The 56,455-nt window shown below is 60.3% G+C and carries 57 protein-coding genes, 1 tRNA gene and 1 pseudogene (2 of these 59 only partly in view); 36 read left to right on the top strand and 23 right to left on the bottom strand.

What is annotated here, in order from left to right; translation table 11 throughout:
• Positions 1-349 carry the end of a hypothetical protein gene (locus AB6B39_RS12370; protein WP_284369891.1) on the top strand. 809 nt of this gene lie to the left of the window's left edge, so 349 of the gene's 1,158 nt are visible here — the last part of the coding sequence; its start codon lies beyond the left edge, outside the window; it ends in the stop codon at positions 347-349.
• A gap of 3 nt (positions 350-352) precedes the next feature.
• Complete coding sequence (locus AB6B39_RS12365) at positions 353-1,474, top strand: M14-type cytosolic carboxypeptidase (RefSeq protein WP_284369893.1); 1,122 nt, start codon at positions 353-355, stop codon at positions 1,472-1,474.
• A gap of 103 nt (positions 1,475-1,577) precedes the next feature.
• Here the strand turns inward: AB6B39_RS12365 and serA are convergent, their stop codons facing one another.
• The 4 genes from serA to AB6B39_RS12345 all read right to left on the bottom strand — a co-directional run bounded on the left by serA (position 1,578) and on the right by AB6B39_RS12345 (position 7,586).
• Entirely contained in the window at positions 1,578-3,152 is a 1,575-nt protein-coding gene (gene serA, locus AB6B39_RS12360) for a phosphoglycerate dehydrogenase (protein ID WP_284369895.1), read from the bottom strand.
• A 1-nt stretch (position 3,153) separates the two neighbouring features.
• Positions 3,154-4,329, bottom strand: coding sequence for a phosphoserine transaminase (locus AB6B39_RS12355; RefSeq protein ID WP_348520143.1), 1,176 nt, complete (start codon positions 4,327-4,329; stop codon positions 3,154-3,156).
• Between the two features lie 896 nt (positions 4,330-5,225).
• Entirely contained in the window at positions 5,226-6,641 is a 1,416-nt protein-coding gene (locus AB6B39_RS12350; RefSeq protein WP_284369899.1) for an FAD-binding oxidoreductase, read from the bottom strand.
• Between the two features lie 9 nt (positions 6,642-6,650).
• Positions 6,651-7,586 (bottom strand): L-threonylcarbamoyladenylate synthase, encoded by a 936-nt coding sequence (locus AB6B39_RS12345; protein WP_284369901.1) that lies wholly within the window; start codon positions 7,584-7,586, stop codon positions 6,651-6,653.
• Between the two features lie 56 nt (positions 7,587-7,642).
• On the opposite strand from AB6B39_RS12345, the gene lepB reads away from it, so the two are divergent.
• The 5 genes from lepB to dxs are packed head-to-tail and all read left to right on the top strand — an operon-like array spanning position 7,643 to position 12,251.
• Entirely contained in the window at positions 7,643-8,512 is an 870-nt protein-coding gene (lepB, locus tag AB6B39_RS12340; RefSeq protein ID WP_371398603.1) for a signal peptidase I, read from the top strand.
• Entirely contained in the window at positions 8,509-9,180 is a 672-nt protein-coding gene (locus AB6B39_RS12335) for a histidine phosphatase family protein (RefSeq protein ID WP_284369905.1), read from the top strand. Before lepB ends, AB6B39_RS12335 begins: the two co-directional genes overlap by 4 nt.
• On the top strand, positions 9,177-9,416 hold the full coding sequence (locus tag AB6B39_RS12330; protein WP_284369907.1) for an exodeoxyribonuclease VII small subunit: 240 nt from the start codon (positions 9,177-9,179) through the stop codon (positions 9,414-9,416). The genes AB6B39_RS12335 and AB6B39_RS12330 overlap by 4 nt, the downstream gene beginning before the upstream one ends.
• A gap of 21 nt (positions 9,417-9,437) precedes the next feature.
• Complete coding sequence (locus AB6B39_RS12325; RefSeq protein WP_284369909.1) at positions 9,438-10,325, top strand: polyprenyl synthetase family protein; 888 nt, start codon at positions 9,438-9,440, stop codon at positions 10,323-10,325.
• 18 nt (positions 10,326-10,343) lie between these two features.
• A complete protein-coding gene (gene dxs, locus AB6B39_RS12320; protein WP_348520151.1) occupies positions 10,344-12,251 on the top strand; it encodes a 1-deoxy-D-xylulose-5-phosphate synthase in 1,908 nt (635 codons plus the stop codon).
• Here dxs and AB6B39_RS12315 read toward each other — a convergent pair.
• Positions 12,248-13,102, bottom strand: a complete 855-nt coding sequence (locus AB6B39_RS12315; RefSeq protein ID WP_371398602.1) for a LysR family transcriptional regulator — start codon at positions 13,100-13,102, stop codon at positions 12,248-12,250. The two genes, dxs and AB6B39_RS12315, sit on opposite strands and share 4 nt — an antisense overlap.
• Before the next feature lie 229 nt (positions 13,103-13,331).
• Here AB6B39_RS12315 and AB6B39_RS12310 point away from each other — a divergent pair, with 229 nt between their 5' ends.
• Both AB6B39_RS12310 and AB6B39_RS12305 read left to right on the top strand, forming a co-directional pair.
• A complete protein-coding gene (locus tag AB6B39_RS12310) occupies positions 13,332-13,991 on the top strand; it encodes a hypothetical protein (RefSeq protein ID WP_284369915.1) in 660 nt (219 codons plus the stop codon).
• A 48-nt stretch (positions 13,992-14,039) separates the two neighbouring features.
• Positions 14,040-14,759 (top strand): TlyA family RNA methyltransferase, encoded by a 720-nt coding sequence (locus AB6B39_RS12305; protein ID WP_284369917.1) that lies wholly within the window; start codon positions 14,040-14,042, stop codon positions 14,757-14,759.
• An 8-nt stretch (positions 14,760-14,767) separates the two neighbouring features.
• Here the strand turns inward: AB6B39_RS12305 and AB6B39_RS12300 are convergent, their stop codons facing one another.
• Positions 14,768-14,941 (bottom strand): hypothetical protein, encoded by a 174-nt coding sequence (locus AB6B39_RS12300; protein WP_284369918.1) that lies wholly within the window; start codon positions 14,939-14,941, stop codon positions 14,768-14,770.
• A gap of 135 nt (positions 14,942-15,076) precedes the next feature.
• On the opposite strand from AB6B39_RS12300, the gene aspS reads away from it, so the two are divergent.
• Positions 15,077-16,894 (top strand): aspartate--tRNA ligase, encoded by a 1,818-nt coding sequence (gene aspS / locus AB6B39_RS12295; protein ID WP_348520152.1) that lies wholly within the window; start codon positions 15,077-15,079, stop codon positions 16,892-16,894.
• A 133-nt stretch (positions 16,895-17,027) separates the two neighbouring features.
• Here the strand turns inward: aspS and AB6B39_RS12290 are convergent, their stop codons facing one another.
• Positions 17,028-17,981, bottom strand: a complete 954-nt coding sequence (locus AB6B39_RS12290) for a pentapeptide repeat-containing protein (RefSeq protein WP_284369921.1) — start codon at positions 17,979-17,981, stop codon at positions 17,028-17,030.
• A gap of 201 nt (positions 17,982-18,182) precedes the next feature.
• Between AB6B39_RS12290 and AB6B39_RS12285 the strand changes: the two genes are divergently transcribed.
• From AB6B39_RS12285 to AB6B39_RS12275, 3 genes are all read left to right on the top strand, one after another.
• A complete protein-coding gene (locus AB6B39_RS12285) occupies positions 18,183-18,587 on the top strand; it encodes an NADH:ubiquinone oxidoreductase subunit NDUFA12 (protein ID WP_284369923.1) in 405 nt (134 codons plus the stop codon).
• Between the two features lies 1 nt (position 18,588).
• The gene (locus AB6B39_RS12280; protein ID WP_284369925.1) at positions 18,589-19,029 is read left to right on the top strand and encodes a DUF2155 domain-containing protein; all 441 of its coding nucleotides are present in this window, start codon (positions 18,589-18,591) and stop codon (positions 19,027-19,029) included.
• A 66-nt stretch (positions 19,030-19,095) separates the two neighbouring features.
• Entirely contained in the window at positions 19,096-20,223 is a 1,128-nt protein-coding gene (locus tag AB6B39_RS12275) for a CaiB/BaiF CoA transferase family protein (protein WP_284369927.1), read from the top strand.
• A 101-nt stretch (positions 20,224-20,324) separates the two neighbouring features.
• Here the strand turns inward: AB6B39_RS12275 and ileS are convergent, their stop codons facing one another.
• Together ileS and AB6B39_RS12265 are read right to left on the bottom strand one after the other, a co-directional pair.
• Positions 20,325-23,249: an isoleucine--tRNA ligase gene (ileS, locus tag AB6B39_RS12270; protein ID WP_284369929.1), complete on the bottom strand. Its 2,925-nt coding sequence runs from the start codon at positions 23,247-23,249 to the stop codon at positions 20,325-20,327.
• A 136-nt stretch (positions 23,250-23,385) separates the two neighbouring features.
• Complete coding sequence (locus AB6B39_RS12265; RefSeq protein ID WP_284369931.1) at positions 23,386-23,931, bottom strand: hypothetical protein; 546 nt, start codon at positions 23,929-23,931, stop codon at positions 23,386-23,388.
• A 68-nt stretch (positions 23,932-23,999) separates the two neighbouring features.
• Here AB6B39_RS12265 and AB6B39_RS12260 point away from each other — a divergent pair, with 68 nt between their 5' ends.
• The gene (locus AB6B39_RS12260) at positions 24,000-24,566 is read left to right on the top strand and encodes a VOC family protein (protein WP_284369934.1); all 567 of its coding nucleotides are present in this window, start codon (positions 24,000-24,002) and stop codon (positions 24,564-24,566) included.
• Here AB6B39_RS12260 and AB6B39_RS12255 read toward each other — a convergent pair.
• Positions 24,563-24,958: a hypothetical protein gene (locus tag AB6B39_RS12255; RefSeq protein WP_284369936.1), complete on the bottom strand. Its 396-nt coding sequence runs from the start codon at positions 24,956-24,958 to the stop codon at positions 24,563-24,565. The two genes, AB6B39_RS12260 and AB6B39_RS12255, sit on opposite strands and share 4 nt — an antisense overlap.
• Positions 24,959-25,028: 70 nt before the next feature.
• Here AB6B39_RS12255 and AB6B39_RS12250 point away from each other — a divergent pair, with 70 nt between their 5' ends.
• Together AB6B39_RS12250 and AB6B39_RS12245 are read left to right on the top strand one after the other, a co-directional pair.
• Positions 25,029-26,372, top strand: a complete 1,344-nt coding sequence (locus AB6B39_RS12250; protein ID WP_284369938.1) for a dihydroorotase — start codon at positions 25,029-25,031, stop codon at positions 26,370-26,372.
• Positions 26,373-26,433: 61 nt separating this feature from the next.
• Complete coding sequence (locus AB6B39_RS12245; protein ID WP_284369940.1) at positions 26,434-27,108, top strand: head GIN domain-containing protein; 675 nt, start codon at positions 26,434-26,436, stop codon at positions 27,106-27,108.
• A gap of 86 nt (positions 27,109-27,194) precedes the next feature.
• Here the strand turns inward: AB6B39_RS12245 and AB6B39_RS12240 are convergent, their stop codons facing one another.
• The 5 genes from AB6B39_RS12240 to aroC all read right to left on the bottom strand — a co-directional run bounded on the left by AB6B39_RS12240 (position 27,195) and on the right by aroC (position 31,774).
• The gene (locus AB6B39_RS12240; protein WP_284369942.1) at positions 27,195-28,028 is read right to left on the bottom strand and encodes a glycine zipper 2TM domain-containing protein; all 834 of its coding nucleotides are present in this window, start codon (positions 28,026-28,028) and stop codon (positions 27,195-27,197) included.
• Positions 28,029-28,277: 249 nt separating this feature from the next.
• Positions 28,278-28,967 carry a hypothetical protein gene (locus AB6B39_RS12235; protein WP_284369944.1) on the bottom strand — a complete coding sequence of 230 codons (690 nt, stop codon included), beginning with the start codon at positions 28,965-28,967 and terminating at the stop codon, positions 28,278-28,280.
• Between the two features lie 127 nt (positions 28,968-29,094).
• Positions 29,095-29,595 (bottom strand): RDD family protein, encoded by a 501-nt coding sequence (locus tag AB6B39_RS12230; RefSeq protein ID WP_284369946.1) that lies wholly within the window; start codon positions 29,593-29,595, stop codon positions 29,095-29,097.
• A complete protein-coding gene (locus tag AB6B39_RS12225; RefSeq protein ID WP_284369948.1) occupies positions 29,592-30,698 on the bottom strand; it encodes an alpha/beta hydrolase in 1,107 nt (368 codons plus the stop codon). The genes AB6B39_RS12230 and AB6B39_RS12225 overlap by 4 nt, the downstream gene beginning before the upstream one ends.
• Positions 30,698-31,774, bottom strand: coding sequence for a chorismate synthase (gene aroC / locus AB6B39_RS12220; RefSeq protein WP_284369950.1), 1,077 nt, complete (start codon positions 31,772-31,774; stop codon positions 30,698-30,700). The genes AB6B39_RS12225 and aroC overlap by 1 nt, the downstream gene beginning before the upstream one ends.
• A 127-nt stretch (positions 31,775-31,901) precedes the next feature.
• Here aroC and AB6B39_RS12215 point away from each other — a divergent pair, with 127 nt between their 5' ends.
• A complete protein-coding gene (locus AB6B39_RS12215; RefSeq protein ID WP_284369952.1) occupies positions 31,902-32,327 on the top strand; it encodes an OmpA family protein in 426 nt (141 codons plus the stop codon).
• Between the two features lie 80 nt (positions 32,328-32,407).
• Here the strand turns inward: AB6B39_RS12215 and AB6B39_RS12210 are convergent, their stop codons facing one another.
• The gene (locus AB6B39_RS12210) at positions 32,408-32,623 is read right to left on the bottom strand and encodes a DnaJ domain-containing protein (protein ID WP_284369954.1); all 216 of its coding nucleotides are present in this window, start codon (positions 32,621-32,623) and stop codon (positions 32,408-32,410) included.
• A gap of 110 nt (positions 32,624-32,733) precedes the next feature.
• Here AB6B39_RS12210 and pdxH point away from each other — a divergent pair, with 110 nt between their 5' ends.
• On the top strand, positions 32,734-33,402 hold the full coding sequence (gene pdxH, locus AB6B39_RS12205; RefSeq protein WP_371398601.1) for a pyridoxamine 5'-phosphate oxidase: 669 nt from the start codon (positions 32,734-32,736) through the stop codon (positions 33,400-33,402).
• A gap of 19 nt (positions 33,403-33,421) precedes the next feature.
• Positions 33,422-34,339 carry a DUF1499 domain-containing protein gene (locus AB6B39_RS12200; RefSeq protein ID WP_284369958.1) on the top strand — a complete coding sequence of 306 codons (918 nt, stop codon included), beginning with the start codon at positions 33,422-33,424 and terminating at the stop codon, positions 34,337-34,339.
• Here AB6B39_RS12200 and AB6B39_RS12195 read toward each other — a convergent pair.
• Both AB6B39_RS12195 and sppA read right to left on the bottom strand, forming a co-directional pair.
• Complete coding sequence (locus AB6B39_RS12195; RefSeq protein WP_284369961.1) at positions 34,336-35,241, bottom strand: MBL fold metallo-hydrolase; 906 nt, start codon at positions 35,239-35,241, stop codon at positions 34,336-34,338. The genes AB6B39_RS12200 and AB6B39_RS12195 overlap by 4 nt on opposite strands.
• A complete protein-coding gene (gene sppA, locus AB6B39_RS12190) occupies positions 35,241-37,046 on the bottom strand; it encodes a signal peptide peptidase SppA (protein WP_284369963.1) in 1,806 nt (601 codons plus the stop codon). The genes AB6B39_RS12195 and sppA overlap by 1 nt, the downstream gene beginning before the upstream one ends.
• Positions 37,047-37,353: 307 nt before the next feature.
• Here sppA and AB6B39_RS12185 point away from each other — a divergent pair.
• The 10 genes from AB6B39_RS12185 to AB6B39_RS12140 all read left to right on the top strand — a co-directional run bounded on the left by AB6B39_RS12185 (position 37,354) and on the right by AB6B39_RS12140 (position 45,586).
• Positions 37,354-37,429 (top strand) — tRNA-Gln (locus AB6B39_RS12185).
• A gap of 349 nt (positions 37,430-37,778) precedes the next feature.
• On the top strand, positions 37,779-38,618 hold the full coding sequence (locus AB6B39_RS12180; protein WP_371398600.1) for a DUF3450 family protein: 840 nt from the start codon (positions 37,779-37,781) through the stop codon (positions 38,616-38,618).
• A gap of 44 nt (positions 38,619-38,662) precedes the next feature.
• Entirely contained in the window at positions 38,663-39,457 is a 795-nt protein-coding gene (locus AB6B39_RS12175) for a DUF3450 domain-containing protein (RefSeq protein ID WP_284369967.1), read from the top strand.
• A 19-nt stretch (positions 39,458-39,476) separates the two neighbouring features.
• Positions 39,477-40,868, top strand: coding sequence for a MotA/TolQ/ExbB proton channel family protein (locus AB6B39_RS12170; RefSeq protein WP_284369969.1), 1,392 nt, complete (start codon positions 39,477-39,479; stop codon positions 40,866-40,868).
• A gap of 121 nt (positions 40,869-40,989) precedes the next feature.
• Positions 40,990-41,517, top strand: coding sequence for a MotA/TolQ/ExbB proton channel family protein (locus AB6B39_RS12165; protein WP_284369971.1), 528 nt, complete (start codon positions 40,990-40,992; stop codon positions 41,515-41,517).
• A gap of 13 nt (positions 41,518-41,530) precedes the next feature.
• Positions 41,531-41,947: an ExbD/TolR family protein gene (locus AB6B39_RS12160; RefSeq protein ID WP_284369973.1), complete on the top strand. Its 417-nt coding sequence runs from the start codon at positions 41,531-41,533 to the stop codon at positions 41,945-41,947.
• A gap of 79 nt (positions 41,948-42,026) precedes the next feature.
• On the top strand, positions 42,027-42,422 hold the full coding sequence (locus AB6B39_RS12155; protein WP_284369975.1) for an ExbD/TolR family protein: 396 nt from the start codon (positions 42,027-42,029) through the stop codon (positions 42,420-42,422).
• Positions 42,423-42,434: 12 nt separating this feature from the next.
• Complete coding sequence (locus AB6B39_RS12150) at positions 42,435-43,058, top strand: energy transducer TonB (protein ID WP_284369977.1); 624 nt, start codon at positions 42,435-42,437, stop codon at positions 43,056-43,058.
• A 174-nt stretch (positions 43,059-43,232) separates the two neighbouring features.
• Positions 43,233-44,726 (top strand): tetratricopeptide repeat protein, encoded by a 1,494-nt coding sequence (locus AB6B39_RS12145; RefSeq protein ID WP_284369979.1) that lies wholly within the window; start codon positions 43,233-43,235, stop codon positions 44,724-44,726.
• Positions 44,727-44,860: 134 nt separating this feature from the next.
• Positions 44,861-45,586, top strand: coding sequence for an energy transducer TonB (locus AB6B39_RS12140; RefSeq protein WP_284369980.1), 726 nt, complete (start codon positions 44,861-44,863; stop codon positions 45,584-45,586).
• A 5-nt stretch (positions 45,587-45,591) separates the two neighbouring features.
• Here the strand turns inward: AB6B39_RS12140 and AB6B39_RS12135 are convergent, their stop codons facing one another.
• The gene (locus AB6B39_RS12135) at positions 45,592-46,815 is read right to left on the bottom strand and encodes a DUF2336 domain-containing protein (RefSeq protein WP_284369983.1); all 1,224 of its coding nucleotides are present in this window, start codon (positions 46,813-46,815) and stop codon (positions 45,592-45,594) included.
• 99 nt (positions 46,816-46,914) lie between these two features.
• Here AB6B39_RS12135 and AB6B39_RS12130 point away from each other — a divergent pair, with 99 nt between their 5' ends.
• Complete coding sequence (locus tag AB6B39_RS12130; RefSeq protein ID WP_284369985.1) at positions 46,915-49,011, top strand: S9 family peptidase; 2,097 nt, start codon at positions 46,915-46,917, stop codon at positions 49,009-49,011.
• Here the strand turns inward: AB6B39_RS12130 and AB6B39_RS12125 are convergent.
• Positions 49,008-49,487: an asparaginase domain-containing protein gene (locus AB6B39_RS12125; RefSeq protein ID WP_284369987.1), complete on the bottom strand. Its 480-nt coding sequence runs from the start codon at positions 49,485-49,487 to the stop codon at positions 49,008-49,010. The genes AB6B39_RS12130 and AB6B39_RS12125 overlap by 4 nt on opposite strands.
• 129 nt (positions 49,488-49,616) lie before the next feature.
• Here AB6B39_RS12125 and panD point away from each other — a divergent pair, with 129 nt between their 5' ends.
• Entirely contained in the window at positions 49,617-49,988 is a 372-nt protein-coding gene (panD, locus tag AB6B39_RS12120; RefSeq protein WP_284369989.1) for an aspartate 1-decarboxylase, read from the top strand.
• 726 nt (positions 49,989-50,714) lie between these two features.
• Here the strand turns inward: panD and rplI are convergent.
• The 3 genes and pseudogenes from rplI to rpsF all read right to left on the bottom strand — a co-directional run.
• Positions 50,715-51,296: pseudogene (gene rplI / locus AB6B39_RS12115) on the bottom strand (50S ribosomal protein L9); the annotation flags it as partial.
• A 13-nt stretch (positions 51,297-51,309) separates the two neighbouring features.
• The gene (gene rpsR, locus AB6B39_RS12110; RefSeq protein WP_284369993.1) at positions 51,310-51,570 is read right to left on the bottom strand and encodes a 30S ribosomal protein S18; all 261 of its coding nucleotides are present in this window, start codon (positions 51,568-51,570) and stop codon (positions 51,310-51,312) included.
• Between the two features lie 15 nt (positions 51,571-51,585).
• A complete protein-coding gene (gene rpsF, locus AB6B39_RS12105) occupies positions 51,586-51,936 on the bottom strand; it encodes a 30S ribosomal protein S6 (RefSeq protein ID WP_284369995.1) in 351 nt (116 codons plus the stop codon).
• Between the two features lie 236 nt (positions 51,937-52,172).
• Between rpsF and fabD the strand changes: the two genes are divergently transcribed.
• The 5 genes from fabD to mltG form a co-directional block, all read left to right on the top strand.
• Complete coding sequence (gene fabD / locus AB6B39_RS12100; protein WP_284369997.1) at positions 52,173-53,117, top strand: ACP S-malonyltransferase; 945 nt, start codon at positions 52,173-52,175, stop codon at positions 53,115-53,117.
• A 6-nt stretch (positions 53,118-53,123) separates the two neighbouring features.
• Positions 53,124-53,864 (top strand): 3-oxoacyl-[acyl-carrier-protein] reductase, encoded by a 741-nt coding sequence (gene fabG, locus AB6B39_RS12095; protein ID WP_284369999.1) that lies wholly within the window; start codon positions 53,124-53,126, stop codon positions 53,862-53,864.
• A 174-nt stretch (positions 53,865-54,038) separates the two neighbouring features.
• On the top strand, positions 54,039-54,275 hold the full coding sequence (locus AB6B39_RS12090; protein WP_284370001.1) for an acyl carrier protein: 237 nt from the start codon (positions 54,039-54,041) through the stop codon (positions 54,273-54,275).
• A gap of 33 nt (positions 54,276-54,308) precedes the next feature.
• Positions 54,309-55,589, top strand: coding sequence for a beta-ketoacyl-ACP synthase II (fabF, locus tag AB6B39_RS12085; protein ID WP_284370003.1), 1,281 nt, complete (start codon positions 54,309-54,311; stop codon positions 55,587-55,589).
• 9 nt (positions 55,590-55,598) lie between these two features.
• A protein-coding gene (mltG, locus tag AB6B39_RS12080) for an endolytic transglycosylase MltG (protein ID WP_284370005.1) crosses the window boundary here: on the top strand, positions 55,599-56,455 show its 5' portion. It continues 202 nt past the right edge of the window; 857 of the gene's 1,059 nt are visible here — the first part of the coding sequence; it begins with the start codon at positions 55,599-55,601; its stop codon lies beyond the right edge, outside the window.

The raw sequence follows: 56,455 nt of genomic DNA, 5'->3' as shown, positions 1-56,455 counted from the left end.
CATGTCCGCCTTTCTGGAGCCGGATTTCCGGGCCGGGGCGATTTTCACGCGCCTGAATGAACAGGCCTATCTGTCCAAGTTCTGGGTCGTCCCGGAAGCGCAGGGCGAAGGGCTGGCCCGCGATGTGTGGGAGCGGATTCTCGACGATGTTCCGGCTTTTTTCTGGCGCTCGCGCAAGGCCAATCCTTTCAACGACTGGTATGTGAGTGCCTGTGACGGCATGCAGCTTTCCGGGGATTGGCGCGTGTTCTGGAAAGGTCTAGAGGCGTCCGAGCTGCCGCAGGCGATTCAGTCCGCATCGGACGCGCCTGACGATTTCAACGCCACCGCTTCTTCCCAGAGTGAGTAGATCATGACCCTGTCCATCAATGCCGCCTTTGATTCCGGAAATATCGACGTGGTCGAGGCTACCGACCCGCAAGATATACGTCTGCGTATTCGCCAGGATCATCAGAGCGACTTTTACCAGTGGTTTCACTTTCGTCTGTCCGGCGCGAAGGGCGTGCCTGTTCGTCTGGTGATCGAGAACGCTGGCGGGTCGGCCTATCCGGACGGATGGACGGATTACAAGGCCTGCATGAGCGTCGACCGCGAAGACTGGACGCGCGTACCGACCCGCTATGATGAAGGCAAGCTGGTGATCGAGCATACGCCCGAAGCCGATGCCGTCTATTACGCCTATTTCGCGCCCTATTCGCAGGAACGCCATCTCAATCTGATCGCCGATGCGCTGGCCCATGACGGCGTCTCGCTGCGCGTGCTGGGCCAGACGATCGACGGGCGCGACATGGACTGTCTGAGCATCGGCGAAGGCGACAAGACGATCTGGGTCATTGCGCGCCAGCATCCCGGTGAGAGCATGGCCGAATGGTGGATGGAAGGCTTCCTTGCCCGTTTGACCGATCCGGAAGACGAGGTCGCGCAGGCGATGCGCCGCAAGGTGCGTTTCCGCATCGTGCCGAACATGAACCCCGATGGCTCCTTCCGCGGTCATCTGCGGACTAACGCAGTCGGGGCCAACCTGAACCGCGAATGGGATACGCCGACGATGGAGCGCGCGCCTGAAGTCAAGCTCGTCCGCAACGCGATGGATGCGGACCGTCCCGTGCTCTGCTTCGATGTCCATGGCGACGAAGCGCTGCCCTATAATTTCATCGCCGGGGCCGAGGGCATTCCCGACTATACGGAGAAGCAGGCGGCTGATCTGGCAGCTTTTCTCGACGCCTATCTGGACGCCAGTCCGGACTTCCAGACCAAGGTCGGCTATCCACTGACGGCGCCCGGTAAAGCCAATCTGTCGATCTGCACCAACGCGCTGGCCGCGCGATTCGACTGCCTCGCCATGACCCTCGAAATGCCGTTCAAGGACAATGCCAATGCGCCGGATGCAGACCGCGGCTGGGACTGCAACCGCTCCGCCCAACTCGGCAGCGACACGCTCGACGCGATGGCGGCGGTGATCGACAGGTTATAGTCCGGACGCGCTTCGCGCGGCTTTTTTCAGCATACCCCCTTCCGTCATTCGCTGATACGCATGACACCTCACCCTTGCGAGGGGGAGGAACTCAGCTCAGGCCCTACATCCGAACCCGGTCCACGATCTTCACCTGATCAATCGCGGTAATTGCGGCGGCCGTTTCGTCGCTGACGTCACCATCGACACTGATCAGGCAGACGGCTTCGCCGCCCTGATCCATCCGACCGAGCGAGAAGGTCGCGATATTGACCTTGGCATCGCCGAGAATGCGCCCCACTTCGCCAATAAAGCCCGGTTTGTCGTCATTGCGGATATAGAGCATGGATGGGCTGAAGGCGGCGTCCATCGGCACGCCGAACAGGCGGACAATCCGGGGTTCGCCCCGATAGATGGTGCCGACAATGGCGAACTTACGCTGCGCCGTTTCCACCGTCAGCCGGATCAGGGATTCAGCGCGTTCGGCCTCGTCGACATAGCTTTCGGTCAGCGTAATGCCGCGTTCCTTGGCCAAGACGGGCGCGGAAACCATATTGACCTCCGGCATGGCGGCCTTGAGCAGTCCGGCGAGGGCGGCGGCGCTCATCGGATTGGTGTTCAGCGCCGTGATCGATCCTTTGTAGGTGATCTGGATCGCCTGCGCCGGTTCATGCAGGAGCTGCCCCATCATGGTGCCGAGCTTGTCGGCCAGATCGACCCAGGGCTTCAGACGCGGCGCTTCTTCCGCCGAGATGGACGGCGTGTTGATAGCATTGCTGATCGCGCCGGTCAGCAGATAGTCGGCCATCTGCTCCGCGACCTGCACGGCGACATTTTCCTGCGCCTCATTGGTCGATGCGCCCAGATGCGGCGTCGCTACGAATCCTGGCGTGCCGAACAGTGCATGCTGCTTGGCTGGTTCCACGGCGAACACGTCCAGCGCAGCCGCGCGGACATGCCCGGCCTGCAGCGCATCTTTCAGCGCCTCTTCATCAACCAATCCGCCGCGGGCGCAATTGACCAGAATGACTCCCGGCTTGGTCATGCCGAGCCGTGCGCGGTTGACGATATTGCGTGTGCTTTCGACCAGCGGCGTATGCAGCGTGATGGCGTCTGCGCGCTGGAACAGCGCGTCCAGTTCGACCTTTTGCACGCCCAGTTCGACGGCTCGCTCATCCGTCAGATAGGGGTCAAACGCGATGACCTTCATCTTCAGTCCCAGGGCTCGCTCCGCGACGAGCGCGCCGATATTGCCGCAGCCAATGACGCCCAGTGTCTTGTTGAAAAGTTCCGTACCTTTGTAATCGGATTTCGGCCACTCGCCATTCTGTGTGCGCTCAGAGGCTTTCGGGATTTGCCGGGCGGCGGCAAACAGCATGGCAATCGCATGCTCCGCCGTCGTAATGGCGTTGCCGAACGGCGTGTTCATGACGACGACGCCGCGATCCGTCGCCGCTTTGATATCGATATTGTCGACCCCGATCCCGGCGCGCCCAATCACTTTGAGGTTGGTGGCCTGACCGATGATTTCCGCATCAGGCCTGGTCGAGGAGCGGACCGCGAGGCCGTCATAATCACCGATGATCTGCATCAGCTCGTCCTTGGACAGGCCGGTGATGACATCGACATCGACGCCACGGGCCTTGAAGACCTCCATGGCGCGCGGGCTCATTTTATCACTGATGAGTACTTTAGGCATTTTACAGCTCCGCAATCTTGGTCTCGAACGCCCAGTCGAGCCAGGGCAGGATCGCCTCAACGTCGGCGTGTTCGCACAGGCCGGACACCCACAGGCGGAAGCCTGGTGGCGCGGTGCGGTACGCCCCGAAGTCGAGGGCGACACCTTCATCGGCGAGCAGATTGACGATGGATTTGGCGAAGACCGCCTGTTCGCCCGCTGGTAATGCCGCAATGCGCGGGTCCACGATTTTCAGACAGACGCCTGTGTTGGAGCGTCTTTCATCGTCCTCGCACAGGTTGGCGATCCAGTCGCGCTTCTCCACCCAGTCCCAGATGGTCCTGGCATTGCGGTCGGCGCGGTCATGCATGCCTTGCAGTCCGCCATTGGCCTTCACCCACTTCAGCGCATCGAGATGGTCTTCGGCGCAGAGCAGGGACGGCGTGTTGATGGTCGCGCCCTCGAAAATGCCCTCGATCAGGCGCTGTCGACCCGGGGCGCCTTTGGTGAGGCGGAAGATTTTCGGCAGAGGCCAAGGCGGGGTGTAGCTTTCCAGCCGTTTGACGGCTTTGGGCGACAGGATCAGCATGCCATGCGCGGCCTCGCCGCCCATGACTTTCTGCCAACTATAGGTCACGACATCGAGCTTCTCCCATGGCAGGTCCTGCGCGTAGACGGCGGAGGTGGCGTCGCAGATCGTCACGCCCTTGCGGTCATCCGGAATGAAGCCGTAATCTGCGACCTTGACGCCCGATGTGGTCCCATTGGCCGTGAAGACGAGATCCTGCGAGCCATCATAGGCGGTGAAGTCGGGCAGCTTGCCATAGTCGGCGCTCAGCAGGGTCAGCTCGTCGAGCGGCAGCTGCTTGTCGGCATCTACGATCCATGCCTGTCCGAAGTTTTCCCAAGCCGCGACGATGACGGGTTTTGGGCCGAGCATGGTCCACATGGCCATTTCGACCGCGCCCGTGTCAGACGCGGGCACGATGCCGATGCGGTGATCATCGGGAACCTGCAGCACTTCGCGCGTCAGGTCGATGACCTGTTTGAGCTTGGATTTACCGATCGCGGAGCGGTGGGAGCGGCCCAGAGCCGCGTCAGAAAGCGCCTCTAGCGTCCAGCCGGGACGTTTGCGCGTGGGACCCGCAGAAAAACGCGGATCAGCCGGCTTCACAGCCGGACGGGAAATAGTCATCACAATGTCTCCATCAGTCGCGTTTTTGTACGACCGTCGAAGTGCCTCTCAGTGGGGAGAGGGGGCCCACGGGCGCGATAGCGTCTGGGAGACGAGTGTCAAGACGGTGGCTTTGACGGTTTGGTTTGCAGGCAGCCGCCTTTCTCCAACCGGAGGCGGTTTCCGGCATCAGACTGGATCTGATCCCTGCATGTCAAAGGTGACACGAGGCGCGGGCTCTGCCCCGTGACCGGAGCAAAAGAGAAATACCGTTTCGTCGCAAGGCCAAGCCCGCGCGGGTGGAGCGTGCTGGCACGCTCGCAGGCGGGTCTGTTCAGGATCGGTGTGTCGGCTGGAACGGTCTCACGAACAGCCCGTAACGCCGGGCGACCCGCTCAAAGGCGCGCGCTCTGCCGACAGGTCGCCCTGCCAGTCTCGCTGCGGCGCGCGGCTTGGGAACCCTGACAGCCAGCCTGCGGCTGCCCGCGTTCCGCCCCGGAATGTTGCAGACGACGCCGTGTCGGACCTTCCCCGACCCCGGCGCGGCCTGATGGATCGTTCGTCCCATCCCAAAGCCGCACTCCACCGCCCGCAGCACCGAGATCAGGCTCCCCTCGTGTCAACTGCGGACGGCGTGAGTATGACGGGGGCGCAAAGGGCGGTGGATTGGATTGTGGGAAATGGCAGCAAGGCGTTGAAGGGGTGGCATAACGCTTAGGCCATTGACGGGGATTGAATGGTCCAACCCCATCCAATTCTTCCACTCAGGCCGGCTCGACCGGCCTGCCCATATCCTGCTGTCGCGACTGGCAGAGAGGGTTGGGTGACAGGCTCGCCGTCGGAGCCAGAGATCAGTCCGGGGAGACAGATCGACGCGGAGGGTCGGCGAAAGCGAGAAGGGGCCGCGAGTTTGTTCGCGCTCACCCTTTGAAATCCTGTATCATCACCCGCGGGTTCATGATGTTGGCGGGGTCCAGAGCGTATTTCACCCGACGCATCAGGGCCAGCTTGACCGGATCGGCGCGGCGAGCGAGCGTGTCGCGCTTCATTATGCCGATCCCATGTTCCGCGCTGATCGAGCCGCCCAGATCATCGACAATATCGAAGACAGCTTCCGAGACGGCGTCCCAGTGTGCCAGAAAGGCAGGGCGATCACCGGCCATATCGTCGCTTGCGGGCTGCGCGATATTGTAGTGGATATTGCCGTCGCCGAAATGGCCGAACCCGACGGGGCGGCAATTCGGAACGATCGTCTGGACGCGCCGATCTGCGCGGTCGAAAAACTCGGCAATCCGGTCGATCGGGACGGTGATGTCCTGCTTGATCGAGCCGCCGAGGAATTTCTGCCCGGCGCTCATATGTTCGCGGATCGCACCGAGCGCCTGAAACTGCGTGTCGTTTTGCGCCAGCACGGCGTCACGGATCAGATCGGCCTCCATGGCGGATTGCAGTAGCCCGGTCAGCAGGGCCGCGCCCTGATCAGCACTGTCGACTTCGAAATCGGTCAGGACATACCAAGGATGCGCATCGGTGAAGGGATCTCGCAGAGCCTCGAAATTGTCGGTCACGGCCTTCAGCCCGATTCGCGGCATGACTTCGAACATGGCTAGGGCTGGCCCGCGAAAGCGCGTGAGCAGTGCCACGGCGTCGGCAACTGAGCCGACCCCTATCAGGGCGCGCGCCACATGGCCGGGCTGGGGGAACAGCTTCAACGTCGCCGCGGTGATGATGCCGAGCGTGCCTTCTGCCCCGAGGAACAGCCGCGACAGATCATAGCCGGTATTGTCCTTGCGCAGTGACGAGAGCCCGTTGAAAACCGAGCCGTCGGCGAGCACGGCTTCGACGCCAAAGACCAGCTCCTTCGTCGTTCCGTATTTCAGCACATGATTGCCGCCTGCATTGGTCGAGAGCACGCCGCCAACCGTACAGCTGCCTTCAGAGGAGAGAGTGAGTGGAAATTTGCGGTTCTCCGACCGGGCGGCCTCGTGAACCGTGTGCAGGGTTGCGCCCGCCTCGACCGTCATCGCATTCGCGACCGGATTGACCTCGCGGATGGCCGTCATGCGTTTCAGGCTGAGCAACACTTCGCCTTGCGGTGTCTGTCCGCCGACCAGGCCGGTATTGCCGCCCTGCGGAACGATCGGCAGTCCGTGTTCGGCACAGATGGCGACGGCCCGGGCGACCTCGTCCGTCGCGCCGGGGGTCAGCAGGATCGGCGTCTGGCCGAAATATTTGTCGCGCCATTCGCGCAGGAGTGGCGTAATCACATCCGCGTCCTGGGTCCAGGCCTTGGCGGGCAGGGCGGCTTTCAGCGCGTCGATACCGGAGGCTGTCATGCGACCGACCTAGCGACCCAGCGCGGCCCGGCGCAAGCGGTCGTTGACCGCGGCGCCAAGACCGTCTTCGGGGATAGGCGCGACGGCGAGCTTTCGATCCGCACCGTCCCATTCCCGTAAAGCCTTGAAAAGATTGCGCGCCGCCTCAGCCAGATTGCCGCTGGGTGAGAGATTGGGGGCCGGGTATTGCGGTCCGAATCCGATCAGAATTTCGCCGTCGCGGGCCTGCGTGGCATTGAGCCGCAGCGCAGCTTCGGGCGCATAGTGACGCGCCAGCATGCCAGGTGATGCCAGCGGTCCGTCCGGGTTGGGCTGCCCGAGTGGACCCGTCACGGCAACGATCTCCGCTTCGGCGACAGCGCCGTGTCGCAGCAGTGTCGCCTGATCGTGATCGATCCGCAGGACAGTCGATTCCAAGCCTCGCCGACAGGGCCCACCATCGATGATCAGATCGATCCGCTCGCCCAGATCGGCGGCGACATGGGAGGCCTCCGTTGGACTGACATGGCCGGACAGATTGGCGCTCGGCATGACCAGCGGGGCCGTCCAGCCCGCCGCAAGCAGACCCTGTCGCCAGGCAGCGTCCGGGCAACGCAGGGCAAGCGTGTCCAGCCCGGCAGAGGCCCGTTCCGCCAGATCGCTGCGCCGGCGCGGCAGGACGAGCGTTAGCGGCCCCGGCCAGAAATTCACCATCAACGTGGTCGCCAGATCGGATATGTCCGCATAAGCGGCTGCGCTTTCCGGGCTCAGCAAATGGGTGATCAGCGGGTTGTTCGATGGGCGGCCCTTGGCGGCATAGATTGCGGCAATCGCCGCCTCGGACCGCGCATCGCCTGCCAGGCCGTAGACCGTTTCCGTTGGCAGCGCGACCAGACCGCCCGCGCGCAGCACCTCCGCAGCGCGCAGATAGGCCTCAGGGCCGTCAGGCATGATCAGGGCAGTCATGGCGTTTGCGATACAGATTCGGGCGGTCGATTGACAGAGAATAGCACGGCCATGGCTTGCCAACCATTCGCCGCCTTGCCATGGGCGAGCTGATGTCAGGGACCCGCTCACAGACGCAAGCTGCCATGGCGCCGTCTTCGCCCGAAACGGGCAAGAGCCTGCTTGCGCGCCTGATCGAAGAAATCCGCTTCTTTACCAAGCTCGCCATCGTCATGCTGGCACTGCTGACCTTCGTCTGGGGCCATTACAAGATCCCCTCCGAATCGATGCAGCCGACACTGGAAGTGGGCGACCATCTCTATGTCTCGAAGTTCGCCTATGGCTATTCGCGGCACAGCCTGCCCTTGGGACTGCACAATCTGCCGCTGCCGGACGGTAAGTTTCTGTCGCGCCTTCCCAAACGCGGCGACATTGTCGTCTTTCGCAATCCCAATAATGGCGTGGTCATGATCAAGCGCGCCATCGGTCTGCCAGGTGACGAAGTCCAGCTGCTGAGCGGCCGTCTCTATATCAATGGTGCTCTGATCCCGCGCGAACCGCGTGGGGACCTGATGTATCGCATGAACGGGACGTTCCGGGATGTGATCGGATCGTCCGAATATGATGAATACCTGCCGGGCGACGATGCCCCCCATCGTATCTGGGAGCGCACGGATATGAGCGAGGTCGACAATACATCTGTCTATGTTGTGCCGCAGGGACATCTGTTTTTCATGGGCGATAATCGCGAACGTTCGACGGATTCTCGCCTGTCGCGCACGGATATGCGAGGCAATCCACTCCGGGCCAAGGATTTCGGGCCGGGTTTCGTGCCGCTCGACCATGTGATCGGCCGTGCCGATATTCTGATGTTCACGCTCAATCGCTGCGATCGCAGTGAAGGGCTGCGCTGTCCGGAGCGTGGCCGCGCCCCGTCACGACTGTGAGTCCGGCCCGGCAGGATTCCGCTGCGGGTCGCGAAGCCGCCGTCGATACGATCATCCTTGTGCGCCATGGCAAACCGGCGCTTTCACGCAAGGTCAGGCTGACCTGGCAGGAATTTCGCGACTGGTGGATCGACTATGATGCGGGCGGTATCAAACCCGGTCAATTACCGCCCAAGAAAGTTCGGAAATGGGCGGAGCGGGCGGATATCGTCGTGACCAGCCCGCTCCCGCGGGCCATAGAAAGCGCCAGGCTGGCTGCCGGGCGCGACCCGGATGAACTGATGCCCGCACTGGTCGAGGCGGCATTGCCATCGCCGCCCTTGGGACCCTTGCGGATGCGGCCCAAGAGTTGGGGCACACTGGCCCGCATTCTCTGGTTTATCGGCTATAGTGACGGGATGGAGACACATGCGGAAGCCCGCGCCCGGGCCAATGCCGCCTCTGATACGCTCTCAGCGCGTGCTGCGGGCGGACATATCGTCTATGTTCAGGGTCACGGATGGTTTAACCGCATGCTCAAGGGCAGTCTGATGGCGCGTGGCTGGCGCTGCAAGAGCCAGAACGGCGATCTTCACTGGAGCCGCCGACAGATGGTCAGGCCCAGCCGGACTGATAACGGCGCCCCCCAAGCGACAGGCCCAGAGCCTAATGAAAAGGACACAGCGTGAGCGACACACCGATCAAGGATATGAGCTTCGAGGATGCATTGTCGGAGTTGGAACAGATCGTCGCCCGCCTCGAACGGGGCGACGCCCCGCTGGAAGAAAGCATCACAATCTATCAGCGCGGCGCAAAGCTGAAGGCGCATTGCGAAGGTAAGCTGAAATCCGCGCAGCTCAAGGTCGAGAAAATCGTTCTGGCCAGCGATGGGAGCGCGGGCACTGAAGCCTTTGACGCCGATTAAGCGACATCGGACGCATCCCTCGTGACGGATTTCAAGACAGAACTGGCCGGGGTCGCGCATGCGGTCGAGCAGGCACTCGCTCAGCATCTGCCCAGACCGGCAGGCGACCATGCCGTGGTTACGAAAGCCATGCGATATGCGGCGCTGGGCGGCGGCAAGCGATTGCGCCCCTTTCTGCTGGTCGAGGCGGCCCGAATGCTGGGTGGAGACACGGACGGGGCGTTGCTGGCGGGATGCGCGCTGGAGTGCATACATGTCTACAGCCTGATCCATGATGATCTGCCCTGTATGGATGATGACGATCTGCGCCGGGGGAAGCCGACGGTTCACAAGGCCTATGACGAAGCGATCGCTGTGCTGGCCGGGGACGGATTGCTGACCCATGCCTTCGCGCTGATGGCGGATGCCCGCGTTCATCCGGACCCGGCCCTGCGCCTGCGCCTGGTTGCGGAACTGGCGGCCGCGTCGGGGACCGACGGCATGATCGGCGGACAAGTCACAGACATCACGGTCGCCGAAGATGCGCGTGACACGGCACTGATCACGCGTCTGCAGGCCATGAAAACGGGTGCTTTAATCCGCTTTGCGACAAAAGCGGGCGGTCTGATCGCGGCGGCGGAGCCGCATGACCTCATGGCGCTGGATCGCTACGCTTCAGCACTGGGACTCGCCTTCCAGATCCAAGACGACATTTTGGATGTCGAAGGCGACATGGAGACGGTCGGCAAGGCGGTGGGAAAAGATGCGAACCTTGGAAAGGCCACATTCGTATCCACACTGGGACTTGACGGCGCGAAACAGAAAGCGCGTGAACTTGGTCAAACCGCAGGTGCGGCTCTTGCGCCCTATGGGGAAAAGGCGCAAACGCTGTTAGGGACCGTGGATTTTGTTTTAGAGCGCCGTCACTAGGCGCGCATTGGGTTGGAATTGATGGTCGACACGCCGCTGCTGGATACGGTTCACCTGCCAGCCGATATTCGCGAATTTTCCAGGGATCAGATCAAGCAACTGGCTGACGAAGTCCGCAGTGAGGTCATCGACGCTGTTTCGGTGACGGGCGGCCATCTGGGCGCGGGTCTCGGCGTGGTCGAACTGACCGTGGCGATCCACCATGTGTTCAATACGCCTGACGACAAGCTGATCTGGGATGTCGGTCATCAGTGCTATCCGCATAAGGTGCTGACCGGGCGGCGGGACCGCATCCGGACCCTGCGCAAAGGCGGCGGCCTGTCGGGCTTCACCAAGCGCGCCGAGAGCGACTATGATCCGTTCGGCGCGGCACATAGTTCCACCTCCATTTCCGCCGGCATGGGCTTTGCCGTGGCGCGCGATCTGGACGGGCGCGAAAACAGCGTGATTTCCGTTATCGGTGACGGGTCGATCACGGCGGGCATGGCCTATGAGGCGATGAACAATGCGGGCGCGTCGGATTCGCGCCAGATCGTGATCCTGAACGATAATGACATGTCGATTGCTCCGCCCGTCGGCGCGATGAGCCATCTCTTGTCCCGCACCGTGTCGTCAGGCGGCTACCAAGCCCTGCGCGGCGCGGCCAAGGCACTGGTCAAGGATGCCCCGCGCCCGATCAAGAATACGGCAAAAAAGGCCGAAGAATATACGCGCGGCATGTTTATGGGCGGCACCTGGTTCGAAGAGCTGGGCTTTCAGTATATCGGCCCGGTCGACGGCCATGACCTCGACGCGCTGATCCCGGTTCTGGAAAATGTCCGCGATATGAAAACTGGGCCCGTCCTGATCCATGTGGTCACACAGAAAGGCAAGGGTTACGCGCCAGCCGAAAACTCTGCTGACAAATATCACGGCGTGTCCAAGTTCAATGTGGTCACGGGCGAACAGTCCAAATCCATTCCCAATGCGCCCAGCTACACCAAGGTCTTTGCCAACAGCCTGATCCACGAAGCCCGCAAGGACGACCGCATCGTTGGCATAACGGCGGCCATGCCGGGCGGCACGGGCATGAAGGAATTCGGACAGGTCTTCCCGGAGCGCATGTTCGATGTCGGTATTGCCGAACAGCACGCCGTGACCTTTGCGGGCGGGCTGGCGGCGGACGGCTACAAGCCGTTCTGCGCGATCTATTCGACCTTCCTGCAGCGGGGCTATGATCAGGTCGTCCACGATATCTGTATTCAGAACCTGCCCGTGCGGTTCGCGATGGACCGGGCCGGACTGGTTGGGGCGGACGGACCGACTCATGCAGGCGCGTTCGACATCGCTTATCTGGGCTGTCTGCCCAACATGGTACTGATGGCCGCTGCCGACGAAGCGGAGCTGGCGCGGATGGTGGCGACAGCCGTGGCGCGTGATGATGGCCCGACCGGCTTTCGTTATGCGCGCGGCGAGGCGACCGGCATCGAAATTCCGGATGATCCGCAACCGCTTGAAATCGGCAAAGGCCGGATCTTGCGCGAAGGCTCTCAGGTCGCGATCTTCTCCTATGGCACACGCCTCGGTGAAGCCTTGCTGGCAGCTGAAAAACTCGACAGTCACGGCCTCTCGACAACGGTTGCCGATGCCCGTTTCGCCAAACCGCTGGATAGCGATCTGCTGCATCGATTGGCGCGAGAGCATGAGGTGCTGATTACTATCGAAGAGGGCTCCGTCGGGGGCTTCGGCGCTTTCTGCCTGCATACGCTCTCAGCCAGCGGTGCGCTCGATAATGGCGTGAAAATCCGCACCATGACCTTGCCTGATATTTTCATCGATCAGGACACGCCGGAAAAAATGTACCAGCAAGCCGGTCTGGACGCGGACGCCATCGTTGAACGCGTTTTCGCCGCGCTGGGCCGCGCCGGCGTGGAGAAGCGGGCTTAAGCTGCGATCAGTGCCTTCTGTCTGGAAAGGGCGTCCGTCATGGCGCGCATGAGCGCTTTGACTTTCGGGCTGGCTTTCAGGTCCGGATGGGTCAGTACCCAAAGCCCGTAGAGAGGCATGCCGGGCCGGCTGTCGAGCCTGACGAGATCCGGGTGCGGTTCGGCCATGAAACAGGCGGCGCGTGACAGGCCCTGACCACTGGCGAGCGCCAGAAATCTTGATTGAATATCCGGCATGATGATCCCGACGGGACAGTCCGGAAACGGGGAGTTGGCGATCCAGTCCGACTGCTTGTCAGCTGCGATCCACTTGCGGTCTTCGGGACGCGTCGTATCAAGATAATCCCGATGGGCATAATGATGGGTCGTGACATCGCATATTTTGCGTCCCACCAGATGTCCGGGCGGATTGGCCTGTCCCCGGATCACCACATCCGCGTCTCCCCTGTCCAGATCGGCCAGTTGGTCCGTCCCGACGATCGTCAGTTCGATATGGGGGTAGCGTTGCGCAAAGTCGCCAATGTCGCGCAGTAGCAGATATTGCAGGACTGCCTGCGGGATCGACAGACTGAGCGGCCCTGACAAGGTGTCGCCGGAGCGACGTTGCAGCCGCGTTGCGGCATGATCCAGCGCTTCCATCTGCTTTGCGACGGCAACACGTTCCAAGCCGTATTCGGTCGCCTGATATGCGCGCCCCAGCCGCGTAAAGAGCGGAGTCGGTTCTTTGGCCTCGATGGCTGCCAACCGCCTTGCAATTGTCGTGTGCGTCACGCCCAGCGCATCGCCCGATGCCCGCAGGGTCCCCTGTCGGTGCAACGTCAGGACAAGCCTGTGATCATCCCAGTCGCGCATACGCACTTGTAACGATTTTGCACCAACGGAACAGCAAAATTCGCGTATCAGGCTGAAAGTCCTTGGAATAGACCTGTATTCAGATCAAAAACATTCCAGAGGATACCCCATGATTAAGCCTATAAACTGCCTCCTGGCTTCCGCCTGCGGGGCAATGACTCTTGCCCTCTCAGCGTGCGCAAACGGTCCAGCCAGCGATCCAGCGATCCAGTCGGTCCAGGCTCAGCCCGTGACGCTTGACCTGAAAGCCGGGCAGATTTTGCAATTTGCCATGATCCGCCCGCGCGAGGGTGATGCGGCCAAGGCCGTCAGAGCGCGTTACTTCCAGACGGCAATTCCTTACGCGCAGAGCCTTGGGGATGAGTATCTTGGCAATCTGAGGGTCAAACGCACGATGCTGGGCGAGAATACGCCGCGCGGCATTGCGCTGTACGCCTTTCCGGACGCAGCCTCTCAGCAAGCGTTCCAGAACAGTCCCGACTGGGACGATTATCAGCGGATGCGCCGCGAAGGTTGGGCGGAACTGCATGTGTTCTCGGCAACCATTCCGTCCGATATGCAGCTGACATTTGATCCGGCCAGGGATTACACGCTGGCTGCCGCTTGGACACGGCCCGACACCATGGCGGATTATCAGGCCTATCTGGACGGGATCGAAGCGGACTTCGACATGATCGGCGCCCGATATGTGGCGCAGCTCAATCAGGTGACCCTTCAGTCGCAGACCGACGCGGCCGGAGATCCGTCGCAGCTGACAATCGTCGAATGGTCGGACGGACCTGACCTGCCGGGATTGCAGCGCACGCAGGGATATAAGGATCATGCGTCTGACTTTCAGACCGCCATATCGCGCTTCGATCTCTACTGGATCACCGTCCCCGACGCCTAATGGCGCGCTGCCTTCGACAAGGATTGCCGTCTCATCTAAGAGTTCGGAATGCGTGCCGATCTCTACCTCGTCCAACAAGGTCATTTCGATAGCCGGGCCCGGGCGCAGGCAGCGATCAGGGCTGGGCTGGTCTCGGTCAATGGACGCGTTCTGAAAAAGCCGTCGGCAACGATTGCGGACGGTGCGACCGTGATGGCTGGCGATCTGCATCCCTATGTGTCGCGCGGCGGGTTGAAACTGGCGCACGCGCTGGATGTTTTTGATGTCGATCCGTCGGGCCGGGTGTGTCTGGATGTAGGGAGTTCAACGGGCGGATTTACCGATGTGCTGCTCCGGCGCGGGGCGGTGCGGGTTTACGCGGTCGATGTCGGGCGGGATCAGTTGCACGTTTCATTGCGACAGGACGATCGGGTCGTCTCCATGGAGGGGCAGGATGCACGGGAATTGCGCGCGGACTTATTCGAGGCCGGACAGGATCAGGCGCTCGACCTGCTGGTCTGCGACGCATCTTTCATTTCCATCACCAAAGTGCTCGGCCCGGCCCTGACGCTCACCCGGGAGGCAGTGCTGCTGATCAAGCCGCAATTCGAAGTCGGGCGTTCGAATATCGGCAAGGGCGGGATTGTTCGCAGCGGCGCGGATGAGGCGTTGGAGGCGGTCAAACGCTGGCTGCGCGGCGAAGGCTGGCGCGTCCTGGCCGTGACGGACAGTCCGGTCAAAGGCGGGTCCGGCAATGCGGAATATCTGCTGCACGCGGTTCGGCGTTGATCACGCGCTCAATCGTCTGAGCCTGTCTGCGTCAGGGTCAGGGCGGCCAGTCCAAGCGTCACGAGGGCGATGACCACGCTGAATGCGTCCACGCCGCCGCCATCGAGCCAGCGTTTCAGGCTCAGCAGGATCAAAACCAGCGCAAGGCCTGACAGGGCGAGAGGGAGAGCGTTTTGTTTCATGACGATGGAAGCCTAGTCCTTTCCACTGGGCGGGTGAACAGGGATCGCAGACAAACCGAGCCTCTCGCTTGAAGCCATGCAGTCATGGCGTTAAGGGCGCGCGACGTTTTCAGACACTTTGTCCGGTTCATGACCATGCACGATTATCGCAGCCATACCTGCAACGCCCTTCGCTCCGACCATGTGGGGCTGACCGCCCGCCTGTCGGGCTGGGTTCACCGCAAGCGCGAGCACGCCAATGCGTTATTCATCGACCTGCGCGACCATTACGGAATCACGCAGGTCATCGTGCACGCGGACGCTGATTTCTACGAGACCGCCAAGCGCGTCCCGAGCGAGAGCGTCATCACGGTGACGGGCACAGTCGTCGCGCGCGACGCCGACGCGCAGAATGACAAGCTGGCCACGGGCGATATCGAGTTGCATGCGGATGTTTTCGTTGTGGAAAGCGCGGCCGAATCCCTGCCGCTGCCTGTCTTCGGCGAGCCGGACTATCCTGAAGATATCCGCCTGACGCACCGCTATCTCGACCTGCGTCGGGAGACGCTGCACAAGAACATCCTGCTGCGCGGGCAGGTCATCAACAGCCTGCGTCGTCGCATGATCGATCAGGGCTTTACCGAGTTCCAGACTCCGATCCTGACCGCGTCCAGCCCGGAAGGCGCACGCGATTTCCTCGTTCCGAGCCGCCTGAATCCCGGCAAATTCTACGCCCTGCCGCAAGCCCCGCAGCAGTTCAAACAGCTGATCATGGTGGCGGGTTTCGACCGCTACTTCCAGATCGCTCCCTGTTTCCGTGACGAAGATGCCCGTGCCGACCGTTCCCCCGGTGAGTTCTACCAGCTCGATGTGGAGATGAGTTTCGTCACGCAGGAAGATGTCTTCGGCGCGATCGAGCCCGTCATGGCAGGCGTATTCGAGGAATTTGCCGATGGTCGTAAGGTCGAAACGCCGTTCCCGCGCATTCCGTACCGCGAAGCCATGTCCAAATACGGCTCTGACAAGCCTGACCTGCGCAATCCGATCTTGCTCAAGGACGTGTCAGACTATTTCACGGATGAGAGCAAGACGGGTTTCGGTATCTTCGCCAAGATCACCGGTTCCGGCGGCAAGGTTATCGCCATTCCGGCACCCGGTGCGACGGACAGCCAGTCGCGCAAATTCTTCGACAGCCTGGACAAGTGGGCGAAGAAGGAAATGCAGGCGCCCGGTCTCGGCTATGCGCGCCTGCGTGAGGAAGACGGCGCCGTCGTCAGTCAGGATCCGGCGCTCAAGAATTTCGATCCCGCACACCTCAAGGCCCTGCTCGACGATATGGGGTTGAAAGCGGGCGACGGCGTCTTCTTCTCGGCAGGGAAAAAGGACGCGGCCTACAAGTTGGCAGGCGCGGCCCGCGACAAGATCGGTCATGATCTTGGCCTGATCGAAGAGGGCATCTTCAAATTCTGCTGGATCGTCGATTTCCCCATGTATGAGTGGGACGAGGACAATAAAAAGGTCGAATTCTCCCATAACCCGTTCTCCATGCCCCAAGGCGGGATGGCGGCGCTGGAAGCGGCGGATACGGTCGAGAAACAGCTGGATCTGCTGGCCTGGCAGTATGACATCGTCTGCAACGGCGTCGAGCTCAGCTCAGGCGCGATCCGGAACCACAAGCCGGACATCATGTATAAGGCATTCGAGTTGGCCGGTTACGACAAGTCCGTCGTCGATACGGAATTTGCCGGCATGATCAATGCGTTCAAATATGGCGCGCCGCCGCATGGCGGGATCGCACCGGGTGTCGACCGCATCGTCATGCTGCTCGCCGGTGTCGACACGATTCGCGATGTCATCCTGTTCCCGATGAACGGTCAGGCGCAGGATCTGATGATGAACGCCCCTGCCGAAGTCTCAAAGGAGCAGCTCAAGGAACTGCACCTGAAACTCGTGCCGGTCGAAAAGGACGCGTGAGCGACTCCGATCGATAACACGCGACGTATAAAGGACAGGTCTGACGGACTTCAAAACGCTGACTTGAGAGATGAAAAAGGCCGTCCGGTGAGGCGGCCTTTTGCTTGGGAGCAAATTCAGAGGGCTTGCGAGCCTAGCGCCGTGGCGGTCGGGCAGGGCGCGGAGCGTCCATAGCTTCGCGCGACTGTGTCAAATCGCGGTGCACGCGCTGCAGGCGGGACCGGGTCGGGCCGTCCGTTTCCACAGCGAGAAGGGTTTCGATGTCGAGGATGGCGCGGTCCATACCCTGCATCGCTTCGCGCATCCGGCGCGGATGATGGGGCGGTTGCGGGCGCGTCGGGGCGCTCATCGCACCTTCGCAATAACCGAGATTCAGCCCGTCGGGCAGGCGCGTGTTCATATTGCCGCAGGCCTGATCCAACTGTTCCTGCGTCAGGCCGACCACATGGGTCAGATCCGCGTCGGACAGATTGGTCTGATCGAGCGAGGCCTTTTCGAGATTGGCAAAGCCGAAGCGAACGCCGGTAAACTGCCCGCCATCCAGCGTTGCGCTGGACAGATCGGCATTGTCGAGCCGGGCGCGGTCGAAGTTGGAGCGGGTGAAGTCGACGGATGATGCGCTCGCGCTCATCAGATTGGCCGACTGGAAATCATTATCCGTGAAAGTGCCGCGCGTCAGTTCTGCACGGTGCAGATTGGCCTGGCGCATGGTGGAATGGGACAGGTTGGCTTCGGTCAGGGTCGCATCTTCGAGAACGGCGCCGCGCATGATGACCTGTTCGCCCTGAACACCATAAAGCATGGCTTTGCGGAAATGGGCGCCAGTAAGGTCCGACCCGTGCAGTTTTCCGCCCGACAAGTTGGAATTATTGAACAGAGATCCGGCGAAATTGGCATTTTTCAAGGTCATGCCGTTCATCCGCTTGCCCGACAGATCGCACTGCGCGCAGGAGCTGGATGAGGCATAGATACGCGTATCAACGCGCAGCTGCCCGCTTGCCGCCATCGGAAAAGTGATGAGGGGCAGAGCGAGCAGCGTGACGCCTAGCAAGACGCGGACCGATGTGGCTTGGGAGTAGTAGCGCACGAGAGGGTTATGCGCGGCCTTTTCCGGAGTCTCCACTTACGGAGTTGTAAGAAAGCAACCTTTTGTCAGTGAAGGTTGATGAATCCTTACTGATACGGATCACTGCATATCGCCATATTCCTGTCACGCGGGCGCTTTACGCACCGCCAAGGGAGGGGCATAAGCGCCCCGACTCCGATCCGGACCTTTGGACTGACGCAGATGGCATTTTTCAAACGGCTTTTTACCTGGTGGAACGGCGCGACGCTGGGCACACTCTTCTCCGTCAGTCGCGGCTTTGCGCAGGTTGGCGAGGATGATTTCGGCAATCGCTATTTCGAGGCCAAGAAAACCAGCCCGGAATATGAAGGCCGCAAGCGCCGCTGGGTGATCTATAAAGGCTATGCCGATCCGACGACTGTGTCGCCCGAATGGCATGGCTGGTTGCACCACACTTACGACGAAAAACCGGATGAACTCGGGATCAAGCGCCATGACTGGCAATTGCCGCATCAGCCCAATCTGACAGGGACGCCGCTGGCCTATAAGCCCAAGGGCTCGCTGGACCGGGGTGCGCGCCGCGATGAGGTGGCCGCTGATTACGAAGCCTGGTCGCCGGGCGACTGATATGGTCCGCGCCGCCCTGATCGTTTCCCTGATCGCTGCGATGCTGTCCCTGACGGGATGGGCATGGGCGCAGTCGACAGAGACCAATCTGATCGGTTCGGCGGTAGAGCTTCGCGCGCTGGACAAGGTTACGGCGCGGACATTCGACTATACGGTGCCGATCGGCGAGACGGTCGACTTTGGCAGCCTGACCATCCATGCGCGCCATTGCGAAAAGACGCCGCCGACGGAACTGCCGGAAACCTATGCCTTTCTGCAGATCGATGACCGTCAACTGACGGAGGACGGCGAAGAAGCCGAGGAGGGCGCACGGCTTTTTTCCGGCTGGATGTTCGCGTCCCGTCCCGCCATCAGCGCCCTCGATCACCGCGTCTATGATGTCTGGGTGATCGGCTGCGTCACACCGGACCCCGATACCGCAAACCCAAACGGGCTGCGCTGATCGCCATCGAAACCGGCGCGCCTGCGCCTTGGCGTTATTTACTACCTGCGATCCGAGAGGGGTGTCATGACGGATATGTCGCAACGCCGCCAAGGGGCTCTGACCGACCTGAAAGTCATTGAATGTGCGCAGCTCATTGCGGGGCCGTTTTGTGGGCAATTGCTGGCTGATCATGGCGCGCAGGTGATCAAGGTGGAACAGCCCGGCGTCGGCGATCCAATGCGGACATGGGGGCGCGACGGCTTTCCACTGAGCTGGGAAATCCTCGCGCGTAACAAGGAAAGCGTGTTTCTGAATCTGCGAGACGCAGACGGGCAGACCGCGTTGAAAGCCCTGGTCGCGGAAGCCGACATTCTGATCGAGAATTTCCGGCCCGGCACGATGGAGAAATGGGGCCTCAGTTATGAAACCCTGTCTGCGATCAATCCCGCACTGATTATGGTCCGCGTTTCGGGCTATGGCCAGACCGGGCCCTATGCAAAACGCGCGGGCTATGCGGCGGTCGGCGAAGCGATGGGGGGCTTGCGTGCGCTGATGGGTGACCCGGACCGGAAGCCGGCGCGCGCTGGCATCAGCCTGGGTGACAGCCTGGCCGGCATGTTCGCGACGATCGGCGCGCTCACGGCGCTGCATCACCGGGACCGCACGGGCGAAGGTCAGGTCGTCGATGCCAGCATTTACGAATCCGTGCTGGCGCTGACCGAGGCGACCATCCCGGAGCACGCGATCGAAGGGTTCACCCGGCAGCGCAGCGGCAGCTATCTGCCCGGCATTGCGCCGTCCAACATCTATGACTGCGCCGACGGGCAGGTCGTGATCGGCGCCAATCAGGATACGGTGTTCGCGCGACTGGCCGAGGCGATGGGCGCGCCGGAGCTGGCCAGCGATCCGCGCTACGGCGATCATGTGGCGCGCGGTGAGAACCAGATCGAGCTGGATGCGCGCATTACGGACTGGACGTCGCAACGTTCCGCTGATGCGGTGCAGGCGATCATGGACGATCACGGCGTTCCGTGCAGCAAGCTCTACCGGGCGGCGGACATGCTGACCGATCCGCATTATGCGGCGCGGGAGGCTGTGGTGACGGTTCAGAGCGACCGCTACGGCCAAGTGCCCATGCCAGGCGTGTTCCCGAAGCTCAGCAAGACGCCGGGAGCTGTTCGCCACAGTGGGAAGGGGACGCCCGATCTCTAATTCACTACTCTCGCCAACTCGATCGGCGAGCCCATCACCCAACTATGTCGGCTAGACGAGAGGGCGGGATGGACAGGCCTGTCAAGCCGGCCTGAGCGGGTTTATTGGGTGTCCAGCGCTGCCACCGCCGCCGCGTCCCTCGGCGTAATCTCGCCCTCGCCGCGGAAATATTTCCAGCTGCGGGCGCATTTGGTGGCGGCGCTGTCTTTTAGATCTTCCACGACGACACTGTCACCCGCAAGATCGGCTTCAGAGACGATCAGATAATCGGCCAGCACGTCGGATGGGTCGGTCGGATCGGCATAGACATCGTTACGGCTGACACCGAGCGCGTCGAGCGTTGCAACCAGATCGCCCGTCGGCGCAATGACCCGCGCTTCCAGAGAAGACTTGATGACCTTGTCCCGGCGCAGCGGTTCGATGGCTTCATTCACGCTGTCGCGGAAAGATCGAACCTGATCCATGTGATGGGCGAGGGCGGCGTTTTCCCACCGTTCCGGTGCGTTGCGGAAGTCCTCCAGATGGACGCTGGAGTCATGCCGGGTCTGCCAGACTTCTTCCATGGTGAAGGCCAGGATAGGGGCGAGCCAGGTCGTGAGCCGTTCGAAGATCGCCGCCATTACCGTGCGGCAGGCGCGCCGCCGCGTGCTGTCGAGCGGATCGCAATAGAGCGCGTCCTTTCGGATATCGAAATAGAAGGCCGACAGGTCGTTGGTGCAGAAATTGAACAACTCGGAATAGATGCGACGATGTTCGTGGTTTGCCACCCAGTCCTTATGCTTGCCCGTGATCGCGTGTAGCTGGTGCAGGACCCAGCGTTCCAGCGCCGGCATGTCATCATAGGACACGGCATCGGCCGCGTCATACCCGTCCAGCGCACCGACCAGATACCGCAGCGTGTTGCGCAGCTTGCGATAGGCATCGACATTGGTCTGGATGATATCCTTGCCGATCTTCAGATCGTTATGGACGTCGGATGACGCGACCCAGAGGCGGAGAATGTCGACGCCGAACTGTTTGGCAATATCCTGAGGGCTGACCGTATTGCCGAGTGATTTGGACATTTTCAGGCCCTTTTCATCGACCACGAACCCGTCCGTCATCACCGCCTTATAGGGTGCTTCGCCATAAACGGCGCAGCTCTCCAGCAGGCTCGATTGGAACCAGCCACGATGCTGGTCCGAGCCTTCGAGATAGAGGTCCGCGCGGTCCGGCAGGTCGTCGCGCTGCTTCAGGCAGAAGGCGTGGGTGCAACCACTGTCGAACCAGACGTCGAGAATGTCGGTGACCTTGGTCCAGCCTGCTTCGCCGCCCATGAAGTTCTCGGCGGGCGTGTCGAACCAGCCATCGACGCCCTGCTTACGCACGGCGGCGAGGATGCGGGCGTTGATCGCGTCCGCATCATCGCGGTCCGTGTGAAGATTGCCGTCCGCGTCGACAAGTATCGTGATCGGCACGCCCCAAGCGCGCTGACGGCTGACCAGCCAGTCAGGGCGATCCTCCACCATAGTGCGCAGGCGGTTGCGCCCGCGTTCGGGATAGAAGGTGGTCTTGTCGATCTCGGCCAAGGCCGTTTCGCGCAAGTTCCCCTTCGACATGGAGATGAACCATTGCGGCGTGGCGCGGCGCAGCACGGGGGCTTTGGATCGCCAGCTATGCGCGTCGCGCACCGTGATCGGCGCGCGGGCCAGCAAATTGCCCGCCTCGACTAGCGCCTTGATGACTTCTGCGTTCGCCTTGCCGTCCTGCCCGCGCTTCTTGCCGGACGTGCGGATGACGTCGAGCCCTTCAAAGCGAGGGCCAACGACGGATGTGTAGCAGCCCGCATCGTCGAGCGTCATGGGAACGGTCGAGTCCGCGCCGAGCGCCTCGATCTTGTCCGTATTGCTCATCCAGACATTGAAGTCGTCTTCACCGTGAGACGGAGCGGTGTGAACGAAGCCAGTGCCGGCATCGTCCGTGACATGGTCGCCGGGGAGGAGGGGGATGGGGTAGTCGAAGCTGTCCACGGTTCCGGCTAGGGGGTGAGAGAGGATGATTGCGCTCAGCTCGTCAGCCTCAACCGCGCGCAGGCGTTTGCTACTCGTGATATGGCTGGCCTTCGCGAGGTCATCCCAGAGCTTGTCCGCGACGATGAGGCGGTCGCCGACGGCTTGGCCGAGCGGAAAGCCCGGATCGCCGAGTTCGGTAATCTCGTAAAGGTCATAGGAAATTGTATCGGAATACGAGACCGCACGGTTGGCCGGGATGGTCCAAGGCGTGGTGGTCCAGATGGCAATTGAAGCTGATGCCAGATCAAGGGCAGGTCGCGTTCCAGTTTGAGAGGTATACTTAAACCCCCGCACAGGAAACCGCACATAAATCTGTGTCCCCTTCTTGTCGTGATACTCCACCTCCGCTTCAGCCAGCGCAGTCTGTTCCACTGGGCTCCACATGATCGGTTTGCTGCCGCGATAGAGTTGTCCGGTGCCTGCGATCTTGAGCAGTTCGGCGCAGATGTCGGCCTCGGACTCCGGCTTCATGGTGACGTAAGGATTGTCCCAGTCGCCGACCACGCCGAGGCGCTTGAACTCCTCGCGCTGCACGTCGAGCCATTCCTGGGCGTATTCGCGGCAACGGGCGCGGAATTCGGATGCGGGGACGTCGTCCTTGCTGCGGCCCTTGCTCCGGAATTCCTCTTCGACCTTCCATTCGATCGGCAGGCCGTGACAGTCCCAGCCCGGCACGTAATTGGCGTCATAGCCAGCCATCTGGTGGGACCGGTTGACCATGTCCTTGTGGATCTTGTTCAGCGCCGTGCCCATATGGATGTGGCCGTTGGCATAGGGCGGACCGTCATGCAGGCAGTATTGCGGGCGGCCCTTGGAACGCTTGCGCAGCGCCGCATAGAGGTTCATCGCCTGCCACTGTTTCAGCCATTCCGGCTCCGCCTTGGGCAGGCCGGCGCGCATGGGAAAATCGGTCTTCGGGAGGAAGAGCGTGTCGCGATAATCCCTGGTTTCTGGGGCGCGGGGTGAGTCGGTCATGAGAGTGTCTTTGGTCTGAATTGTCGAGGCGGCGAATCCCGATACGCGGCGCCGGATGTCAGGCGCGTATCGGGCCAGTAATTCGAATGATCCTCAACATGGCACGCGGTTAGCGCCGCCGGTGGACGAAAGCAAGTTAGCCGCTCTGTAAAGCGTCTTCATCCTCCAGCCCGAAGAAGATCCCGCGCTCGGCCGCATGCAGATCGATCAGATGGCGGATATCCCGCGCGTTGGACAGGTTCGCGATCCCGAAGCCGAGACCGCCTGCGAGCAGGCTCAGATAGGCCACGACGAGCAACCAAACGAACACCGTGCCGCCCTCGTTCAGGGCGAACAGGCTGCGGAACATATCGGCCGGCGATCCGGGAAAGATCAGATTCAACACTGTAATGATGACCACAGGGATCGTCACATTCGCGACGACCGTGATGCGGAAGGCGGCGCTGGCCTGTTCCTGATTGACGACGGCGAAGGTGCGGAGCGTCTTGATGCGCGACAGGGACCGGTCCGCGAGGAGCCGGTCCAGGTTGCCGGCGCCGGAGCGCTGGAGGAGCGTCATGATCCTGTGTCGCGACAAGCGCGAACTGATGCCGATATTCCAGCTCGGCCCAAGGCTCAGCCTGCGGATTGGAAACAGAGACTGGATTGCGTCCCAGTCCGCTCTGGCCGTTGCGTCCGTCATGGGTGATCGCTGCCATAGGGCTGGACACAGGTCAAAGCCGCGATGCGGGATTGCCCTATGATACGCCTATGAAACATCTGATCCTGGCGTCCGCCCTCTGTCTGTCTGCTCTCTCACTCTCTGCCTGTGTCGCCACGGTGAACGCGCCCGGGGTCACCTCTGCCACGGCGCAGACGGTCCCCGTCAAACAGACGGATTTCGCCTATCCTCACGTTAAACGGCCCAATCTTCTGGTCGCCGATCTGGAGCGGTCGCTCGTCATCTACCGCGATATTCTCGGTTTCGAGGATGCGCCAATCGGGACCAGTGGCCTCGATAGCTATTCCTATCCTGTCTTCAATATTCCGCGGGAGGCGCGCATGCGTTACACCTATCTGGGCGAGCCGGGGGAAGACCGGGTGCTGGGCTTGACCGAAGTCAGCAATGTCGACCTGCCGCGCCCGGCGGACCGCCCTTATATGAGCACGGTCGTGATCGGCATTACCGGGTTTGACGCAATCTATGAAAAACTCGCGGCCCTGGGTCTCGACATGACGGAGCCGAAAGTGTCCGGCGGAACGGAGTTCACCTTCAAGGAAGGGCGTTTCGTCGATCCGGATGGCCACATGATCGTGATCTATGAGGTCCTGGACTAGCGCGGAAACAGATCACGGCGCTTCCGGTCGGTCTCGGCCTTGGCTTCGACCAGAATGTCGCGTTTCACTCGCGCAAGGGTGAAGCCCAGATTGCGCCGTCGCAACGTCCCATCGGCAAGCGCCAGCAGCTTGGCCCTGTAGGCGTCAGGATGGCGCCGCATCATGTCGGCGTGAAGACTGCGAATCATCAGAATATGACAGCCCCGGAACAGGCTGAAATAGAGCGCAGCAAAACCGACCATAACGGCGGTGTGGTCGAGCGTCACCGGATCGGGGCTGATCACGCGCAGCAGCAGAAGCATGGCCAGCAGCGCACTCGCTGCGGGCAGCACGCTGCGCAGGAGCCAGCATCGCAGACTGAGCCAGCGATTGGAGAGACTTTCGGGACTCATGAGCGTCTTATACGCGAAATTCCGCCGGATTGGAGTCGCGACATGGCGTCTCGCCCGCTAGACTATCCGCATGACCCAGACTTTCGATCTCATCATTCGCGGCGGCACGGTCGTCAATCAGTCCGGACGCCTGCAGGCCGATGTCGGCATCACAGACGGCAAGATCGTTGCCATCGGCGCGCTGGGCCAGGCCAGTGGTGGTAAAGTCGTCGATGCGACCGGGCTGCATGTGCTGCCCGGCGTGATCGACAGTCAGGTTCATTTTCGGGAGCCGGGTCCGACGCATAAGGAAGATCTGCGGTCGGGGTCGATGGGGGCCGTGCTGGGCGGTGTGACGGGCGTTTTCGAAATGCCCAACACCAATCCGACCACCTCTACGGCGGCCATGCTGCAGGACAAGCTCGACCGGGCCGCGGGCAAGAAGGACCATGGCGGCATGTTTTGCAATTACGCCTTCTATGTCGGAGGCACACACGCCAATGCTGATCACCTGCATGAGCTGGAACGCCTGCCGGGCTGTTGCGGGGTGAAGGTCTTCATGGGAGCATCGACGGGTGATCTGCTGATTGCCGACGACGAAGGGCTGCGTCGCGTTCTGAAAAGCATCAACCGTCGCGCCAGCTTTCATTCTGAGGACGAAGCCCGGATGAGCGAACGTCGTCATCTGGCGCGGGACGGCGACTGGACGTCACATACGGATGTGCGCGACAAGCAGTCGGCGATTATTTCGACCGAGCGTTTGATCCGTATGGCGCGCGAAGCCAATAAGCGCATTCACGTGCTGCATATTTCGACGGCGGAAGAGGTGCCACTGCTGGCTGCGAACAAGGATCTTGTAACCTGCGAGATCCTGCCGAACCACCTCTCAATTTACGGGCCCGAAGCATATGAGCAGCTTGAGGGTCGAGTGCAACAGAACCCGCCGATCCGTGACTATGAAAATGCCCAAGGCTTGTGGGAAGGAGTCCGAAACGGCACGTTCGACGTGATGGGCACGGACCATGCGCCGCATACGCTGGAAGAGAAATCCATGCCTTATCCGGCGTCGCCTTCGGGCATGCCGGGTGTGCAGACTTTCGTCCCGCTCATGCTGGATTGGGTCAATAAGGGCGCGCTGAGCCTGGAACGTTTTGTCGATTTGACCAGCCACGGCGTCAACCGCGTCTGGGGCGTGATCGGCAAGGGCCGGCTGGCCGTCGGCTATGATGCGGATATCACCATCGTCGACATGAAGGAAAAGCGTGTGATCCGCGACTCCGATCAGGCCAATCGCTCCGGCTGGACGCCCTATGACGGGCGCGAAGTGCAAGGCTGGCCAACCCATACGATCATCGACGGACGGATCGTCATGCAGGACGACACGATCATCGGCGATGCGCAAGGACAAGCCTACCGTTTTCACGAAAGTCTCTGAGCTGGATCGGCTTGACACGACAGCTGTCGTCAATTATCGTTTAACGATAAGGAGACGTATCATGAAACATTTACTGGCTGCGGCCACGATAGCTCTTCTCGCCAGCGGTGCCGCGCTCGCGCACGAAGACGACTATGACAAAAAACAGAAACGCGATGTGGTCATTGACCATGATCTGTCCGGTTTCACAGCCATCGATATTTCGGGTGTCTATGAGCTGAAGGTGACGCAAGGCGACAGGTTTTCTGTCCAGACGCGATCGACCAAGAAAGAGGCTGACCGGATGGAAATCCGGGTTCGCAACAACACGCTCTATCTCGAAACGGATAATGAGAAGGGTTCTCGAGGCTGGGGCGGCAACAACAATAACGGCGTCGAAGTGATCATCACCATGCCGCAGCTCGAAGAGCTGGACGTCGCCGGGATCGTGTCCGGTGAGGTCTCAGCCTTCTCGGGCGGAGATATCGATGTCGACGTGTCAGGTATTTCCAGCGTATCGTTGCGCGGGACGTGCGACACGCTCACCGTCGATCTCGCCGGGATGGGAGAGCTGGATGCACGTGAGCTGAAATGCCGCCACGTTGAAGCCGATATGGGCGGGATGGGCGAGATGTCGGTCTATGCCTCTGAGAGCATCGAAGCAGATGCGGAGGGCATGGGTTCGATCGAAGTCTACGGTGATCCGAAGACGCGCGACACGGACGACACTTTCCTGGCGAAAGTCAGATTCCGCTAACCGCGCAACTCTCCCAAGAGGGGAGATCAGGCATAAGAAAAGGCCCGGTGGAAGCCGGGCCTTTTTGTGTGTTCTGTCCTGGCCGACTAGCGGATCATGCAGGTTGTGGCACCGGAATAAGGGTCACGCGACGGAACCGTCCCAGCCGGGCAGTTGGCGTTGCCATAGCTGCTGCCGCCGACATAGGTCGTCGATCCTGTCGACTGGCCATAATAAGGTTGGCTGTAGCGAGGCTGAGAATAGGTGCGGTTGGAGCGGCGGTCGCCGATTACGGACCCGATCGTGCCGCCGACCAGACCGCCAATGACTGCCCCTTCCGTTCGGTTGCCGCTGCCCGCAATTTCACGACCTACAGCCGACCCGAGCGTGCCGCCAACAAGGCCGCCGACCACGAGCCCGGTATTGTTACGGGGCTGGACATAGCGCGGCTGCGAATAGCGAACCTGCGGCTGGCGGTAATAGGTCGGCTGGACATAGCGGGGCTGGTGATAGCGCGGCTGGACGTAGCGTGGCTGATGATAGCGCGGCTGTACGTAACGCGGCTGGTGATATGTGCGGTGATAGCGCGGCTGCTGGTACGTGCGTGGCTGATAATAGGTGCGCGGCTGATGATAGGTCCGCTGCGGCTGATAATATGACCCGGAATGGTAGCCGCGATTATTACTACGGCCGGCAATCGCAGCCCCGGCGACACCGCCGACGACCGCGCCCAGAACCGAGCCTTCCGTACGGGCGCCACTGCCGGCGACCTGACTGCCGATGACGGCGCCGACGCCTGCGCCAACCAGGCCGCTGACGACCTGATTATTATTCGAATTCTGATGGTAGTGCGTATAGCCGGTATTATGCGCCTGAGCCGAAGCCGGAAGAAGCGCCACAGCGCTGAGGGCGGCGAGCGCCGTTGCGAAAGTCTTGATCATGGGTCCTATCCCTCTTGCTGTTTCAAAAACCTGCCGTTCGCAATCGCGCCTGGCACTGAGCCTGATGATTGATCTTAACAAACCGTTAAAACCCGTCATCGTTCCATAAGCCGATGTGAAATGAACGAAGTCTGAACCCACCATTAAGCTTTGCCGATAGCAAAAAGCCCTGATCCGGAGATCAGGGCTTCATGAGCCGATCCGGCAACCCGATGGGGCAGGCTGCCAACTCGACCTGTCTCGCGCTTCCTACCAGCGACGGTCCTGATGGCGGGGTCGCGAATAAGGCTGACGGCGATTGTTCCACGCCCGTTTCACACGGCGGCGCTCATCCTTCAGATAGTCCAGCTCATAGCTGATCTCGTTCAGGCGGCGGTTGATCCACCGACCCCGCTCATAGCGGGCGCGATGTTTCAGGTCGCGCCGTTCATTGCGCAGCCGGTTGATGCGGCGATCAATCCGGCGCAGATCGCGATCATGCTGGCGGGACGAATAGCCCCTGTCGCGACGATCCCGATCCCGGTAGTTCCGGTCGCGATGGCGATAATCCCGGTCGCGATAGCCCCGATCCCGATGGCTGCGATACTGAACATCCTGATAGCCGGGCTGTCCGTAGCCGACGACAGGCGCCGATCCGATCAGGCGTCCATCACGATAGATGCGCCCATCTTTTTCGCAGTCGCTGGCACCGTCGCCGATAGCCGCACCGATGATGCCGCCAATGACGGCTCCGGCGATCGCGCCTTCGGTCTTGTCGCCACGACCAGCGATTTCTTCGCCGACAATGGTCCCGAGCGAGCCACCGATCAGACCACCGGCGATGGCCGCTTCCGTGTCTTTACATTTGCGATAGTCGCCCGCGAACGCGGCGGTCGGAAGGGCGAAAGCGGCTGCGGCCACAGTGACGGCAGCCAGGGTTTTCTTGAATGACTGTGTCATGCGAAACATCTCCTGGTTTGCTCGGGTCGGGGTGATTCCCGGGCCGATGAGATGTCTCTAGGGGGCGGCCTTTGAAGCGATGCTGAGCCTGACGTTCATGATCGGTTCAATAAAACTTAACGGCCTGTCAGGTCGCGCGGACGACCTGCGTGCCGCTGATCCGGTCATAGGGCGTGCGGCCCGAACCGATGAACAGGCTGATGATATAAAGGCCTGCGGCGGCCATCGATAGACACATGAGCGTGAGGCCGAGCGGTGTCGGTTCGCTGGCTGCGGGCAGCGGCATGCCGTGCCAGATCGCGGTATGAGCGACCTCCCACGGTAGAAACTTCACAAGGTTGCGCTGCATGATTTGCAATGGCGTGCCGTCCACCGTGAGGCCCAGCAACCGTTTACCGGGCGTCGCTTTCCGCCCGCGCGATTCCGATATAGTAAAATAAAGATAGACGGGCAGGGTCACCATCAGGAAGGCCTGCGCTTGCGCGATCCACCGATCCGCGCCCGTCCAGACATCCGGATCATTGATTCCGATAAGGCCCAGCATGGCGGCGCTGAAGATCAGTCCCAGCCACAGCAGGATGACAATATAATCGACCAGATAGGCCGCGATGCGTCGCAGACCCATCATTTGGGTTTCGCGACCCCATGCGCTTTGAAGAAGTCCGCCGCGTGATCCAGCGCTTCGCGTGCTTCGGGCAGCACGTCATCGAAGATTTGAAACACATGTGGCGTATGCGACCAGGCTTGAAGCGTCACCGGGCTGCCTGCCGCCAGAGCCTTGTTCACATAGCGCACAGCGTCGCCGTAAAGCATTTCTGTCGAACTAGCCTGAACGAGTGTTGGCGGAAGGTCTGACAGATCGGCGAACACCGGACTGACATCCGTGTCAGACGGATTCATCTGGATCGACTTCTTCAATGCAAGAAGAAGCAGTGTACGCGGTATTTTCAGCAGGGGGCGAAGCAGCGGTTGCAGCATCAGATCCGTTTCAAGGTTGTCCTTGAATGTCGGAGAGGCTGCCGTGGTGTCCGTACTCGGAGATAATGCAAAAATCGCATCGGGTTCACGCAGAGCATTGTCGCGCGCATAGTTGCTGATCATCAGGGTCAGATTACCGCCCGCACTATCGCCGGCCACGCCCAGTGCTTTGACGGGGGCTGGTCCGTCCGGGCCATTGTCCAGAATCCAGTGATAGGCGGCGCGCGAATCGGAAATGGCATCACGGCGCGAGTTTTCAGGCATGAGACGGTAATTTGGTGCGAAAACGGCACAGCCCGTCCGCTTTGCAAGATTGACGGTCAGGGGTCTGTGACTGATATCCGATCCAACCGTAAACGCCCCGCCGTGATAATAGAGAATGCGGCGATCCGGGTCGCAACCATCCACCAATGTCCAGCGGCCATGAATTTTGCGTCCTTCGACTTCGATCCAGTCATCGCGATAGTCGGCCTTCAGATCGGTCCGGGCCAGTCCGGCCTCATCAAACCGTTCGCGCTTGCCTTCCCATCCATTCATGGATCCAAGCCTGGTGCGTTCGGCTTGAGCCGGCTTGATGAAGTTTTCGACCAGATAGTCATTCACCTTCGCGATGCCGGGTGAGGCCGGGTCCGGATCACGAAACAAGGGGGGTGGCGCATCATATTTTTTCAGCGATGGTCCTGATAGCCGCTTGCGGATCAGGAAGACGGAGCCGCCCATTAGGGCCGCCGTTCCAAGGATAACTGGAAACATTAATTAGCTCCGATTTGAGCGCGGTGCATCAGGAAAGCATCCGCCAGGGTACAGGCAAGCATGGCTTCGGCGACAGGGACAGCGCGGATGCCGACGCAGGGATCATGGCGGCCGCGGGTCGAGACGTCGACCTCCTCGCCCTTTGCATTCACTGACCGGGTCGGCGTGAGCATGGAGGAAGTTGGTTTGATCGCGAGGCGCGCGACGATGGTGTTGCCATTACTGATTCCGCCGAGAATACCGCCCGAATGATTGGCCAGAAACATGATCCGGCCATCGTCATCCAGACGCATTTCGTCTGCATTATACGTGCCCTTGGCGCGTCCGGCGGCGAAGCCATCGCCGATCTCGACGCCCTTGACGGCGTTGATGCTCATCAGGCCTGCGGCGAGCTCCGTGTCGAGTTTGGCATAGACAGGTGAGCCCCAACCGGGCGGCACATCGTCAGCCTGGACTTCAACGATGGCTCCGACGGAATTGCCGTCCTTGCGGATGCTGTCGAGATAGCGCTCCCAGTCCTTTGCCGCGACCGGGTCGGGGCACCAGAGCGGATTGTCTGTAACGCTGTTCCAATCCCAGCGATCCCGATCAATATCCTGATCGCCGATCGAGATGACGGCGCCGCGAACCGTGACGCCGTCAATGATCTTTCGCGCAATCGCGCCGGCGGCGACCCGCGTTGCGGTTTCGCGTGCACTGGATCGCCCACCGCCGCGATAGTCGCGATGTCCATACTTGGCATCATAGGTATAGTCGGCATGACCGGGTCGGTAGCGGTCCTTGATTTCGGAATAATCCTTTGAGCGCTGATCCATATTGTCGATCATCAGGCTGATCGGCGTTCCGGTCGTCAGGCCTTCAAAGACGCCGGACAGAATACGGACCCGGTCCGGTTCTCGGCGCTGCGTCACGAAGCGCGATGTTCCCGGGCGGCGCGCATCGAGGTAAGGCTGGATGTCGGCTTCGCTGAGCGGAATGCGCGGCGGGCAGCCATCGATGACGCAGCCGATCGCCGGACCATGGGATTCTCCCCAGGTGGTTACGCGAAACAGGCGGCCATAGGTGTTGAATGACATACACCACGCTTAGCGGCTTCATTCTGCAAGGGCCAGCGATGGCGACCGGAATTATGGATGGGATCGCTGCATCAGGAACCATCTCACCGGCCATCAGTTGTTCTTACAGTCAATCGAGGAGAAACTTATGCGTAAACTGTTGATTATGACCGCACTGGGTCTGGGCGTTACGGCCTGTACAACGATGAACAAGGCCGACGACATGCGACTGTCGGAACTGTGCGAGGCGCGTTCCTTCGCCGTCTTTTTCGAAACGGGATCGTCAGATCTCGACAATGATGCTGAGGCGACACTTAGCGCCGTATCGAGCGCCTATGATGATTGCGATCTGTTCCGTCTGGAAGTGGTCGGTTACGCCGACAGTGTAGGCGAGAGCGAAGCCAATCTGGCCCTGTCCGACAGGCGTGCAGATGCTGTTCTGGCCGAACTGAATGATCGCGGCGTCATGGCCGACCGTGTGGCCATCGTGCCGATGGGCGAACGGACCATTCTGGATGATGAAGAACCGGATGCGTTCGAACGTCGCGTCGTCGTGACGCTGATCCCGGAATAAAGGTCCGGCATTGCAAACACTGGAAGGCGGGCCGTTGGCCCGCTTTTCGCGTTTACAGAATCAATGACCCGGCTGTGCGACTAGAAGCGGCGGCCCCCGGCGCGGACGCGCATGGATTGCGGTGCGGGCGGGATAAGTGTTTCGAAGGCTGACTTGGCCTGCATGAATGCGCCGATATTGGCGTAGGGACTGTCGGGGTGAAAAAACTTCGCCTTCTTACGCCATGCAGCCCGGATGTCCGCTTCGCGGGCATTCATAGGGCAGCCGAGAATGAGAAGCGCTTTCTGGCGAGTCATAAATCTTTCGATCCCACGTTGATAAAGTCTGTGCATTCAGGGTGAACCCTGTCTAAATCTGCCTGAAGAGAGTCAACGACCCGTCAAGGAACGTCGTTAACAAGCGATTGGTGAGCAAGAATATGTCCAAATCCATTCCCGCATCACCATCCGCGACCGATTATCTGAATGACGATACCGACCGGGACTTGGGCTGGATCGATGCGGATGATCCGATCGCTCTATTCGAGCATTGGCTCGCGCGGGCCGGGCAGACCGAACCGCATGATCCGCATGCCATGTCGGTAGCGACCGTCGATGCGGACGGGCAACCGGATGTGCGGATCGTTCTGCTGAAAGGCCTGACCACGCAAGGGTTCGACTTCTATTCCAACTCGGAATCGGCCAAAGGCCAGCAACTGGCCGAGGTTCCCCGCGCGGCGCTCTGCTTTCACTGGAAGAGCCTGCGTCGGCAGGTCCGGGTGCGGGGTCATGTCGAACGGGTCGGCCCCGAAGGGTCGGACGACTATTTTCAGAGCCGAGCGCGTGGATCGCAGATCTCGGCCTGGGCCTCGGATCAGTCACGCCCCGTCGAGGACCGCGATACGTTGATCGCTGAAATGGATGCAACGGAAGCGCGCTTCAAAGGACAGGCCGTGCCGCGACCCGAGCACTGGTTCGGTTACCGGCTCGTCCCGCGCGCTATCGAATTCTGGCAGGACGGCGCTTTCCGCCTGCATGACCGGATCCTGTTCAAAAGAAATGGCGATACGTGGGAGAAAACTCGTCTTTATCCTTAAGCGGGGTTAAAGCGCGCGCATGACACAAACACCGCACGATAAACCCGCCAATACGCCACCTGACCCCGATCATGAGCCGATCGTCACGGAAACCGCCGACCCGACCGTCTATGACAAAGCCCCGACTGAGCCCAAACTACATCTCATTCGCCGTTGGATTTTGCGGATCACGCTGGCGTTGACAATTCTGTCGCCGCTTGTCTTCATCCTGGCCGGGCTCGGGGCAAAGATCGGCCTCTGGTCGTGGCAATTCGGTCTCGGAACCCTGACCCGCGAGGTCGGACCGATCCTTCTGATTGCGACAGCCGTCATGGGCCTGATCGCCTTGCTGGCGGGATTGCTGATCAAGCCCCGCAAAGGATTGATTATCGCGATTTTCGCCCTGATCATACCTGTCATTGCCTTTGCCCAGCTAAGTGCGACCCGCGCCAAAGTCGCCAGCTTGCCCTTCATCCATGACATTACGACCGATACGCAGGACCCACCGGTCTTCGGGTCTGTCATCATGGCGGAACGCGACGCAACGGACGGTGTCAACACGGTGGATTATGCAGGGAAGCGCGCCCGCACGTCGGAGCGCGATTCCAATGGCGAGCCCGTAATGAAGCTCGTCTCCGCCCTGCAGACGCAGGCCTATCCCGAAATCCGGACTCTGGTGCTGAGCGAAGCGCCGGACGTGGCCTTCGGACGGGCCGAGCAGGTCGCGCGCAATATGGGCTGGACCATCAAGGAGACGGATCCGGCAGGCGGACGCATCGACGCCACGGCGGAAACCTTCTGGTATGGCTTCAAGGATGACGTCACCATCCGTCTGCGGCCTGCGCAAGGCGATGGAACGCGTGTCGATATCCGCTCGACCAGCCGCGTCGGCGGTTCGGATCTCGGAGCTAATGCCGAGCGGATCGGCAAGTTTCTCGATGCGATGACGGAGGGCTAGGCGGCCACCCTGTAGCTTTGGCGCAACCCGTCCGGGCCGGACGCTTCGACGCGACCGGTCTTGCGCATATGAATGAGGTGGGACAGCACGCTATGCGCCGCCGCCGGATGCAGCCGCTTGTCCACTGCCTTGTAGAGTTCCGCCACAATGGGTCCGATTTCGGTCAGGCCGGACTGGATCGCGCCCATGATCTGCGCCTCTCGTGCAAGCCGGTGGTCGATATAGGCCTTAACGAAGGGCCCCACCGCCGTGATAGCGGGGCCATGGGTGGGCAGGATCGTGTCGAAATCCATGTCGAGAATGCGCCGGAGCGATGCCAGATAGTCGCCCATATCCCCATCCGGCGGCGACACGACCGAGGTGCTCCAGCCCATAATGTGATCCCCTGAAAAAAGCGTATTTTCCTCTTTCAAGGCATAGCAGAGATGGTTGGATGTGTGGCCCGGCGTGTGGACGGCGCTCAGCGTCCAGTCGGGACCTTCGACCGTGTAGCCATCACGGATTTCGACATCCGGTTTGAACGACAGGTCATCGCCCGCTTCGAGTGGCATATGTGCGCCGTCACCGGCAGCGGGGTGTACGGAATAGCCATAGACTTTGCAGCCATGCCGGGCCGCCAGCGGTGCGGCGAGGGGACTATGGTCGAGATGGTGATGGGTCACGAAGACATGGCTGACGGTCTTGCCCGCCAGCGCTGCGTCCAATGCCGCCATGTGTTTCGGCGTCTCGGGGCCGGGGTCGATCACGCAGACCGTATCGCTGGCACCGATGATGAAGACGCCCGTACCCGTAAAGGTAAAGGGTCCGGGATTGTCGGCGATGACCCGCACGACCCGCTCGCTCAACTGCGCCGGAACGCCGTAATCGAAGTCAAAGTCGCGAATGAAGGGGATGGACGCCATTAACGGACCTTGGGTAACGGGGCCTTCAATTCCGCGCCGCGCGCCTGGGCGTCCTGTCGGATCGCGATCAGGGCTTGCACTTCCGGGCGTTGCATCAGAGCGGAAAGGGCTTCGAGGTCCTGTCCCGTCGAGGCCGTACCGGAGAGCAGTTCGTTGAACAGCTCTTCGCGCGATTTGGGTCGCGGAAAGCGTTCCAGACGGACGGCGGCATCCTCGTCCAGTCCGGCCAGGCGACGGGTTGCGCGCAAGGCTGTATCGAACCCGCCGAGTTCGTCGACCAGACCGCGCTCGAACGCCTGCTGTCCGGTCCAGACGCGGCCTTCAGCAATCTCGATCACGGCTTCACGGCTCATATTGCGGCCGGACGCGACTACGCCGACAAAGTCCTCATAGATCTGGTCCATTTCGGCCTGGTACCCGGCCAGCTGTGACTCCGTGAAGGGCGTGTCTATATTGTAGGCGCCCGCAAAATCACCGCCGATCTGGATCGCTTCCAGATTGTAGCCCGCCTTGGCGAATGTCTCTTCAAAGGCGATCTTGCCGCCGAAGACACCGATCGAACCGGTAATGGTCTGCGGCATGGCCACGATATGATCGGCCGGGGCGGCAATATAATAGCCGCCGCTGGCCGCATATTGACCCATGCTGATAATGACCGGTTTGTCCGCATCCTGCACGCGCCGGACGGCAGCCATGATCTGATCCGACGCGGCAGCTGACCCGCCGCCCGAACTGATCCGGAACAGAACGGCTTTGACATCATCATCGTCAAGAGCCGCGTCGAGCGCCGCCGCATAGGTTTCGCCGCCAATGCTGGTCGCCGCGGAGAACAGGCCGTCGCCGCCGCTCTTTCCGGGCAGGATCGAGCCCTGCGCCTCGATCAGTGCGATGACGGGCTTGCCGAAATTACCTTTCGGATCATAGTCTGCGATCGGCGTGAAGGTGATATCATCGTCTCCGACACGTTCGCGAATGCTGTCGCGTGCTTCTTCCAGATAGCCGAGACGGTCGATCAGACCGGCGGTCTTGGCGTCGGACGCATTGTGGGGCGCGGTCTCGAAAAGTTGCAGCAAGGTTGCGCGGTCGAGGCTGCGATCGGTCGCGATATTGTCGACGCTCTCATCGAAGATCGAGGTGAGCAGGCTTTCCATCGCTTCGCGATGTTCGGGCGTGAAGCCTTCTTCCGTGTAGCTGTTCACGGCATTCTTATAGGCACCGTGACGAATGAATTGCGGCTGCGCGCCGAGCAGCTCCATCGTGCCGCCGAGGAATTCAGACTGCGAATAGAGACCAGCCGTTGCAATCGACGTGCTGGCCTGTAGCCAGATTTCATCGGATGCACTGATCGCCTGGTAGGGAATCACGGAGGTGCTGCTGAGACCCTGCGCATGAGTGATGACGAATTTATCGGATGTCTTGAAGTCGATCAGGGCCAGTCGCAATTCTTCGGCGCTGGCTGGCGCAAGCCCGCCCGTTTCCCCGCGAATGAAGACGCCTTTGACACGCTTGTCGGTCTTCGCGCGGTCGAGGGCTCTGACGATACCCACCACGGATGCGGGGCTGTCGGAAAACAGGGTCGGTGCGACAGGCGCATCCAGCAGAGACAGTCTCAGATCGATCTCCAGCACGGTCGCCCGCGTGTCAGGCGGCGACGAACCGGCTGCAGCGGCGAGACCGGAAATCAGGATAACCAGCAGGAAGAAGAACACGAACAGCCCGATCACGACCGCTGCGATCGAAATGAAGAACACTTTGGTCCCACTAAGTCGTCGCTGTGGTGGTGTGTAGGTCGCTGGCGTGTTCACGTATGCTCGCTTTCGGCCGAAGCGCTTTTCCCGACAGGAAGAACGCTCGAGGCAAGATGTTTACCGTTAAACGATATGTCGCATGATTGATCCCATTTGCAAAGGGGATGACGCACACAAGGCTGTTATCAGAGTCTGCGTGGTTTTCGTCTGCACACCCATCGTCAGAATGGGGCTTGTGTAGCTGGGGTGTAACAGGTCTGCATTCGGTCGGAATTTGGCGTTGCCTTTTTCGGATCGCGCTCATAAAAGCCGCGCTCACCAGAGACGGGTGAGGGCCGAAAGGCCGATCTCACTCACGGATCGATGGGGTGTAGCCAAGTTGGTAAGGCAACGCTTTTTGGTAGCGTGTACCGCTGGTTCGAGTCCAGCCACCCCAGCCATCCCCTCTCTCTGAAAACCACGCCATTTTCAGTCTTTTGCTTCGAGTCGTTTCGCGCCGCACAGCCGTGACCGGTCGGTTTCCCAACCTGTCTGTCTTAAAGACTCGATAACTTTCTTGGAACTGATCTGACGACTCGCGCTTTCCTACTTTATGATTAATCCCGCCTGACGCGTGTGAGCGCGCCAGCATTCAACCTTTCAAACCGCGTCCCAACACATTCCTGTGAAAAACCTATGGAAAAAGCTTGAGACGAGTGCGAGGTAGTGATTGATTAAGAAAGGTCGCCCGTGTAGGCGACCGCTCGTTAAGGCTCGTCAGAAGCCGAGAGATATTGGAGGACGTGAGTGGTGCTATCTCAACCTGCCCGGCAACTTGCCCTGTGCACAGTTGCCTGTCTGGGAGTCTCCCTGAGTGCGATTATGGGTGTACCCGCCCAAGCTCAGGATCAGACAGTCCCGGTCTCCGTAGCCGAATATGAATCGGTTCTGGAGGAGATTACAGCTCGTCGTTCCAACCTTGCCCTCAGAGAATATTACCTCACGCAGCAGCAGGCCGAGATTGCGAGCCTGACGCAGCGGATCGAGGCCGCGCAGAATAATGACGCGTCCGAAGAGCTGATCCCGCTGGTTCGTACCATGGTCGCCGAGCTCGAAAAGGAAATGGTCGATGGCCTTCCCTTCCGGATCGAGCGTCGTTTTGGATTGCTGGATTCACTCCGCGAAGACCTTCAGGGCGACGGTCTGCTGGCCAGTGACATCTATCGTCGCGCCATGGAGTTGATCGGGACCGAGGTCGAATATGGCCTTCAAGTCGGTTCCTATACGGGCAATAATCCGATCAATCCCGGCACCCGTTTCGCGGCCTGCGAACAGAACGTCGAATCGGCTGAATGCGATCTCTCCGACGAACAGGAGCAGGCGCTTGAAAGCGGGGCCGTGCTGTTCGACCTGCGTGACCAGATCTATGATGGCAACTTCATTCATTATGGCCGCATGGCGTTGCTCTATCTGGAGCGGGATAGCTCCGAAGGTTATCGCTACAATGAAGACACCAAGGAGTGGGACGCTCTGTCCAACTCGGAACTTCTGGGACTGCGTCAGAATGTACGCATCGCCCGGGGTGAGTCGGCCATCAGCACGATGACGGCGCCCATCCGCAAGGGTGAACGTGCCGCGGACGCCAGTTAGGCGCGCTCGTGATGAAGGTGAAACGCAAAAATCGGGACAATAATATGAACCAGACCTGGAAGGACACCATGCTGATCAAATCCAACGCCAGGCGGGCCATGCTTGCCTGCGCTGCCGCGGCATTAGCCGTAACGGCAGCGATGCCGGCTCAGGCCCAGCTCGAATCTGCCCTCTCTGCGGCGCGCCAGTCCACGGCTTCGTCCGCGGCGGCGCAACGTCAGGTAAACGAAGCGGATGATGTCGCTGGCTCTGCGGTGCGTGAATATCGCGCCGTTCTTCAGCAGCTCGACAATACGAAGCTGTTTGTGGCCCAGCAGCAGATTTTCCTCGATAGTCAGACATCCGAGATCAACTCGGTGCGCAACCAGCTCGGCACGGTCGAGCAGATCAAGCAGGGCATGAGCCCGATGATGTTGCGCATGACGGTCGAGCTCGAAGATTCGATCCGAGCGGATGTGCCGTTCCGCCTGACAGAGCGCCTGGCGCGGGTTCAGCGGGTTCAGGCCGCGCTCGCCAATCCGGCCGTATCGCCTGCAGAGCAATATCGTCAGGTTCTGAATGCTTACAAGATCGAAGCGACTTATGGCTATTCAACGGAAAGCTATCAGGGTGTGCACCCGGAAGAGCCCGGAAATGTCGTCGATTTCATCCGCTTTGGCCGGACCTCCTACATCTTCCTCGACAAGCGTGATGACTCTGCGAAGCGTTATGACATGGGAAGCGGGTCCTGGGTTCAGCTCGACGAGGTCGATACCCGTCAGCTGCGTCAGACGATCCGCGTCGCCCGGGAGCAGGCGGCTCCGGAAGTCATCTATGCGCCTGTAATGGCCGCCAACTAATCGACAGGGAAACAAGACCATGAAATTCTTCAAATCCACCATGGCCGCCCTGATGGGATCGGCTCTTCTCGCTGCACCGGCTTCGGCGCAGATCAACTCAATCCAGGACCTGCTGAACCAGGTCCGGGCTGATTCCGCTCAACAGGAGCAGATCAATCAGCAGCGGATCCGCGACTTCGAATCCAATGCTTCACAGCAGACGGCCGAACTGAACCGGGCCCGCACGGAGCTCAGCAATCTCGAGGCCGAAGCTCGCCGCGTCGAACAGCGCTTCCAGGCCAACCAGAACCAGATCGATGCGCTGAAAGCGCAGCTGACTGCCGCTCAAGGTGAGTTCGGCGAAGTCTTTGGTCTCGCCCGCTCCATGGCTGGTGAATTCAAGTCGACGCTGGATCGTTCGCTGATCACGGCGCAAATGCCGAACCGCACACGCGTTCTCGGTGATGTCGCCAACTCCGACGCTCTGCCATCGACGTCCGACCTCAATGCTATCTGGCAGACCATGCTCGAAGAAATCCGCGAGCAGCGCGAAGTCGAAGCGTTCGATGCTCAGGTTGCCGGTCTTGACGGTCAGACATCCGTGACGCGCGTCGGTCCGTTCGTGGCTTTCACGACCAATGGCGGCGAGTTCCTGCAATATAACCCGCCTGTCGCCGATGGCGAAGACCTGCCGCTTCTGGCGCTTCTGCCGGCTCAGCCTGGCGGTGCGATCCAGTCTGCAGCTGATCGTCTGCTCGGTGCGGGTTCCGGAGAGGTCATCTATGCGCCGATCGATCCGACACGTGGTGAGCTGCTCAAGACCTTCGACCTGCGTCCTGGGCCATGGGAGCGCGCTCAGCAGGGTGGCGTTATCGGTAACATCATCATGCTGCTCGGTGCTATCACCGCGGTCCTCGGCATTCTGTTGATCGTCCGTCTGTTCCTGATCCGCATGGCGGTTGCCGGACAGAAGCGGAAGTCGCAGCCATCCAAGTCGAACGCACTGGGTCGTGTCATGCTCGCCTATGAAGGTGCTCGCAATGCCGATGCCGACACTGTTGAGCTGAAGCTGGACGAAGCCATTCTTCAGGAAAGCCCGAAACTCGAATTCGGCCTCAACTTCATCAAGCTGATCGCCGGTATCGCGCCGCTGATGGGTCTGCTGGGTACCGTGACCGGTATGATCCAGACCTTCCAAGCCATGATGATCTATGGTGCAGGTGATCCGCAGCTGATGGCTGGTGGTATCTCGGTCGCTCTTGTGACCACGATGTTGGGTCTGATCGTTGCGATCCCGCTGCTGATCATTCACAGCTTCGCAGCCTCTATGGCTCGCTCGGTCCAGGCGACACTGGAAGAGCAATCCGCCGGTATCGTGGCACGTCACGTCGAATCGCGCGGCGTCGGTGGTGCCCCGGTCACCAATATCTAGGGTTTTTCAGCCACCGTCCGGCTCGACCGGGCGGTGGCGACTATCCCGTCTGCCATCGGGCCTTGGCGTCCGGCGGCCTCGATAGACGACCCCGAAACGACGACCCCGAAAGGATATCCCAATGGGCAACATCATCGGCGGCCTTCAGAGCTTCCTCCAGCAGGGCGGACCCGTCCTGATCCCGATCGCGATCGTTATTTTCGCGATGTGGACCTTCATTCTCGAGCGCATCGCCTATTATCTGATCGCCCATAAGCCGATGAAAAATCGTCTGAAGGCGGAATGGGATGCCCGTACTGACCGCTCATCTTGGCGCGCCCTCGCAATTCGCGATGAAATGATCAGCCAGGTCAAGGAGCGGACCATTTCCAACGTCGCCCTGATCAAGACACTGGTTGCACTTGCCCCGCTGCTTGGCCTGCTCGGTACCGTGACCGGTATGATCGACGTATTCGATGTGCTGGCTTACTCCGGGTCCAGTTCGGCTCGCCTGATGGCTGGGGGCGTGTTCCGCGCCACAATTCCGACTATGGCCGGCATGATGGCGGCTCTGTCGGGGCTTTACTTCTCCACTGTCCTGCCGCGCTGGAGCGCGCGTGAGACTGCCCGCTTCGCCGACGATCTCGTCGTCGATCGCGGCGCCTACTAGGGAGGCCTGATCCATGAGACGCAATCGCCGCCGCAATAATGACGATGAAGCCGATGTCGATATGACACCGATGCTCGACATCGTTTTCATCATGTTGATCTTCTTCATCGTCACCGCTGTCTTTCTGGACGAAACGGGTGTCGATCTGACACAGCCGCCACCGCCGCCGGAAGATACGCCACCGCCGCCTAACAGCCCGCCCGCGATCACGGTCTATGTCGATGAGAACAGCCAGTGTTCCGTCGATCAGGTCCGGTCGACCTGCAATGGTGTCATGGCCCGCGTCGAGCGTCAGCTCGCCGACAAGCCCGGAGCCTCGGTCATTCTTCGCCTTCATCCCGAAGCCAAACATAATGTGCTCGTGCAGCTCAAGGATGGTCTGGACGGACGCGGCATGCAGTCGAAGATCGAAATCATAGAGGTTTCATAGAGGGGTGTTGACTGGGTCGGGTGCGTCAGAACTGTGCGTCGACCTTGCAAATGCTCCGATAATGATATAAGGTAACATTATGGCCCGTCGCTCACGCACCGTTATCGAGGATGAAGGCACAGAGTTGAATATGACGCCGATGCTCGACGTCGTCTTCATTCTGCTGATCTTCTTCATCGTGACGTCAGTCTTCGTCAAAACGCCCGGTCTTGAACCCTTCAAGCCCGAAGCGACGACGGATGTTGAGTGGAACCCGACCATTCTGGTTGCCGTCGACAGCTCATCCAATGTGTGGATCGACAAGCGTCCTTACAGGATCGAGGAGATTCGCCCGATTCTGACTGCGCTGCGGGACGAAACACCTAAGGCCAACGCGATCATCCAGGCAGACCGCAATGCGGATGTTGGAACCGTCATGGGGGTTCAGGAACTGTTCCAGGACCTCGGTGTCGAGACTCGCGTCGGTACGGAATAGGAAGGATTTGACATGAGTTTTCTTCGCTGGCTTGCCATTATCCCTGCGGCATTCGTGACGGTCGTCCTGTTCGTCCTCATGATGAGCCTCATCTCCGAGGAGTTCAAACCGGAAGACAAGCTCGATCTGGAAGCGTTCGAGATCAATCCGAAGGTTGAAGATCTGAAGATCCTCGAGCGTGAAACCAAGATCGCCGAGATCAAAAAGATCGAAACACCGCCACCACCGCCACAGATCGAACGTCAGAAAGCCGACCGCCCATCTGAACCAATCGCGGTCGTCGAAGGTGCAATCCCCGAATTTGAAGCCCCGACGATCGATCGTTCGCAGTTTCAGATTGCCGTGTCGGACCGCGACGCACAGCCTCTCGTCCGGATCCCGCCGCAAATGCCGGCCCGGGCCGAAAAGTCTGGCCATTGCCGGATGCGGTTCGACGTGTCGCCGGAAGGACAGCCTTTCAACATCCAGGCAACCTATTGCACGCAGGATCTGTTCCGCCGCAACTCGGTCCGTTCCGTGGAGCGCTGGAAGTATAACCCCAAGATTCAGGACGGACGTCCAATCGGTCGGAAGGGCGTGGAAACGAAGATCACGTTCCAGCTGGCCGATGAACGTGGGAACGTCATCCCGGAATAGGGGTTGCAATTCATGGCAGGCTTTCGAGCCTGCCTGCGGCGCTTCTGACAATACGCCGCGACCATGATGCTCTTATCGGCTGCGTTCCGGCGCCTTGAGATACGGGTATCCGAGAATAAACGGGCCGTACGATGTCTATCGGATGGCTCCGAGACAGATTGACAGGAGACGATCATGATGAACGCCCTTAAGTTCAGAACAGCCAGCCTGCTTGGCGCGAGCCTGATGGCTGTTGCGACAGTGAGCCTGTCCGGCGTGATCGCGCCGGCCTTCGCGCAGGAGCCCGCTCCCGAAGAAGCGCGACAGTTCAGTGCGGCCGCTGGTGAAAAAGTGAATGAGGCGCTACAAGCGATCAACGCCGATGATCCTCAGACGGCGATCAACATTCTCAACGGTCTTCTGTCAACCAATTCCGAGCTCATCCCTTATGAGCGGTCGATCATCTATCAGATGCTTGGTCAGAGTTATAATGACGTCAATAATATGTCGATGTCGCTGCAATCGTTCCAGAGCGCGATCGACTCCGGCGGCCTCCTGCCGGCGGAAGCCGAGCAGATCGAACTGGCGATCGCCCAGCTCCTGATCGCCAATGAGCAGTATCGCGAAGGCGCGTTGAAGCTGGAAGCCTTGCTGGCGCGCGGCGTTCAGGAAAAGCCGAGCTATGTCGATCTGCTCGTATCGGCCTGGGTCAGCGCCGAGGAATATCAGCGCGCGCTGCCATGGGCCGAACGCTGGTTCAACCGCGCCAACCCAAAAGAGAAGAAGCATTTCGACCTGCTGAATTTCCTCTACAATGATCTCGGCATGCCCGAACGTCAGGCGGATATCGTCAAGGAAATGATCCAGCGCTGGCCCGAAGATCAGACTAACTGGAACAACTGGATTTCGCTTCTGGCCAGCGGCGGACGTGAAAAAGACGCGTTCGAAGTCAATAAGATGCTCTATCTCGGTGGCGCGCTGACGAGCGAGCCCGACATCAAGAAGGTGATTTCCTACTATTCCTATTACGACATGCCTTATCAGGCTGCCGTGATCATGGACCGCGAGATGAATGCAGGGCGCGTGTCGCGCAGTGCCGACAATCTCAAGGAACTTTCCAACTACTGGCGCGCGGCGCGTGAATATGGCCGTGCAATCCCGGTTCTCGAAGAAGCGGCCAAGTCGTCGAGCAGCGCCAAGCTCTACGCCGATCTGGGCGAAGCCTTCTTTAATGAAGGGCAGTGCGACAAAGCCGAAACCGCATTCCGCCAGGCGATCGATCGCGGCTATGATGCCGGCAAATCCTGGATGCAGGTTGCGAACTGTATCTATGATTCAACGCAGAAAGCCTCACGTCTCGATTGCGAGATGACGGATGCACAGATGGATAGCGCACCGATCACGCAAATCCGGGCTAAAGCCATTCAGACCTTCCAGAAAGTTCCGTCGACATCGCGCGAAGCCCGCAATGCACGTCGCTGGATCAAGTTTATCACGGAAGAGCGTCAGGCGGTTGAAGCGCGTTGCGAGTTCGAGCGCAATGTCGAACGCGAGCTCTGCTACTCCAAAATCAAGCTTGAATATGACAATATCGTCTTTGCCGGTGGCGAGTTTGATCTGGAAGATGAGAATTGCCTGAAATTCAAGCCTGACTATGACAGGCTCTATGTCCGGACGACGACCGGCTAACGCCTAGCGCCGATTATCAGGATAATCACCCAGCCTTCGGGCTGGGTTTTTTATTGCCGGATATGGGCCACCGTGAGCCGTTTGCATCTCTTGCGTAGTTATGTTATACAGTAACTATATAAGGGAGTGACATTATGAGCGCAGCGCCTCTGGTTTTACAAATGGGTCAACATATCCGGCCGTATAAAGCCGCAACTCGCTCCCATGAGACGCTATCGGCCGCCATGTCGCGGCACGGCTCTCACGCAGCCTTTCTCCCCGTTCTGACGGGGGCCGCAATCATAACGGCGGGATTGTTCATCACGATGCAGACCTTGATATCGGAGGACTTCCGGCCGCAGGATAAGTCGGCTCGCGTGGCCTATGACATCAATCCCATAATCATCGATCCGCCACTCCGTCTGGATCGGCGACGACCCGATCCTTTGAAGCAAGTCGAAATTCCGCCCGCCCCTCCGATGATCGGAGTCCCTGAGACCGGACGCCCCCAGGAAACGCTTGTGCCCGTGACACATACACCTGTTCACGTACCGCAACTCACATTCGACTTTCCGACGACGCTAAGCCCGATTGACCGCGACCCCGAACCGATTGTCCGAATACCACCGGCTATGCCGGGGCTGGCGGATCGTTCCGGACATTGTCTTATCACCTTCGATATTAGCGGGGATGGAAAACCCTATAATGTGGCGGCGCAGTCCTGTTCACAGACGCTGTTCAGGCGTGCTGCCGTGCAGGCGGTCAGTCGCTGGACCTATCGGCCAGAACTGGTCGAGGGCCGACCTGTCGCCCGAACGGGACTCCGGACGCGGATCGTTTTCAATCTGACGGATGAACAGGGACGGCTTATCCCGGAATAGGGGGCTTAGTTCCGGTTCGAAAAGACGAGCGCCGCAGAAATTGCGGCGGCACCGAATTCCTCTTCCCGCGGGATGACCCCGTTCTTGATATGCTTCAGCACTTCCGGGCTAAGCGACGCGGTCAGCGACCAGTTCCAGTAGCGTAGGACGGTCTGGGCCTTATCGGTGGAAATGGTGTCATATGTTTCCATGACGCGGGCGAAGGCCGGGTCTTCTTTTCCGTCTGGCGTCACGACGGCGCGTCCGAGACCCTGCCAGAGTTTTTCGAGATAGGGCCGTTTCAGGCCGGGCGCCTTGCAAAGGATGGCAAGCGGGTGGCCGCCCTTATCAGTCAGGATCTGCGCGCCCGTCGCAGGCTTGATCCCGGCCATATAGGAAATTTCGGCGGCCAGCGTCTTGGTCAGACCGGTCCGGGCGACGTCCTCGATTGCTTCTTCGAGGCTGCTATAAATGGATCGCTCCGTCGCGACACGGTTGCGTTGCCGCCGTTCGATGAATTGCAGAGCCTTTCGAACGCCAGCGTCCTGCCACTTGTCAGCCGCCGCCAGCGGGTAGAGATCGGCCGTGCTGTCCTGCAGCACATGTCGGGTGACGGCAAACCGTTGCAGAATACGGCGACGATTGGACGAATTCGCCCACCAGAACATGGTCAGCCCGTGGCTTGGTCGCGTTTCGTCACGTTTGGCCAGCAATTCGACATAGGGCTGGTGCGACCGCGAGACGACCAGAATGCGTTGGATCGCCGTTTCCGACAGGTTGCTGCCCTTATTCTTCAAAATCGTCTCGACGACATCTTCTTCCATGAATTCGACCAGCACGTCGACGACCGCGTCGGACAGATGTCGCCGCTGGGCGATCATGACGCGGTGTTCCATCCGGACCTTGCGTGCGATGTGGATCAGATCAGAATCGGTCAGGCTCTTGGAATTTTCCAGTACGTGACGCGCGATGTCGATCTCGTCCTTGGCCAGAATGATCAGGATGGTCCGCGGCGCTTCATTGAGCATGACGAGCCGTTTGGCGACCGCTTCACGCGTATCCGCATCGGCCGATCGCAACAGTTCGACCAGCACGTCGCCGGCCATGTGGCGTTCCTGCGGTGTCAACTTGGACTCAGGCAGGCAGATCGAATCAGCCAGACGTTTCACCAGTTGACGGCGCACCATATAGGACTGGGTCTCGACCTGCTGCGCAGGCGCCAATTCCAATGTCTGTGCGGCAATTGCCATAGAGGATCCGGTCATTGGCCAGGACGAAAGACAGGCCTGATGCGAAAACGGTAATCGGAAGCCCTTAACAGAGCATGACTACCCCCCTAGATGGGCGGCATGACGCAACCACGCCCGACCCCGCCGGAAACCGAAAAAAGACCGTTCAGGCAAAGCCGGTTCGGACATGAATGGACCGATGATTATGCATGGCTGAAGGACAGGGACTGGCAAACCGTTCTGCGCGAACCTGATGCGCTGTCAGCCGACATTCGCGCCCATCTGGAGGCGGAAAACCGCTATACGGCGTCTATTCTGGACCCGCTCGGCGGGTTGGAAGAAACCCTGTTCGAAGAGATGAAAGCCCGGCTGGAGCCCGCGCGATCGTCGACCAAACTGCCGGATGGACCTTATCGCTATTATCACCGCTTCGAACCGGGGCAGGAGCAGGGGGCCTATATGCGCGAGCCGCGTGAGGGCGGCCCGGCAACCATGATGCTCGACGCGGAAGCGCTGGCGGATGCTGCCGATGGCTTTTTCGATATTGGCGATGTCAGCCACAGTCCGGACCATGCGCGCGTTGCCTATGGGCTGGACCTGAAGGGGTCCGAGAACAATCAGGTCTTCGTCAAACCCATCGGCGGCGATGACGTCCATGATACGGGCATCGACACGGCAGCCGGTGCGCTGGTCTGGGCCGCAGACAGCGACATATTGTTCTGGGTCGAGCGCGACGTCAATCAACGACCCTCCAAAGTGCGGTTCAGATCCGTCCATGCGGAAGGCGAAGGCGATCTGACTTATGAAGAGGCCGATTCCGGTTTCTTCGTCGGTCTGGGGTCTTCGGATGATGATCGCCACATTCTGATTTCGGCGCATGATCACACGACGAGTGAGGTCTGGGCCGTGCCGATGGTCTCACCGCAAGTGCCGCCCGTCTGCTACGCACCGCGCCGCAACGGCGTGGAATATGCGCCCGCTCCGCAGGGCGACGCGACCTACATTCTGTCGAACGATCAGGGAGCGATCGACTTCGCGGTCTTCCGATCCGACACACCGCTGGGTGAGGAAAGCGACCCGGCGTCCTGGCAATCCTATATCGATCACAAGCCCGGTCGGCTGATCCTGGGACTGGAGACCTATGCGGGTCATATGGTGCGGCTGGAGCGCGAAAACGCCCTGCCACGCATTGTCATTCGCGACATGGCCACCGCGACGGAACACGCCATCGAGATGGACGAGGCGGCCTACTCGCTGGGTCTGGTCAGTGGCTATGAGTATGATACGACGACGCTCTATTACAGCTATAGCAGCCCGACCACACCGGCCTCCGTCTATGCTTATGATATGGTCACGCGCGCGCGTGAACTCGTACGGCAGCAGACGGTCCCGAGCGGCCACGATCCAGACGACTATGTCACCGAGCGGATCGAGATCGCGGCGCGAGACGGGGAGCGCGTGCCTGTGACGCTGCTCTACAGACAAGGCGTCAAGCCGGACGGCACCAACCCGTTGCTGCTCTACGGATACGGCTCCTACGGGCACACCATTCCGGCTGATTTTCGCACCGCTCGCCTCAGCCTCGTCGACCGCGGATTTGTCTATGCGATCGCCCATATTCGCGGCGGCATGGCCAAGGGCTATGACTGGTACGAGGCCGGAAAGTTGGATAGAAAAGTCAATACATTCAATGACTTCGTTGATGCCGGGCGGGTGCTCACCGAGCTGGGATGGACTTCGCGCGGCCAGATTGTCGCGCATGGCGGATCGGCAGGCGGGCTATTGGTCGGGGCTGCGCTCAATCAGGACCCTGGTCTGTTCGGGGCCGTGATCGGGGCCGTGCCCTTCGTCGATGTGCTCAACACGATGAGCGATGCGGACCTGCCCCTGACCCCGCCGGAGTGGCCGGAATGGGGTAACCCGCTAGAAGACGAAGCGGCCTTCCGGACGATCCTGTCCTACAGCCCCTATGAAAATGTGCGAGAAGCCGATTATCCGCCTGTCCTGATCACGGGCGGTCTGACCGATCCGCGGGTCACCTATTGGGAACCGGCCAAATGGGCGGCGACATTACGCGATCACCAGAGGGGCACGGCGCCGATCCTGCTGAAGATGAACATGGAAGCGGGGCATCAGGGCGAAAGCGGGCGCTACAAGTCGCTGAAGGAAACGGCGACCGACTACGCCTTCGCCCTCTGGGCCGTGGGGAAGGCTTAGACGAACCGCCCGGTTTCCAAATCCTTGCGCACGTTGCGGGCCTTGATGACGCGGCCATTCATCACGGCATAAACGCCGGCGGGCAGGGTTTGCGCGGCGATGACGGCGCCGCCCAGATTGAATTCCGCATCGGAGCGCCAGAGCGATTGCGGGCGCATCGCGCCTGACAGGACGACGGTTTTCTGTCCGATATTGCCGTTCAGATGATGCGCGGTCTGTTCCATCGTACCGGTGCCGTGGGTAACAACGATATGGTTTTCAGGCGCATTGATGACGGCCTGCAGGATCGCATCGCGATGATCTTCGGACATGTCCAGACTGTCGATCGACATCAGGCTCTGCACGCGCGGAAAGTCCGTCCGCCCATATTTCAGAATGTCGGAAACCGCCGTGCTGCCATCGAAAACGAGCCGCTCCGTGCGCACATCATGCACCTTGTCGATCGTTCCGCCCGTCGTGAGGATGAGGATATCCAATCTTGCCTCCTGAACGCCAGATAAACGCCTTGCGGACCTGCTATGCAAATTCGCGGCTTCTCCTTTTGCGCGCCTCTGCCACACCCTATATGGATTTTGCAGTAACCGGGACCCCCGAAAGGACAATTTATGATCCTCACCATGATGAAAGGCAAAATTCACCGTGCCACGGTGACTCAGGCCGATCTCCATTATGAAGGGTCGATCTCGATCGATCAGGACTTGCTGGATCTGGCCGGGATCCTGCCGAACGAGCAGGTGGACATCCTCAATATCGATAATGGCGAACGGTTCACCACCTACGCAATCACCGCTCCGCGCGGGTCCAAGACGTTCGGCCTGAACGGCGCAGCCGCGCGCAAGGTCCAGGTCGGCGACAGGGTCATCATCATCACCTACGCCCAGATGGACGCTGAGGTCGCCAAGACCTACGTTCCGGATGTGGTCCTGCTGGATGAGAATAATGAGGTCATCAGCCCGCCCCTGGCGGCCAACGGCTAAATGAAAGCAGCCGCTCTTCGGAGCGGGTTTTTTTCGTCTCCCCCTCCCTCGGACAGTTGGAGGGGCCGAATGCACTGAGACGAAGAGGGAGACGGATAAGAACACTGCGCAGCGCGCAGCCGTCATCGTCCGACCGCTGATCTGGCGGCAGAGGAAAAAGGTGCGGAGGGCGTCCGCGGTGTCGGCCTGTCCAGCGACCGGCCAGGGTGGCTATGGCGGTGGCGATTGCTGCCGCCGAAAACGGGCTTTCACCGCAGCACGGTTCTGATCATCCGGAGCCTTCTGTCCTTCAACGGTGTCTCCGGACTGGCTGGGCGTGGGGGCAAACCCACATCACAGCCGAACCGTGATCTCCGGCTCAAAGGTCGGTTAGCGTCCTACCCGCCCTCCGCATGACCGAAGATACGAGGGTAAAGTAGCCTCGCGTTTCGCATGCGGGGATCGGGTTTCTGCAGGCCGATAAGTTTCAATGAGTTGGCGCTGTTCGGGCCGGGGACCGATCTGGGTCGGTCCAACAAAAAAGCCCGCCGTGAGGCGGGCTTTCAAAAAGGGCTGTGAACCGAGACGCTAGTCTTCGTCGCTGGCGTCTTCGCCGGTTGCGATACCGCCTTCAGCGGTGTCTTCAGCCGGTTTTTCGATCGGCTCGGGGTGAGCGGCACGGCTCAGTTCGGCCTCAGTCGCCTGCATCTCGGATGCGTCACCTTCGACGACAGTTTCCTCGGACACGGCTTCGGGAGCATCGCCTTCGAACATTTCGGCGACCACTTCGGCCCGCTCTTGTGCGGCCTCATTGGCGTCGGCGCGTTCTTCGGCCATCTGCGTAGCGATCACGTCCTCACCTTTAGCCTGACGCTCGGCTTCGTCTTCGGAGCGTGCGACATTGACCGTGATCGGGACGGACACTTCGGCGTGCAGGCGAACCTGAACCTCATGAACGCCCAGAGTCTTGATCGGCTGTTCGACGATGATCTGGTTGCGCTTGACGGAAATGTCCTTGAGCATCAGCGACTCATAAATGTCGCGGACGGAAACGGATCCGTAAAGCTGGCCCGTATCGCCGGCACGACGGATCATGACGATCTGCGTTCCGTCAATGGACTTGCCTTCAATCCCGGCGCGTTCACGGTTTTCCGCGTTGCGCTGCTCGAGATATTCACGTTCGGCTTCGAACCGGACCTTGTTGGCTTTCGTCGCGCGCAGAGCTTTATCCTGCGGGATCAGAAAGTTGCGCGCGAAACCCGGCTTGACCGACACAACGTCGCCCATATTGCCCAGTTTTTCGACGCGTTCGAGAAGAATGACTTCCATGGTCTCGCTCCTCTTATTTCACTTCATAGGGAAGCAGGCCGAGGAAGCGGGCGCGTTTGATCGCCTTCGCCAGCTCGCGCTGCTTCTTGTGGGAGACAGCCGTGATGCGGGCCGGCGCAATCTTGCCCTTTTCGGACATGTAGCGCTGTAGCATCTTCGGGTCTTTATAATCGATTTTCAGGCCATTCTCGCCAGAGAAGGGACAGACCTTGCGACGACGCCGGAACGGGGTCCGGGACGGCAGGTTTTCAATGCGAATGTCTTCTTTTGCCATTGTCTTTGCCCTTTCCTAGTTACGGTCGCGGCGTTTGCGCTCTTCGCGCTTCTTCAGGATCGCAGACGGCTCGTCGCTGAATTCTTCGACAGAGATCGTCATATAGCGCAGAACGTCTTCGTTGATCCGGTGCTGGCGCTCAATTTCATGCAGCAGACCCGGTGTCGAGTTCACTTTCAGCATGGAATAATGCGCCTTGCGGTTCTTGTTCATACGGTAGGCGAGATTGCGCAGACCCCAATATTCGGCCCCTTCGACGGTCGCGCCGAGGGTTTCGATCTTGGATGCCAGGGTCTGCATGAATTCCTCGACTTGATTCGAGGAGATATCGGGGCGCGTGAGCACCACATGCTCGTAGAGAGCCATAAGTCAGTCCTTCAGACATGGTGACGGCAATGAAGGCCCGTGAAGGTGGGACAGACATTGATGGATGGGATGATCGGGACAATTCCCGAAACCCACCGTCAACCGGTGAAGCGCGGCGCATAGAAGGGCTTTGCGGGAGTTTCAAGCGAAAATGACGGTTGAACGTGACCCCTTTGGCATTGGCATGCCTCTTCGCAATCCGCTATGGCTAGGCCTTCACCGATCGTGAGGTATTCATGACATTCGCATTCACTTTTCCCGGTCAGGGCAGCCAGTTTGTCGGCATGGGGCAGGCACTGGCGGAAAACTCTCAGGCTGCGCGGGACGTGTTCGACCGAGTTGATTCGGCGCTGGACGAAAAACTGTCCGATCTGATGTGGAGCGGTCCCGCCGAAGAGCTGACGCTGACCGCGAATACGCAACCGGCTTTGATGGCCTGCAGTATGGCGGCGATGGCGGCGCTGGAAGAGGCGCACGGTATCACGGTGGATCAGGCGCAATTCGTGGCGGGGCATTCGCTGGGCGAATATACGGCGCTCTGTGCGGCAGGGGCCATTTCGCTTGAAGACACGGCGCGGCTGCTGCGGATCCGTGGCAATGCCATGCAATCCGCTGTCCCCGCCGGAAAAGGTGCCATGGCGGCGCTGCTGGGCGCATCCTTCGAACAGGCCGAAGCGGTCGTTGCATCCGGCATGGCTGAAGGCGATTGCCAGATTGCCAATGACAATGCGCCGGGTCAGATCGTGATTTCCGGGGAGCGGCGGGCCGTCGAGGCGGCCGCCGAGAGCGCCAAGGGGCACGGCGTGAAAAAGGCGGTCATCCTGCCCGTATCGGCCCCCTTCCACTGCTCGCTCATGCAGCCCGCTGCCGATGCCATGGCTGACGCGTTGGAAAATATCGACATTCATACACCCAGTGTCGGCGTCGTGAACAATGTGCAGGCCGGCCCGGTCACGGACCCGCTGCAAATCCGCACCGACCTCGTCACCCAGGTGACGGGCCGCGTCCGCTGGCGCGAAAGCATGCAATATATGTTTGATCAGGGCGTGAGCCTGTTCGGAGAACCCGGCTGCGGCAAGGTGCTATCCGTAATGATGCGCCGGGCCTTGCCTGAGGCCAAAGGACTTCCCATCGACACACCGGACGCGCTGGCGGAGTTCGCCGCGCTCGTGAAAGGATAAAGCGACATGTTCTCACTCGACGGAAAACGCGCCCTCGTCACAGGCGCGACAGGCGGTCTTGGCGGCGCGATTGCGCGAAAGCTGCACGCAGCCGGGGCGCATGTCGCCCTGTCCGGCACACGCGCCGAAAAACTCGAATCACTGGCCGAGGAACTGGGCGAACGCGCTGTCATCACGCCGGCCAACCTGTCGGATGGCGATGCGGTCGACGCCCTGCCGGGGCAAGCAACGGACGCGCTGGGCGGTGCGATCGACATTCTGGTCGCCAATGCCGGGATTACGCGCGACGGCCTTCTCATGCGCATGAAGCAGGAAGATTTCGATGCCGTCATTAAAATCAATCTGGAGAGCTATTTTCGCCTCGCCAAGGCCTGTCTGCGCCCGATGATGAAAGCGCGCGGCGGCCGGATCATCGGCATTACCTCCGTCGTCGGGGTGACGGGCAATCCGGGACAGACCAATTATGCGGCCTCGAAAGCCGGAATGATCGGCTTTTCCAAGGCGTTAGCGCAGGAAGTCGCCTCGCGCGGGATCACCGTGAACTGCATCGCGCCGGGCTTCATCAGCTCGCCCATGACGGACGAACTGAACGAAGCGCAGCGCGAGGCAACGCTTGCGCGAATTCCGATGGGAACGCTCGGTACGGGTGACGATATCGCCAACGCCACACTCTATCTGGCGTCCGACGAGGCCAGCTACGTCACCGGCCAGACGCTGCATGTGAATGGCGGCATGGCGATGATCTAGGCTGTGGCCAGCCTTCATCGCCTGCCAATAAGGTCCGTTCCAAGGGTAGCGAAGCCGATGGGGCTGTGCTAATCGCGGGCGGTCAAAACCCGGCTGGGGTTGTATTTCAAGGGACTAGCCCCAAAATAGCCACCGCAATGGCCGGAATCACCCGGCGACACACAGGGAAAATTTATGTCTGACGTAATGGCTCGCGTGAAAAAGATGGTCGTTGAGCATCTTGACGTGGAAGAAGAAAAAGTCACGGAAAACGCGCATTTTATCGACGATCTGGGCGCTGATAGCCTCGACAATGTCGAACTGGTCATGGCGTTCGAAGAAGAATTCGACATCGAAATTCCGGATGATGCCGCCGAGCACATCCAGACAGTCGGTGATGCCGTGAAATTCATCTCCGAAAAGGTCGGCTAAGACACTTTTCCTGCCCAATCAGAGGTTTCGATCATGCAAAGACGGGTCGTCGTCACAGGCTTAGGCCTTGTCACTCCTGTCGGTTGCGGCGTCGAGGCCGCTTGGTCCAATATTCTTGCAGGGCGTTCCGGCGCCCGCAGGATCAAAAATTTCGATGTTTCCGACATCGCCTGCAAGATCGCGGCCCAAGTGCCGCGCAAAAGCGAATTCCCCGACCGCAGCGACGCGTTTGACCCCGACACGGTCATGAGCGCGCGTGACGCAAAGCGGATCGACGATTTCATTCTATACGCGATTGCTGCCGCTGACGAAGCTCTGGCCGATTCCGGCTGGAACCCGAAAGCGCAGGGCGAAACAGCCCAGCACCGCACCGGTGTCATGATTGGATCCGGCATTGGCGGGCTGCAGACGACCTATGAAGCGTCCATCACCCTGCACGAAAAGGGCCCGCGTCGACTGTCGCCTTTCGTGATTCCGGCCATGCTGATCAATCTCGCGTCCGGCCAGACCTCGATCCGACATGGGTTGAAAGGTCCGAACCATTCCGTTGTGACCGCCTGCGCGACCGGCGCGCACGCCATCGGCGATGCGGGCCGTCTGATTGCGCATGGCGATGCGGATGTGATGGTGGCTGGCGGCGGCGAAGCGGCGATCAACCGACTAGGCATAGCGTCTTTTGTCGCCTGCCGGGCGATGACGACCGGGTTCAACGACACGCCGGAGAAAGCGTCCCGCCCCTATGACAAGGACCGCGACGGCTTTCTGATGGGCGAAGGGGCCGGCATTGTGGTTCTGGAAGAGTATGAGCATGCCAAGGCACGCGGGGCGAAAATCTATGCCGAACTGCGCGGCTATGGCCTGTCCGGCGATGCGCATCATATTACAAGCCCTGCGCCGGAAGGTGAAGGCGGGCTTCGCGCTATGCGGGCCGCGCTCGGCAATAGCGGGCTGGACGCCTCCGACATCGGCTATGTGAACGCCCACGGCACATCGACGCCGATGGGTGACGAACTGGAAGTCCAGGCTGTCGAAAAGCTCCTTGGCGATCAGGCGGCTCATGCGCTGATGAGTTCGACCAAGTCCGCGACCGGGCATTTGCTGGGCGCAGCCGGGGCGGTGGAAAGCATCTTCTCTATCCTGGCGTTGCGTGACGGCATGGCCCCGCCGACGCTCAATCTCGACAATCCGAGTGTCGATACGCCGCTCGATCTCGTTCCGCACACGGCCAAGCCGTTCGAAGCCAAGGCCGTTATGAGCAACAGTTTCGGTTTTGGCGGAACCAATGCGGCGGTTATCTTCGCCAAAGCTGATTAGCGCCCAATCGTGGCGCGGCAGTCAAGCAAGGACCATGACCAGCTCAAGGCCGATGCCGGACTGAAGCGCAAGAACCGCTGGACGCTGATCATTCTGGCGCTGGGCGGCCTGATCACGCTGGGTCTGGGACTGCTGATCGCGGGCTATTCCTACATCAATTACAGTTACGAGACGCCGCCCGATCCGAGCGCGACCCAGACAGCCGTCTTCGATGTGCCGCGCGGCTCGGGCCTGTCGGTTATTGCCGAACGGCTCGAAGCCGAAGGCTTCATCAACAATGCCGATCTGTTCAAGCTGGTGACGAAACTGCGCGGCAATGAGGCGAACTTCAAGGCTGGGGAATTTGCGCTTGTTCCCGGCAGCTCCATGGCCACAATTTACGACAATCTGGCCAATGGCCGGGCCATTCTCTATCCGATCACCGCGCCGGAAGGGATCACATCGGCCCAGATCGTCCGCGCGCTGGATGGTGTCGCCACGCTGGTTGATGATGACCCGGCCATACCGGCAGAAGGCACGCTACTGCCGGAAACCTATCTGACGCCGCGCGGCATGAAACAGTCCGACCTGCTGAAAAAGATGGCGGCGGCGCAGACCGCGCTGCTCGACGAGATCTGGGACGCGCGCGCGCCGGGCTTGCCGATCACCTCGCGCGAGGAGGCGATCATTCTGGCATCCGTGGTGGAGAAGGAAACCGGCGTCGGCATGGAACGCGACAAGGTGGCGGGTGTGTTCACGAACCGCCTGCGACGCGGGATGCCGTTACAATCCGACCCGACCATTATTTACGGCATTACCGGAGGCGATCCGATCGGTCGGCGCATCCGCCAGAGTGAAATCGATGCTGTCACGGACTGGAACACCTA

This window comes from Algimonas porphyrae (assembly GCF_041429795.1).
Taxonomy (GTDB): Bacteria; Pseudomonadota; Alphaproteobacteria; order Caulobacterales; family Maricaulaceae; genus Litorimonas; species Litorimonas porphyrae.
The sequence above is the reverse complement of the archived record's forward strand: the minus strand, read 5'-3'. Positions and strand labels throughout refer to the sequence as shown.

Excerpts from the sequence above, each read along its gene's own strand:
- AB6B39_RS12090 (WP_284370001.1), top strand. The coding sequence starts at position 54,039 with ATGTCTGACGTAATGGCTCGCGTGAAAAAGATGGTCGTTGAGCATCTT.
- AB6B39_RS12260 (WP_284369934.1), top strand. The coding sequence starts at position 24,000 with ATGAAACATCTGATCCTGGCGTCCGCCCTCTGTCTGTCTGCTCTCTCA.
- aspS (WP_348520152.1), top strand. The coding sequence starts at position 15,077 with ATGCACGATTATCGCAGCCATACCTGCAACGCCCTTCGCTCCGACCAT.
- AB6B39_RS12315 (WP_371398602.1), bottom strand. The coding sequence starts at position 13,102 with ATGCGCGACTGGGATGATCACAGGCTTGTCCTGACGTTGCACCGACAG.
- AB6B39_RS12195 (WP_284369961.1), bottom strand. The coding sequence starts at position 35,241 with ATGGCGTCCATCCCCTTCATTCGCGACTTTGACTTCGATTACGGCGTT.
- AB6B39_RS12250 (WP_284369938.1), top strand. The coding sequence starts at position 25,029 with ATGACCCAGACTTTCGATCTCATCATTCGCGGCGGCACGGTCGTCAAT.
- AB6B39_RS12275 (WP_284369927.1), top strand. The coding sequence starts at position 19,096 with ATGACGGATATGTCGCAACGCCGCCAAGGGGCTCTGACCGACCTGAAA.
- AB6B39_RS12145 (WP_284369979.1), top strand. The coding sequence starts at position 43,233 with ATGATGAACGCCCTTAAGTTCAGAACAGCCAGCCTGCTTGGCGCGAGC.
- AB6B39_RS12140 (WP_284369980.1), top strand. The coding sequence starts at position 44,861 with ATGAGCGCAGCGCCTCTGGTTTTACAAATGGGTCAACATATCCGGCCG.
- AB6B39_RS12345 (WP_284369901.1), bottom strand. The coding sequence starts at position 7,586 with ATGACTGCCCTGATCATGCCTGACGGCCCTGAGGCCTATCTGCGCGCT.
- AB6B39_RS12240 (WP_284369942.1), bottom strand. The coding sequence starts at position 28,028 with ATGATCAAGACTTTCGCAACGGCGCTCGCCGCCCTCAGCGCTGTGGCG.
- AB6B39_RS12245 (WP_284369940.1), top strand. The coding sequence starts at position 26,434 with ATGAAACATTTACTGGCTGCGGCCACGATAGCTCTTCTCGCCAGCGGT.
- AB6B39_RS12280 (WP_284369925.1), top strand. The coding sequence starts at position 18,589 with ATGGTCCGCGCCGCCCTGATCGTTTCCCTGATCGCTGCGATGCTGTCC.
- fabD (WP_284369997.1), top strand. The coding sequence starts at position 52,173 with ATGACATTCGCATTCACTTTTCCCGGTCAGGGCAGCCAGTTTGTCGGC.
- AB6B39_RS12230 (WP_284369946.1), bottom strand. The coding sequence starts at position 29,595 with ATGATGGGTCTGCGACGCATCGCGGCCTATCTGGTCGATTATATTGTC.
- ileS (WP_284369929.1), bottom strand. The coding sequence starts at position 23,249 with ATGACCGACTCACCCCGCGCCCCAGAAACCAGGGATTATCGCGACACG.
- AB6B39_RS12255 (WP_284369936.1), bottom strand. The coding sequence starts at position 24,958 with ATGAGTCCCGAAAGTCTCTCCAATCGCTGGCTCAGTCTGCGATGCTGG.
- AB6B39_RS12265 (WP_284369931.1), bottom strand. The coding sequence starts at position 23,931 with ATGACGGACGCAACGGCCAGAGCGGACTGGGACGCAATCCAGTCTCTG.
- AB6B39_RS12215 (WP_284369952.1), top strand. The coding sequence starts at position 31,902 with ATGCGTAAACTGTTGATTATGACCGCACTGGGTCTGGGCGTTACGGCC.
- AB6B39_RS12365 (WP_284369893.1), top strand. The coding sequence starts at position 353 with ATGACCCTGTCCATCAATGCCGCCTTTGATTCCGGAAATATCGACGTG.
- fabF (WP_284370003.1), top strand. The coding sequence starts at position 54,309 with ATGCAAAGACGGGTCGTCGTCACAGGCTTAGGCCTTGTCACTCCTGTC.
- AB6B39_RS12130 (WP_284369985.1), top strand. The coding sequence starts at position 46,915 with ATGACGCAACCACGCCCGACCCCGCCGGAAACCGAAAAAAGACCGTTC.
- AB6B39_RS12225 (WP_284369948.1), bottom strand. The coding sequence starts at position 30,698 with ATGTTTCCAGTTATCCTTGGAACGGCGGCCCTAATGGGCGGCTCCGTC.
- AB6B39_RS12170 (WP_284369969.1), top strand. The coding sequence starts at position 39,477 with ATGAAATTCTTCAAATCCACCATGGCCGCCCTGATGGGATCGGCTCTT.
- AB6B39_RS12175 (WP_284369967.1), top strand. The coding sequence starts at position 38,663 with ATGAACCAGACCTGGAAGGACACCATGCTGATCAAATCCAACGCCAGG.
- AB6B39_RS12305 (WP_284369917.1), top strand. The coding sequence starts at position 14,040 with ATGCGTGCCGATCTCTACCTCGTCCAACAAGGTCATTTCGATAGCCGG.
- AB6B39_RS12135 (WP_284369983.1), bottom strand. The coding sequence starts at position 46,815 with ATGGCAATTGCCGCACAGACATTGGAATTGGCGCCTGCGCAGCAGGTC.
- AB6B39_RS12155 (WP_284369975.1), top strand. The coding sequence starts at position 42,027 with ATGGCCCGTCGCTCACGCACCGTTATCGAGGATGAAGGCACAGAGTTG.
- fabG (WP_284369999.1), top strand. The coding sequence starts at position 53,124 with ATGTTCTCACTCGACGGAAAACGCGCCCTCGTCACAGGCGCGACAGGC.
- AB6B39_RS12160 (WP_284369973.1), top strand. The coding sequence starts at position 41,531 with ATGAGACGCAATCGCCGCCGCAATAATGACGATGAAGCCGATGTCGAT.
- serA (WP_284369895.1), bottom strand. The coding sequence starts at position 3,152 with ATGCCTAAAGTACTCATCAGTGATAAAATGAGCCCGCGCGCCATGGAG.
- AB6B39_RS12235 (WP_284369944.1), bottom strand. The coding sequence starts at position 28,967 with ATGACACAGTCATTCAAGAAAACCCTGGCTGCCGTCACTGTGGCCGCA.
- aroC (WP_284369950.1), bottom strand. The coding sequence starts at position 31,774 with ATGTCATTCAACACCTATGGCCGCCTGTTTCGCGTAACCACCTGGGGA.
- AB6B39_RS12285 (WP_284369923.1), top strand. The coding sequence starts at position 18,183 with ATGGCATTTTTCAAACGGCTTTTTACCTGGTGGAACGGCGCGACGCTG.
- AB6B39_RS12200 (WP_284369958.1), top strand. The coding sequence starts at position 33,422 with ATGACACAAACACCGCACGATAAACCCGCCAATACGCCACCTGACCCC.
- AB6B39_RS12150 (WP_284369977.1), top strand. The coding sequence starts at position 42,435 with ATGAGTTTTCTTCGCTGGCTTGCCATTATCCCTGCGGCATTCGTGACG.
- rpsF (WP_284369995.1), bottom strand. The coding sequence starts at position 51,936 with ATGGCTCTCTACGAGCATGTGGTGCTCACGCGCCCCGATATCTCCTCG.
- AB6B39_RS12210 (WP_284369954.1), bottom strand. The coding sequence starts at position 32,623 with ATGACTCGCCAGAAAGCGCTTCTCATTCTCGGCTGCCCTATGAATGCC.
- panD (WP_284369989.1), top strand. The coding sequence starts at position 49,617 with ATGATCCTCACCATGATGAAAGGCAAAATTCACCGTGCCACGGTGACT.
- rpsR (WP_284369993.1), bottom strand. The coding sequence starts at position 51,570 with ATGGCAAAAGAAGACATTCGCATTGAAAACCTGCCGTCCCGGACCCCG.
- AB6B39_RS12165 (WP_284369971.1), top strand. The coding sequence starts at position 40,990 with ATGGGCAACATCATCGGCGGCCTTCAGAGCTTCCTCCAGCAGGGCGGA.
- AB6B39_RS12350 (WP_284369899.1), bottom strand. The coding sequence starts at position 6,641 with ATGACAGCCTCCGGTATCGACGCGCTGAAAGCCGCCCTGCCCGCCAAG.
- AB6B39_RS12300 (WP_284369918.1), bottom strand. The coding sequence starts at position 14,941 with ATGAAACAAAACGCTCTCCCTCTCGCCCTGTCAGGCCTTGCGCTGGTT.